A 42,298-nucleotide genomic window follows, 5' to 3' on the forward strand; every position below is an offset into this window, starting at 1 on the left:
ACTCGGTGAGCCACTCGCCGGCATCGGTCATGGTGGCGGCGTCCCTCGGCAGGCCCAGGTCGTCGAACAGCATCTCCATGGTGCGCCACCGGGAGCCGCCGACCATGGCCACCCTGGCCTCGGCCGACAGCTCCCCGCCCAGGTGGCGGGCCAGCGCGTTCAGCGAGATGTCCCAGAGCTTCTCGGAGTCGACCAGTGTGCCGTCCATGTCCCACAACACCGCGAGCGGCCGGTGGTTGTCAGGCGTTGAAATACTTGGCCTCCGGGTGATGGGCGATGAGCGCGTCGGTGCTCTGCTCGGGATGCAGCTGCAGCTCCTCGGACAGTTCCACGCCGATCCGGCCGGGCTCCAGCAGGTCGACGATCTTGCGGCGGTCCTCCAGGTCGGGGCAGGCGCCGTAGCCGATCGAGTACCGGGCGCCCCGGTAGCCCAGCTTGAAGTAGGCCTCGATGTCCTCCGGGTCCTCGGCCGCCACGCTGCCCCCGCCGGACCAGCGCAGCTCCTCGCGGATCCGCCGGTGCCAGTACTCGGCCAGCGCCTCGGTGAGCTGCACGCCCAGCCCGTGCACCTCCAGGTAGTCCCGGTAGGCGTCCTTGGCGAACAGCTCGTTCGCGTAGTCGGCGATCGGCTGGCCCATGGTGACCAGGTGGAACGGCACCACGTCCACCTCGCCGTTGGCCCGGGCCAGCTCGCGGGGACGCCAGAAGTCGGCCAGGCACAGGTTGCGGTCCCGGCGCTGGCGGGGGAAGGCGAACCGGCAGCGCTCCGGGGCGTCCGCGCTCGGCTCGGCCAGCACGACCAGCTCGTTGCCCTCGGACACCGCCGGGAAGTACCCGTACACCAGCGCCGCGTTGGCCAGCACGCCCTCGGTGGACAGCCGCTCCAGCCAGTAGCGCAGCCGGGGCCGGCCCTCGGTCTCCACCAGCTCCTCGTAGCTCGGCCCGGAGCCGCCCCGGGAGCCGCGCAGCCCCCACTGGCCGAGGAAGGTGGCCCGCTCGTCGATCATGGACGCGTAGTCGGCCAGCGGAACGCCCCGGACCACCCGGGTGCCCCAGAACGGCGGGGTGGGCAACGGCACGTCGGTGGCCACGTCGGAGTGGGTGGGCGGGGGTGTCTCCGGCTCGGCCGCCTTGCGTTTGGCCGCGATCCGGCGGGAGCGCTCGTGCCGGGCCTTCCGCTCGGCCGCCTTGGCCCGTTCCTCCTCGGACTCCGCCGGGGCCTCGCCGCGCGCCTCCGCCATCACCGAGTTCATCAGCCGCAGGCCCTCGAAGGCGTCCTTAGCGTAGCTGACCTGGCCCTGGTACAGCTCGGCCAGGTCGTTCTCCACGTAGGAACGGGTCAGCGCGGCGCCGCCGAGCAGCACCGGGAACTTCTCCGCCACTCCCCTGGAGTTCATCTCCTCCAGGTTCTCCTTCATGATCACCGTGGACTTGACCAGCAGCCCGGACATGCCGACCGCGTCCGCCCGGTGCTCCTCGGCGGCGCTCAGGATGGTGGAGATGGGCTGCTTGATGCCCAGGTTGACCACGGTGAAGCCATTGTTGGACAGGATGATGTCCACCAGGTTCTTGCCGATGTCGTGCACGTCGCCCTTGACCGTGGCCAGCACGATGGTGCCCTTGCCCTGGTCGTCCTCGCTCTTCTCCATGTGCGGCTCGAGGTAGGCCACCGCCGCCTTCATCACCTCGGCGCTCTGCAGCACGAACGGCAGCTGCATCTGGCCGGAGCCGAACAGCTCGCCCACCGTCTTCATGCCGGAGAGCAGCGTGTCGTTGATGATGTCCAGGGCCGGCCGCTCGTCCAGGGCGGCGTCCAGGTCCTCGTCCAGCCCGGGCCGCTCGCCGTCCACGATGCGCCGCTCCAGCCGGTCGAACAGCGGCAGCGCGGCCAGCTCCTCGGCCCGGCCGGCCCGCGCGGAGGACGCGGTGACCCCTTCGAACAGCTCCATGAACCGGCTCAGCGGGTCATAGCCCTCACGGCGCCGGTCGTACACGAGATCCAGCGCCACCTCGCGCTGCTCGTCGGGGATCTTGGACATTGGCAGGATCTTGGAGGCGTGCACGATCGCGGTGTCCAGGCCGGCGTCCACCGACTCGTGCAGGAACACCGAGTTGAGCACCTGCCGGGCGGCCGCGTTCAGCCCGAACGAGACGTTGGAGACACCGAGGGTGGTCTGCACGTCCGGGTAGCGGCGCTTCAGCTCGCGGATGGCCTCGATGGTCTCCACCGCGTCCTTGCGGACCTCCTCCTGCCCGGTGGTGATCGGGAAGGTGAGGCAGTCCACCACGACGTCGGCCACCCGCATGCCGTGGTTGGCCACCAGGTCGTCGATGGTGCGCGAGGCGACGCGGACCTTCCAGTCCCTGGTACGGGCCTGGCCCTCCTCGTCGATGCACATCACCACGACGGCCGCGCCGTGCTCGCGGACCAGCACCATGGTCTTCTGGAACCGGGACTCCGGGCCGTCGCCGTCCTCGTAGTTGACCGAGTTGACGATGCACCGGCCGCCGAGGCGCTCCAGGCCGGCCTGGAGCACGGCCGACTCGGTGGAGTCCAGCATGATCGGCAGGGTGGACGCGGTGGCCAGCCGGCCGGCCAGCTCGGCCATGTCCTCCGCGCCGTCCCGGCCCACGTAGTCCACGCACAGGTCGAGCAGGTGGGCGCCGTCCCGGGTCTGCTCCCGGGCGATCGCCACGCAGTCCTCCCAGCGCTGCTCCAGCATCGCCTCGCGGAACGCCTTGGAACCGTTGGCGTTGGTCCGCTCGCCGATCATCAGCACGCTGGTGTCCTGCCGGAACGGCACCGGGGCGTACAGCGAGGAGACGCCGGCCTCCGGTCGCGGGTCGCGCGTCGCCGGGGTGGCCTCGCGCACCGCCGCGACCACCTGGCGCAGGTGGTCCGGGGTGGTGCCGCAGCAGCCGCCGACCAGGCGCGTGCCGTACTCCCGGACGAACCCGGCCAGCGCCTCGGCCAGCGCATCCGGGCGCAGCGGGTAGACCGCGCCGTCCGGGCCCAGCTCGGGCAGCCCGGCGTTCGGCATCACCGAGATCGGGATGCGGGCCTGTTTGGACAGGTGCCGCAGGTGCTCGCTCATCTCGGCCGGGCCGGTGGCGCAGTTCAGCCCGATCAGGTCCACGCCGAGCGCCTCCAGCGCGGTCAGCGCGGCGCCGATCTCACTGCCCAGCAGCATGGTGCCGGTGGTCTCCACGGTGACGTGGGTGATGATCGGCACCTGGCGACCCTCGGCGGCCATCGCCCGGCGCGCGGCGATCACGGCCGCCTTGGCCTGCAGCAGGTCCTGCACCGTCTCGATCAGGATGGCGTCCGCGCCGCCGGCCAGCAGCCCGCGCGTGCACTCCACGTAGGCGTCGCGCAGGTCGGCGAAGGAGGCATGGCCGAGGGTGGGCAGCTTGGTGCCCGGCCCCACCGAGCCGAGCACGAACCGGGGGTGGTCCGGGGTGCTGAACTGGTCGGCGGCCCGGCGGGCCAGCACCGCGCCCTTCTCGGCCAGCTCGTGGATCCGGTCGGCGATGTCGTACTCGGCCAGGTTGGCCAGGTTGGTGCCGAAGGTATTGGTCTCGATCAGGTCGACGCCGACCTCGAGGAAGTCCCGGTGCACCTGCTCGACCACGTCCGGCCGGGTGTCGTTGAGGATCTCGTTGCAGCCCTCCAGCCCGGCGAAGTCGTCCAGGCTGAGGGAGGCCGACTGCAGCATGGTGCCCATCGCTCCGTCACCGATGAGAACCCGGTCGGTGAGGGCGCGCAACAAGGGCGAGTCGTCGGCTGTCGGCATAACAGCAAGGATAGTCCTCCCGCCCACCGGTGATCCCGGCGCGCGCGTGACGTGCGATGACACGCCCGAACAAGTCACATTCGGTCGCGCGGCCGTAGGCTGAGCCGATGAGCGCGCAGGAACCACAGGATCGCGAGGCGGGCTCGCTGTCGTGGCACGACGTCGACAGCGTGTCCGACAGCGACGCTGTCCAGCCCCCTCAGCTGGTGGAGCCCATCGTGGTGGCCGCGTTCGAGGGGTGGAACGACGCCGGTGACGCGGCCAGCACGGCGGTCGAGCATCTGGAGCTCAGCTGGGACGCCCGACCTCTCGCGGCCATCGATCCGGACGACTACTACGACTTCCAGGTGACCCGGCCGACGGTTCACCTCGTGGACGGCATCACCAGGCGGATCGACTGGCCCACCACCAGGTTGTCGGTGTGCCGGCCGCCCGGGGCGGAACACGACATCGTGCTGATCCGGGGCATCGAGCCGAACATGCGCTGGCGGGCGTTCTGCGGCGAGCTGCTGCGGTACGTGGAGAAGCTGGGCGCCACCACGGTCGTCACCCTCGGCGCGCTGCTCACCGACATTCCGCACACCCGCCCGGTGCCGGTCAGCGGCACCGCGTACGACACCGACTCGGCCGCCCAGTACGGCCTGGAGGCCTCCCGCTACCAGGGCAACACCGGGATCGTCGGGGTGTTCCAGGACGCCTGCGTGCGGGCCGGGATCCCGGCCATCTCGTTCTGGGCGGCGGTACCGCACTACGTGTCCCAGGCGCCGGACCCGAAGGCGGCGGTCGCGCTGCTGCACCGGGTGGAAGAGGTGCTGGACGTCGAGGTGCCGCTGGGCGGGCTTCCGGAACAGGCCGAGGCGTGGGAGCGCACGGTCACCGAGATGGCCGACGCCGACGACGAGGTGCGCGAGTACGTGCGCTCGCTGGAGGAGCGGGCGGAGTCGGAGTCTGACCTGCCGGAGATCACCGGCGAGTCCATCGCCGCCGACTTCGAGCGCTACCTGCGCCGGCGTGGCCCCGGCGGCTCCGGCGGACCGGGGCGCCCCGGCGGCCGCAGCCGCCACTGACCGGTTCCGACCGGCCAACGCTGGATGCGGCGAACTCCCGCGCGGCTCTCCACGAACTACAAATCTCGCATTCCCCGCGACCACTGATCATCAGGACGCCACGGCCGTTCGGCGGTGCCGGAAGCGGCCGGGCCGGCGTGCGCGGCCGCTCCCGGACCCGGGGCTTGATCGGCGATCACCCTGGTGGCGACACCCTGACATGTATCCCCTTACCTCGTGGGTAATTGATCTGCCTCCGGCTGCGGCGAGAACCTGGAGCCCTCACGTCAGAGACGACTTTGGAGGGCAACAATGACCAACACCGCGATCGGATGGACGCCCGAGCTGTTCGCGCAGTACTGGGCCGCGCCGGACCCGGCGCCGCTGCCCGGCTTCGTCACCGACGACGTGGTCGGGCACTGGCCGGGCAACCAGGTCGTGCGCGGCACGGAGGCGTATGTCGGCGCACTGGAGAAGCTGATGGCGCTGCTGCCGGACATCCGGCTGGAGGTGCCGGCCGGGGCGATGAACGGCGAGCACGGCTTCGTGCGCTGGGTGATGCACGCCACCGGGAAGCACGGGCGGTTCCAGCTGAACGGCGCGGACTGCATCACCGTGCGGGACGGCCGGGTGTGCGAGAACTACATCAACTTCGACAGCGCCGAGTTCGCCCGCCTGTCCGGCCACGAGCTCGTCGTCAGCTAGGTTCTTCGATCAGCCGGCGCGGGCCCGCGCCCTGGGCGGCGAGGGTGTCGTACGGGTTGGCCATGCGGCACTTGTCGATGCTCAGGCAGCCGCAGCCCACGCATTCGGTGAACTCGTCGCGCAGCTGCTCCAGGAAGTGGATGCGCTCGGTCAGCTCGTCGTGCCAGCGCTGGGAGAGCTGCTCCCAGTCCTTGCGGTTCGGGATGCGCCGGTCGGGTAGCCCGTCCAGCGCCTCCCGGACCTGCGCGAGCGGGATCCCGACCCGCTGCGCGATCCGGATCAGGGCGACCCGGCGCAGCACCTCGCGCCGGTACCGCCGCTGGTTGCCCGAGGTGCGCCGGCTGTGGATCAGGCCCTGCCGCTCGTAGAAATGCAGCGCGGAGACGGCCACCCCGCTGCGCTCGGCGAGCTGGCCGACCGTCAGCTCGCCCTTGTCCCACGCCGGCTGGTGCATGCCGTCACCCTCTCGCCCTTGACCTCAATATTAGTTGAGATTCTAGCCTACCCGGCAGAGCCGGTCGACCGACCGGACCCAACGCCGGGAGGCAGAACCACCGATGAGCGCACCAACACGAGAGACCGGCTGGACCGACCCGGTACGGGCGGAGGTGATCATCGGCAGCGTCCGCGAGGGCCGGTTCGGACCGGTGGTGGCCAACTGGTTCGTCGGTCAGGCCACGCCCCGCACCGACCTCGACGTCGGCGTGCTGGACCTGGCCGAGCAGCCGGCCGACTTCACCGGGCGGATCGGCGCGGCGGACGCGGTCGTCGTGGTCACCCCGGAGTACAACCACAGCTACCCGGGCCCGCTGAAGGCCGCGATCGACGGCGTCGGGCCGCAACACTGGCAGGCCAAGCCGCTCGGGTTCGTCAGCTACGGCGGGCTGTCCGGCGGGTTGCGGGCCGTCGAGCCGCTGCGCGTGGTGTTCGCCGAGCTGCACGCGATGAGCATCCGGGACACGGTGAGCTTCCACATGTACCCACAGCTGTTCGACGGCTCCGGCGAGCTGAAGGACCCGGAGGGGCCGACCGCCGCCGCGAAGGTCCTGCTGGACCGGCTGGTGTGGTGGGCGCGCACGCTGCGCGCCGGCCGGGCCGTCCAGCCCTACGGCGGCTGAGGCCTCAGCGGGTGGCGGCGTGCCGGCGCAGGTCGTCGAGGTCGACCCACTCCAGCGTCCTGGCGTGGGTCGCCTCCAGCACCACCTCCGGGGCCTGCCCGGCGGCCAGCGCCTGGGACCACCGGGAGGCGCACAGGCACCACTGGTCCCCCGGCTTGAGGCCGGCGAAGCCGAACTCCGGGCGGGGCGTGGACAGGTCGTTCCCCACCGACCTGCTGAACTCCAGGAACTCCGACGTGAGGCGCACACAGACGGTGTGCACCCCGGCGTCGTCACCCCCGGTGTCGCAGCAGCCGTTGCGGTAGAAGCCGGTCAACGGGTCCATGCTGCACGGTTCGAGCTCACCGCCGAGCACGTTGTGCGCCATGTCCGTCCCTTCCCTGGGAGTTAGAGGGCCACGCCGAGCAGCGCGTCGATGGCTTCCCCGGCCTGCCGCGGCGCGTCCGGGTCCCGTCCGGCCCGGTTCCGCGCGTCCCGCGCCCAGGCGTCCACCGCGAGCAGCGCACGCGGCGTGTCCAGGTCGTCGGCCAGGCGCTCGCGCAGCTGGCCGATCATCGCGGCGGTCTCCGGCCCGGCGTCCAGCCGGACCGCCTCCCGCCAGGCGGCCAGCCGCGCCTGCGCCTCGGTCAGCAGCTCGGGCATCCAGGCCCGGTCGGCGCGCCAATGACCGGCGAGCAGCGCCAGCCGGATGGCCATGGGGTCCACCTCGTCCGCCCGCAGCCGGGAGACGAACACCAGGTTGCCGCGTGACTTGGACATCTTCTCCCCGTCCAGCGCGATCATGCCGGCGTGGCAGTAGTGCCGGGCGAACGGGTGCTGGCCGGTGTGCGCCTCGGCGTGCGCGGCGCCGAACTCGTGGTGCGGGAAGATCAGGTCCGAGCCGCCGCCCTGCACGTCGATCTGCGCGCCCAGCCGGTTCAGCGCGATCGCCGTGCACTCCACGTGCCAGCCGGGGCGGCCCCGGCCCAGCTCGCTGTCCCAGAACGGCTCCCCCGGCCGGGCCATCCGCCACAGCAGGGCGTCCACCGGGTTGCGCTTGCCCGGCCGGTCCGGGTCACCGCCGCGCTCGGCGGAGTAGCGCAGCATGGTGGCCTCGTCGTAACGCGACTCGTAGCCGAAGTCGGGGGTGGCCGCGCTGTCGTGGTAGACGTCCGGGTACTCGGGGTCGCCGATGCGGTACGCGGCGCCGGAGGCCAGCAGCTTGTCCACCAGCGCGCTGATCTCGGACATCGCCTCGACCGCGCCGATGTAGTGCCGGGGCGGGAGCACCCGCAGCGACTCCATGTCCTCCCGGAACAGCGCGGTCTCCCGCATGCCGAGGACCACCCAGTCGTCCTGGTCGCGCGCCGCCCGCTCGAGCAGGGGCTCGTCGATGTCGGTCACGTTCTGCACGTAGTGCACCTCGTGCCCCGCGTCCCGCCACGCCCGGTTGACCAGGTCGAACGCCAGGTAGGTGGCGGCATGCCCGAGGTGCGTCGCGTCGTAGGGGGTGATGCCGCAGACGTACATGCGGGCCGTCTTCCCCGGCGCCGTGGGACGGACCTCACCGGTGGCGGTGTCGAAAAGGCGCAACGGCGGGGGCGAGCCGGGCACGACGGGCAGCGGGGTGGACGACCAGGGTTGCATAACAGACAAAGTACTTGTTACCGGCAACCACGCGACCCGACCAGCGGCGCATCGGGGGACCGACCGGGCAGCGGAGGGGCGTGGATGAGGCTATGGCAACGTAAGGGCAACGCCGGGGGCAGCGTCGGTGCCGCGCGGTGGCGGTGAGCGAAGGGGAACTGCATGCGACAGGCTGGTCTGGGCCGCGCCCTGGCCGTGCTCGCGGGGCTGCTGGTCGTCCTGGCCGGCGGCGTGTCCTGTGCCAAGAAGCCGCCACCCGACCCGCCCCAGCCCGAGATGAGCGCCCTGGACGCGGTGCCGGACCGCGGTGAGCTGCGGGTGTGCAGCACCGGCGACTACCGGCCGTTCACCTACCACGACCCGCGCACCGACCGCTGGACCGGCATCGACATCGACATGGCCGGCGACCTGGCCCGCAAGCTCGGCGCCCGGCTCACCATCGTGCCCACCCAGTGGAAGACGGTGGCCGACGACGTGGCCGCCGACCGTTGCGACATCGCCATGGGCGGCATCTCCATCGAGCTGGGCCGGGCGCGCAAGGCGGCGTTCAGCGACCCGTACCTGATCGACGGCAAGGCCCCGATCACCCGCTGCGCGACCCTGGCCCGGTTCCAGAACCTGGACCTGATCGACCGGCCGGGCGTGCGCGTGGTGGTGAACCCCGGCGGCACCAACGAGGCCTTCGCCAACGAGCGGCTCAAGCGGGCCAACGTGACCGTGCACCCGGACAACAACACGATCTTCGAGGAGATCGTGGCCAACCGGGCGGACGTGATGATCACCGACGCCAGCGAGGCCCGCTGGCAGTCCAAACAGCACCCCGAGCTGTGCGCGGTGAACCCGGAGCGCCCGCTCAGCTTCGGCCCCAAGGCCTACCTGCTCCCCCGGGGCGACGTGGTCTTCCAGCAGTGGGTGAACGACTGGCTGCGGATGAGCATCGGCGACGGCACCTACCAGCGGTTCAGCCGCACCTGGATGAACTGATCATTTGCCAGGCAGGCTCTAACCCGTTCGGGTAGCGCCGGTAGTTTGCCCGCCATGCTCGGGCTCCGCAGGCTCCCGTTCACCGGTCAGATCTTTTTGTTCCTGACCATCATGGTGCTGCTGTTGATCGGGCTGGTCGCCACGCTGTTCGCCACCCTGCTGGCGACCACGCTGTCCGACGAGTACGGCCAGCGCTCCCTGGCCATCGCCCGCGCGGTGGCCATCGACCCGGAGGTGATCGCCGCCGCCACCGCGCACCGCCCGGGCGGCGAGCTGCAGAAACAGGTGCTGGACCTGACCCGGCGGACCGGCGCGCTGTACGTGACCATCGCCGACGACTGGGGCATCCGGCTGGCCCACCCCAACCCCGAGCAGGTCGGCCACCTGATCAGCACCAACCCGGCGGAGGCGCTGGCCGGGCGGGAGGTCATCGGCGCCGTCGAGACCGGCACGCTCGGCCAGTCGGTACGCAGCAAGACGCCGATCCGGGCGGCCGACGGGCGGGTCGTCGGGGTGGTCAGCGTGGGCTACGCCCTGACCGCGCCGGCCCGGGAGATCCAACGGCTGCGTGTGCTGCTCGGCGTGTTCGCGCTGGCCGCGGCGGCGCTCGGGCTGGCCGCCTGCTGGCTGCTCAGCCGCCGCCTGCGCCGGCTCACCCACGGCGTGGAGCCGCGCGAGCTGACCGAGATGCTCTACGAGCACGAGGCGGTGCTGCACGGCATCCGGGAGGGCGTGCTCGCGGTGGACCCGGAGCGCAAGATCCTGGTCCGCAACGCCGAGGCGGAGCGGCTGCTCGGTGTGCCGCTGCCGACCGGCACCTGGGCCGGCGCGCTGCCGCTCTCCCCCCGGTTGCAGCGGGCGCTCGAGCACCCGCCGGCGGACAACGTGCTCGCGGTCGCCGACAACCGGGTGCTGGTGATCAACTCGCGCGCGGTGGACCGGGGCGGCCGACTGCTCGGCACCGTGCTGACGCTGCGGGACCGCACCGACCTCGACACCCTCACCCGGGAGCTGGACGCGGTCCGCTCGCTCACCGACGACCTGCGGGCGCAGCGGCACGAGTACTCCAACCGGCTGCACACGCTTTCCGGGCTGCTCCAGCTCGGCCACCACACCGAGGCGCAGGACTACCTGCAGACGCTCACCGAGACCGGCGCCGGCCAGGCCGCCGAGATCGACGCTTCCATCCAGGACCCGCACCTGCGCGCGCTGCTGCTGGCCAAGACCGAGCAGGCCCACCAGCGGGGCATCCTGCTCGGGCTCGCCGAGGAGTCCTCGGTGCCCGGCCATCTGGGCCACCTGGTGCCCGTGCTGACCCTGCTGGGCAACGTGCTGGACAACGCCCTGCAGGCCGCCTACCAGGGCGAACGCCGTCCGCCCTGGGTCGAGGTGACGCTGCGGGCGGACGGTTCCACGCTGCGCATGTCGGTGCGGGACAGCGGCGGCGGGGTGGCGGTCGAGCCGCCGGACGCGATCTTCGACGAGGGGGTGAGCACCAAGTCCAGCCCGGGCCACGGGTTGGGCCTGGCGCTGGCCCGGCACGAGGCCAGACGGCTCGGCGGCGAGCTGTGGCTGGCCGAGGCCGGCGGCTCCGGGTCCGGCGCGGTGTTCTCCGCCGCGGTGCCCGGGGTGGTCGGCCGGGGCGAGAACAACTGAGCCGTCACCACCACTCGTCGGGCAGCTTGGCCTCGATGTCCCGCCGAGTGGGCCAGCCGGAACTCAGGCGGCGCGCTCGGCGGTCAGCAGGCGTTCCCGGGCGGCGGGGCCGAAGATGTACCCGCTCGGCGCCCCGTCCGTCCGGGTCACCCGGTGGCACGGGATGACGATCGGCACCGGGTTGCGCCCCAGCGCGGTTCCCACCGCGCGGACCGCCTTCGGCCGGCCGATCTCGCTGGCCACCCACGCGTACGGGCGGGTCTCCCCCACCGGGATCTGCCTGGTCACGGTGAGCACATCCCGGGCGAACGGGGTCAGCCCGCGCAGGTCGACCGGCAGCGCCCGCGCGCCCTCGGCGTCCGGTCCGAGCGCCCGCAGCAAACCCTCCGGCAGCTCGTCACCGGGCACGATCGGGCGGCCGAAGCGGGCCCGGAAGTCAGCCGCGAAGGCTTCCGGGTCGGCTTCCGGCCGCAGGTAGGCGATGCCCGCCTCGGTCACCGCGACGTACAGCTCGCCCAGCGGCCCCGGCACGCGCACCCAGCGGGCCAGCACGCGGTCCCGCAACGACGCCGGCGGGTCCACCCGCAGCCCGGCCAGCTCATCGGCCAACTCGTCCGGAGTGATCATCGGACACCTCCTTCGGTCAGCTCTCCGCGCAGGGTCCGCAGGCGCGCGAGGCCACGGGATATGTGTGACTTGGCGGTTCCCTCGGCGCATCCGAGCACCTCGGCGATCTCCGCGATGGACAGGTCACCGACGTGCCGCAGCACCACGGCGACCCGCTGGGGCTGGGGCAGTTGAGCGAGCAGCCCGGCCAGCTCGTCACCGGTTTCCCGGCCGGTGACCTTTCCGACCACGTCGGCCGTCGGGTCCACCGGCTCGGCCGCCGCCTCCAGCGGGGCGGTCGGCCGGCGCGCCGCGTCCCGCTGCCGGTTGCGCCACGCGTTGAGCAGGATGGTGACCAGCCAGGCCCGGGGGCGCAGCGCCGCGATCCGCTCCGGCGGGTAGCCGCGCAGCGCCCGGTAGGCCCGCAGGAACGCGTCGGCGCTGAGGTCCTCCGCGTCGGCCCACCGCCCGGACAGCCGCAGCGCCGTGCTGAACAGCTGCCGCTGGTGGGCCTCGAACAACAGCGCGAAGCCCCGGTCCAGGTCGTCGCGCAGCGCGTCCCGGATCCGGTCCTCGACCGTTGGTTCCATCAACGCGGTTCCGCCGCCCAAACTGTCCACACCCACCGAACACCGCGGCCGCGGTTCCGGTTGCGCGAGGGCAGGTTAGCGCCGGGTGCGCAGGTAGTCGGCCACCACCTCGGCGCCCAGGCCGTCCAGCGACGGCGCGACCACCCGGCCGTTGCACCGCCGGGCCACGTCGTCCATGAACGCGGCCAGCCTCGGGTCGTCGCCCAGCACGAAGAAGGTGAACACCGCGTTCATCCCGGTCAGCCGGTCCACCTCGCCGATGGTCGCCCGGATGGTGTGTGGGCTGGGCGGGTAGTCGAAGTAGGCGTGTCCCCCCGGTTCCAGGTGCGCGGTGGGCTCGCCGTCGGTGACCACCAACACCACCGGCAAGGCGTCGGGATGCTTGCGCAGGTGCCGGGCCGCGAGCAGCAGCGCATGGTGCAGGTTGGTGCCCTGTGCGTACACCCCCTCCAGGCCGACCAGCTCGCCCAGCTCCACGGTCTGCGCGTGCCGGCCGAAGGTGATCAGCGCCAGGTCGTCGCCCCGGAACCGGGTGGAGATCAGCTGGTACAGGGCCAGCGCGGTGCGCTTCATCGGCACCCAGCGGCCCTGCGCCACCATCGACCACGAGGTGTCCACCAGCAACGCCACCGCCGCCCTGGTGCGCTGCTCGGTCTCCACCACCTCCACGTCGGTCACGTCCAGCCGCCGGGAGTCCCCACCGGCCCGCCGCAGCTGCGCGTTGAGCAGCGTGCGCGGGACCGACCAGGCCTCGGTGTCGCCGAACGCCCACGGCCGGGTCGCCCCGGTGGCCTCGCCGGCGGCCCCCGACCGGCGGGTCTCCCGCTCGCCCCGGCGGGCGCCGATCTGGTTCACCACGTCCCGCAGCACCGACTCGCCGAGCCGGCGCAGCGCCTTCGGCGACAGCTGGAGCGTGCCGTCGGCGGCCCGCTCGAACAGGCCCTGGCGGCGCAGCTCCCGCTCCAGCTCGGCCAGCGTGCGGGCGTCCACGGCGGCCTGTTCGCCGAGCGCGGCCGACAAAGCCTCCAGGTCGATGTCCTCCATCCGGGCACCCGGGTAGCTCTGGGCCAGCTGCTCGGCCAGGGCGTCCAGCTGGCCCAGCTCCTCCAGCGCGCGGGTGGCCTCGCCCATGCCCATCGGGTTCTCGCCCCGGAACCGGCCGGACCCCCGCCAGTCCTCCCCCGGCCGCAGCCCCTGCAGCTGGGCGTCCAGCTGGGCCAGCGCGTTGGCCAGCCGGGGATCGCCGAACGCCTGTCCGGCCAGCTCCATCAGCTGGGCGCGCTGCTCGGCGGACATCGAGTTGAGCATCCGCTGCGCGGCCGCCGCCCGGGCGGCCAGGAGGTCGATCAGCTCCTCGGTGTTGCGCGGGTTCTCCGGGAAGAACTCGCCGTGCTTGGCCATGAACCGCGCGAACTGGTCGGTCGTGTCCTGGCCCTGGGCGTGCTGGGCCAGCAGCGCGTTGAGGTCGTCCAGCATCTCCCGGACGCGCTCCACGTCCTCCGGGGTGGCGTTCTCCATCGCCTCCTTCATGCCCTGGAACCGCTGGTCCAGCAGCTCCCGGCCGAGCAGGTCGCGGATCTCCTCGTAGGCCTCCCGCGCGTCGGAGGAACGCCAGTCGTACTCGCCCAGCTCGCGGACCGCGCCGCCGGTGTCGCCGGGCAGCGCGTCCAGCTGCATCTCGCGGAACCGGGCGTCGTCGGAGTCCTCCCGCTGAAGCGCGTTCCGCTCCGCCTCGAGGGCTCGTTCCAGCAGCTCACGAACCTGCTGCAGGGTTCCGTCCAGCCGGTTGTCCCGCTGCAGCTCGCGGCGGCGCTGCCAGACCTGGCGGCTCAGGTCGTCCAGCCCGCGCCGCCCGTCGAGGCCCCTTCGGAGCAGCTCCTGCAGGGCCTGCCGGGGGGACGAGCCCTCCATCACGTCTCGGCCGATCTGGTCCATCGCCTCGCGGACGTCGAACGGCGGGGCCAGCGGGTCCGGCCCACCCCCGTACGGCCCGTAGGCGTACCGCAGCTTCCTGCGCCGGGGATCAGCCATAGCTCACCGTGTCACCGTCGTCCGACTCGTCCTTGGCCAGCTTGCGGGTGAGGAACAGGTACTCCAGGGCCAGCTCGGCGGCCGACGCCATCGGGCCCGGGTCCTCGGTGCCCTCGGCGCCCAGCCGGCTGGCCACCTGGGTGAGCACGCCGACGGTCGGCAGCCCGGCGACCACCTGGGCGGCCGGGATCCGCTCGCCGGTGCGCACCGGGTTGGCGGAAACCGCCTCGGCCAGTTCGGTCAGGTCGACCCCGCGCAGCCGGTAGCGGGCGGTGTCGGCGGTGGCCCGGTGCAGCAGGTGCTCCAGCACCTCCTCCTCGCGGCCGTCCTCGCCGGAGGCGAACTCCAGCTTGCCCCGCAGCACGGCCGGCACGGTCTCCAGGTCCACCGGCCGGGCGAACGCGGACGGCTCGCCGACCAGCGCGGCCCGGCGCAGCGCGGCGGCGGCCACCGTCTCGGCCGCGGCGACGGCGAACCGCGCCGACACCCCGGAGGACTGGTCCACGGCGGACGAGTCGCGCAGGTGGCGGGTGAACCGGGCGACCACCTCGACCAGGTGGTCCGGTACGTCGGCGGTGAGATCGGCCTCCTGGCGGACCAGGGCGATCTCGTCGGCCACCTCGAGCGGGTAGTGGGTGCGCACCTCGGCGCCGAAGCGGTCCTTCAGCGGGGTGATGATCCGGCCCCGGTTGGTGTAGTCCTCCGGGTTGGCGCTGGCCACCAGCAGCACGTCCAGCGGCAGCCGGACGGTGTAGCCGCGCACCTGGATGTCCCGCTCCTCCATCACGTTCAGCAGCGCGACCTGGATGCGCTCGGCCAGGTCGGGCAGCTCGTTGATGGCCACGATGCCCCGGTGCGCGCGCGGCACCAGGCCGTAGTGGATGGTCTCCGGGTCACCCAGGCTCCGGCCTTCCGCGACCTTCACCGGGTCCACGTCGCCGATCAGGTCGGCCACCGCGGTGTCCGGGGTGGCCAGCTTCTCGGTGTAGCGCTCCGACCGGTGCACCCAGGTGACCGGGAGCTCGTCGCCCAGTTCGTCGGCCCGGCGCCGGGAGGCCGGGGTGATCGGTTCAAAGGGGTGTTCGCCCAGCTCGGAGCCCTCGATGACCGGGGTCCACTCGTCCAGCAGGCCGGTCAGCGAGCGGAGCAGCCGGGTCTTGCCCTGGCCGCGCTCGCCGAGCAGCACCACGTCGTGGCCGGCGATCAGCGCCCGCTCCAGCTGGGGCAGTACGGTCGACTCGAAGCCCACGATGCCCGGCCACGGATCGCGGCCGGCGCGCAGCGCGTCGAGCAGGTTCTCTCGGAGTTCGGTCTTCACCCCGCGGTGTCGGTGCCCCGAGGCACGCAGCGCGCCCAGGGTACGGGGAAATTCTTGAGGTACTGGCACGCTTCCACGCTACGACTCCCGGCGACGATCCGCCTGGGGACGCATTTTGTGCTAATGGCGCTGACCCGTGAGTGGCGAGTGTTGCCCTGGCAACACTCGCCACTCACGGGTCAGACGGCCACCGCGCGGTGGAACAGCTGGCGAGTGGCGGCGGCCAGGTGCTCCGGGTCGATCTCCTGGTCCCGGTGCCAGATGCGGTCGAACATCCGGTGCAGCGCGCTGCACAGCAGCATCGCGGTGAGCTCCGGGTCGAGCGTGTCGAACGCGCCGGCGGCGACGCCGGCCCCGATCAGGCCGGTCAGGCTGCCGGCCAGGTCCGGGGCGCCGGCGCGGTCGACCACGTCTGCCTCGTGGCTGGCGAGCGCCGGGTGGTGGAACAGCACGTCGTGCAGTGCCCGTTCGCTGGGGTAGTCGGCGAGCGCGGCGTCCAGCCAGGCGTCCAGCCGGGCCACCCAGTCCTCGCCGGCGGCCAGCACGGCCTGTTCGATCCGCTGCACCATGCGCGCCTCGAACTCCCGCTGCAGCGCGACGAGCAGCTGTTCCTTGGAGTCGAAGTACAGGTAGAAGGTGCCCTTGGCGACGCCGGCGGCCTTGGTGATGTGCTCCAGGGTGGTCGCCGCCACCCCCCGCTCCAGGAACACCTGGAGCCCGCCTTCCAGCAGGTCGCGGCGCCGCTGGTCGGCCGGTTTGGTGCGCGGCGCCGTGCGTTGTGCGGTGCGCGCCGGCGGCATGCCGGAAGCCTAACCGACGGGTTGAGGCGTCGAAGCCACTTGCTCGCGACTGACCGTCAGTCATATCTTTTGAGGCATGCCTAACTTTTTCGGCCGGAACCCGGTCCTCGCCCTCGCGTCCGGGGTGTGGCCCGCGATAGCCGCCGGCACCGCGATACGCCTCGGCGTACTGGCCTGCTACCTCGCCCAGGGCTTCCTGCTGGCCGCCATCCTGACCCGCCTGCTGGCCGGCGACGGCCTGGCCGCGCAGCTTCCCGCCCTCGGCTGGCTGGCCGGGCTGATCGTCCTGCGGATGGTGCTGATCTGGGCCAGCTCGATGGTCGCCCAGCACACCGGCGCCGCCACCACCGAAAGGTTGCGCGAGCGCGCCTTCGGCAAGCTCGCCGAGCTGGGCCCGGTGCACATCGCCGGCGCCCGCACCGGCCCGATCCGGGAGGCCCTGGTCGACGGGGTGACCGCGCTGGAGGGCTACTACGGCCGGTACCTGCCGTCACTGCTCGCCGGGATCGCCGCGCCGGTCGCCGTGGTCGCCCTGCTCGCCGTCCGGGACGGCTGGCTGGCCGTGCTGGTGGCCACCTTCGCGGTCGCCGCGCTGGCGCTGCCGCCACTGTGGGGGCGGGTGCTGCGGCTGCGCTCCAGCCAGACGATGGAAACCTACCTGGCGCTGGGCGCGGAGTTCCTGGACACGCTGCAGGGCATGGTGACGCTCAAGGCCTTTGGCGCGGCCGGCCGCCGGCGCGCCGAGCTGGCCGCCACCTCGGACCGGCTGATCGCCACCTGGAACCGGGAGATGGCGGTTGCGCTGGTCACCGGCGCGATCTACGCGCTGGCCATCACCGCCGGCATGGCGGCGGTCGCCACGGTCGCCGCGCTGCGGGTGGCCGACGGCGGCCTGGCCGTCGGCACGCTGTTCCTGGCCCTGTTCCTGACCCGGGAGGCGCTGCGGCCGATCGGGGTGCTGTCCGGCGCCTTCCACCAGACCTACAGCGCCAACGACGCGGCGACCCGGGTACAGACCCTGCTGGACACGCCGCCGCCGGCTCCGGTACGCCCCGGGCTGAGCCCGGTTCCGGTGCCCCGCGCCTCGGTCTCCTTCGACCGGGTCACCTTCGGTTACGACGGGGACCGCCGGGCACTGGACGGGCTCAGCATGGAGATCGAGCCGGCCGAGACCGTCGCGGTGGTGGGCCCGTCCGGGGCGGGCAAGACCACGGTGGCCGCGCTGCTGCTGCGGTTCGCCGACCCGGACTCGGGCACCGTGCGGATCGGCGGCCACGACCTGCGGGATATCCCGCCGGAGCAGCTGCGCTCGCTGGTCGCACTGGTCGCCCAGGACACGTACCTGTTCGGCGACACGGTCCGCGCCAACCTGCTGCTGGCCAAGCCGCACGCCGACGAGGCCGAACTGGTCGGCGCCACCCGGGCCGCCCACGTCCACGACGCCATCCTGGACCTCCCGGACGGCTACGACACCCTGCTCGGCGAGCGCGGCCAGGGCCTCTCCGGCGGGCAGCGCCAACGCCTGGCCATCGCCCGCGCGCTGCTCGCGGACACCCCGATCCTGGTGCTCGACGAGGCCACCGCCAGCGTGGACGCGGCCACCGAGGCGTCCATCACCGCCGCGCTGCGCGAGGTCACCGCGCGGCGCACCACGCTGGTCATCGCGCACCGGCTGTCCACCGTCCGGCACGCCGACCGGATCGTCGTGCTGGACGCCGGGCGGGTGGTGGAGATCGGCACCCACGACGACCTGCTGGCCCGGGGTGGCGCCTACGCCCGACTCATCTCCGCCCAGGAGTTCGACCGGAAGGAAGCTCTCGCATGACCCGCGAAATGCCCCTGCTGCGGGTGCTGGGCACCCTGCGCACCAGCCGCCCGGCCCTGGTCGCCGCACTCGTCGGCGCGGTGCTGGAGAACGGCGGCGCGATCGTGGCCGGCGCGGCCACCGGCTGGCTGGTCGGCTCGGCCGCCGGCGGCACACCCGGCGACCGGCTGGGCACCGGCGTGCTGATCGTCGTGGTGGCCGTGGCGCTGTGCACCGTGGGTAACTGGGCGCTGGGCCAGTTCGGCCACGCCTTCGCCTTCCGCGCCCAGGCCGACCTGCGGCTGCGCCTGTTCGACGCGCTGCACCGGGCCGCCCCGGCGGAAACCCAGGGCCGGCGCACGGGAGACCTGGCGTCCGTGGTGATGGGCGACGTCGACGAGCTGGAGGGCTTCTTCGCCCACCTGGGCATCGGCGCCTCGGTGGCCGGGTTCGTCGGCGCCGCCGGCGCGGCCACACTGATCACGCTGGACCCTCTGCTCGCCCTGTACGCAGTGGTCGGCATGGCCCTGGCCGGGTTGGTGCCGGTGTGGCTGGCCCGCCGGGGCAACGAGCGCGGGCAGCGGCTGCGCACGGAGACCGGGACGGTCAACGCCGACGTGGTGGACGGCGTGCAGGGCCTGCGCGAGCTGCTGGTCTTCGGCCGCTCGCGGGACTTCTACCGGCGCATCGCCGAGGGCACCGCGCGGCTGCGCCGCTACCGGCGTGACCACGCCAGCGCCACCGGGCTGCAGGACGCGGTCACCGACGGGCTGGTCGCGGCGACCACGGTGGCGGTGCTGATCGCGGTGCTGGCACTGGTCAGCGGCGGCCGGCTGACGCTGCCCGAAGGGACGCTCGCGCTCACCCTGGTGATCGGCGCACTGTTGCCCATCACCGCGGCGGTCGGCATGGCCGGCATGCTCGCACCGCTGCGGGCCAGCGCCCGCCGGGTGCTGGAGCTGCTCGGGCTGCCCACCCGGGTGGCGGACACCGCGCCGGACAGCCCGTCCGTGCGCCACGGGTGGCTGCGTTTCGAGAACGTCGGCTTCGGCTACCCGGGCCGTCCGGGTGTGCTGCGCGGGGTGAGCTTCGACGTGCCGCCCGGGGAGACCGTGGCACTGGTCGGCAGCTCGGGGGCCGGCAAGTCCACCTGTGTCAACCTGCTCCCCCGCTTCTGGGACCCGGACTCCGGCCGGATCACCGTCGACGGGCACGACCTGCGCTCGTTCCGCCTGGCCGACCTGCCGCGGGTGGTCGGCCTGGTGCCGCAGGACGTGCACCTGTTCACCGGCTCGGTGGCCGACAACCTGCGCCTGGGCCGGCCGGAGGCGACCGACGAGGAGGTGTTCCGGGCGGCGAAGGCGGCAGCCGCCCACGAGTTCATCCTCGAGCTGCCGGATGGGTACGAAACGCAGATCGGTGAGCGGGGTGCACTGCTGTCCGGCGGGCAGCGGCAGCGGCTCACCATCGCCCGCGCGCTGCTCACCGAGGCGCCGATCCTGGTGCTGGACGAGGCGGCGGCCAACCTGGACACGGAGAACGAGCGGCTGGTGCAGGAAGCCCTGCGCACCGCCCGCCGGGGCCGGACCACGCTGATCGTGGCCCACCGCCTGTCCACCATCCGTGCCGCCGACCGCATCGTGGTGCTCCAGGACGGCCAGGTCGTGCAGCAGGGCACCCACGACCAGCTGCTCGCCGCCGACGGCCCCTATGCGGCGCTCGTTGCTGCCCAGCTGGAACCTGTCGGCCTGCCGGCCGACTCGTGAGTGGCGAGTGTCGCTATAGCGATACTCGCCACTCACGAGTCGGCGCAGCCGTCAAAAGGCGGGCCAGGGAATAGCCGGGCCGTAACCCGAGGGCTCGGGAAACTCCGGGTTGGCGATCAACGCGTCCACCCGCGAGGAGAGCGCGGCGAGCTCGCGGCGGGTCAGGTGGTCGGCAAGCTGGTTGGCCAGCCCGTCCGCCAGCTCGCCGCGCAGCGCCCGCACCTCCTCCAACGCCTCGGCCGGGAGCTTCTGGCCCACCCAGCCCCACAGCACCGTGCGCAGCTTGTCCTCCTCGTGCAGGCAAATGCCGTGGTCGACGCCGTACACCCGGCCGTCCACGCCGGTCAGCACGTGCCCGGCCTTCCGGTCGGCGTTGTTCAGCACGACGTCCAGCACGGCCATCCGGCGCAGCTCGGGGTGGTCGGCGTGCACCAGCAGCGCGGGATCGCCCAGCGAGTCCCGCGCGCGCAGGACGGTCAGCCAGCCGCGCGGCACGTCGGCGGGCGCGCACACGTCGACCAGCTCGGCGTCTTCCTCGGTGTCCACCCACAGCTGCACCATGCCGGGGCCGAACGGCCCCTCGCGCAGCACCGTCGGCGGGACCATCGGGCGCTTGCCGTCCGCCGCCAGGGCGGCCGAGATCAGGTAACTGGCGTACTCCCGGTCGGCCAGCGTGCCGTCCGGGAAGTCCCAGAGCGGCCGCTCCCCGCGCACCGGCTTGTACACGCAGCGGGCGTGCACCCCGTCGCACTCCAGCTCGCAGACCAGGGTGGCGTTGGAGGCGTTGACGATGCGGCCGGTGACCTCCATGCGGCCCGCGTGCAGCAGCCCCGGCACAGCGGGGTCGAATGGGTCCATCCTCGGCCGCTCAGGACTCCCCGACCACGGCCCGCCGGTGGTAGCCGTTCTGCCGGGGGCAGATGTGCCCCTCCGCGTCCAGCGGCTCGGCACACAGCGGGCACGGCGGCCGGCCGGCGGAGAGCACCCGCTCCGCCCGGGTGGCGAACGCCTTGGCCTGCACCGGGGAGAGGAACACGCGCAGCGCGTCCGGGCCCTCCTCGGTGTCGTCCAGCACGACGGACTCGTCCACCTCTTCCTCGGTGAACGCGAGCAGCTCGACCACGATCGAGCGGGAGTCGGCGTCCCAGCCGAGACCCATGGTGCCGACCCGGAACTCCTCCTCCAGTGGCACGGTCAGCGGCTCGGTGTCCACCTCGTCGGTGGCGACGTCCTCGCCGACCTCGGTGCCGAACCGGCGGGAGATCTCCCCGAGCAGCGCGCTGATACGCTCGGCAAGCACGGTGACCTGCTGTTTCTCCAGTAACACGCTGACCGTGCGGGCGTCCTCGACAGCCTGCAGATAGAACGCGCGGTCGCCCGGCTCCCCGACCGTGCCGGCGATGAACCGGTCGGGCTGGCGAAAGACATGAATGACACGTGGCATGACATCCCCGACAGTAGGCCACCGACGGCTTGCGAGCATAACGGTGCCCGGCCGGCTGAGATTTCAAACAGTCATTCTACTCCGGTGGACCCGCCGACCACGGCGTCCGAGGACGGCTTGGTGGCCTTGCGCCGCCTGCCCTTCTTCGCCGGTGGCGGCAACAGTGCCCCCACGTCGCCGCCGGTGTCGTTCATCCGGCTGACGAAAGACCTGGTCTCGGTGTAGTTGATCACACTCACCGAGCAGGGGTCCACCACGATGCGCTGGAACGAGTCCAGGTGCAGGCCGAGCGCGTCGGCCAGCACCGCCTTGATCACATCCCCGTGGCTGCAGGCCAGCCAGACCGCGTTCGGGCCGTGCTCGGCGACCACCTTGGCGTCGTGCGCCCGGATGGCCGCGACCGCGCGCGCCTGCATCGCGGCCAGGCCCTCGCCGCCGGGAAAAACCGCCGCCGAGGGGTGCAGCTGCACCACCCGCCACAGCGGCTCCTTGACCAGTGTCTTGATCTCCTTGCCGGTCCAGTCGCCGTAGTCCACCTCGGCGAGATCGTCCTCGACCTGAGGGGACAGCTCGCGCCCGGCCAGCAGCGGGGCGATGGTCTCTTGGCAGCGCTCCAGCGGTGAGGCCACGACGGCGGCCAGCGGCACCGGTTTCAGGCGCTGGGCGAGCGCCCAGGCCTGGCCCTTGCCGGTGTCGTCAAGGTGCACGCCGGGGCTGCGGCCGGCCAGCACGCCCCCGGTATTCGCCGAGGAGCGCCCGTGGCGCAGCAGGATGACGGTGGTCACGACCACCCAGGTTACGTCGCGCCCAGCCAGCCCGCGCCCAGAGCAACCATGATGGCCAACCCGAGCACTACCCGGTAGGGCACGAACGCGGTGATCCGGTTGGTGGAAACGAACCGCAGCAGCCAGGCCACCGAGGCGTAGGCCACGATGAAGCTGACCACCGTGCCGACCACCGTCGGCATCACCCCGATGCCCTGTCCGAGCGCCTCGGGGAGCTGCAACACACCGGCCCCGACCAGCGCCGGAATGCCCAGGTAGAAGGACAGCTTGGTGGCGGTCACCCGCTCCACCCCGCGCAGCAGGCCGGCGCTGATGGTGGCGCCGGAGCGGGACACCCCGGGGACCAGCGCCAGGCACTGCACCAGGCCGATGACCAGCACGTCGGCCGCGCGCAGGTCGCCCTCGGCCTTCTTCTGCGACGGGTTGCGCTCGGCCCACCACATCACCGCGCTCCACGCGACCAGCGAGCCGGCGACGAACCACAGGCTGCGCAGCGGCCCCTCGATCAGCGGCTTCGCGGCCAGGCCGACGACGCCGATGGGCATCGAGCCCATGATGATCAGCCAGCCGAACCGGTACTCCTCGGCCTCCCGCGCCTCGGCGCTGACCACGCCCGCCGCCCAGCCGCGCACGATCCGGGCCAGGTCCTTGGCGAAGTACACCAGCACGGCGAGGATGGCGCCGATCTGGATCACCGCCGTGTACGCGGTCACCGCCGGGTCGGCCACGTTCAGGCCGAGCAGCTTCTCCGCGATGGTCAGGTGCCCGGTGGAGGAGACCGGCAGGAACTCGGTGAGCCCTTCGACGATCCCCAGCACTACCGCTTGGATGAGGTCCACTACCGCCCTGACACCGCCAACTTCGTTGGGTGCGGCCCGCCCACACCCGGAGCAGCCACGCTAGCGCCCGCATGCTGAGGACCCCCGGCGGGTCCCGCGCTATGACCCACGCCACAGCCAAGCTGTGATAGCGATAACAGCAGGTGAACCCGATGGGGCGATCCGATGACCTCCCGCACGTCTTTCGGCCCCGGCGCCGGGCACCTAAGGTGGCTCGCATTAACGGACCGTTTGGAGGTGGCCAGCGGTGCAAACCGGCACTGGCATGACCGAAGGAGACAGTGTCGACGGGGAGTGGGAGTACCGGCCGCTGCGGCTGCCCCCGGACGTCACCCGGATGACCGCATCGGTACGGCTGGCGATCCAGGCCGAGTTCGGCGGCTGGGAACTGTCCAGGGTCCGGCTCTACCCCGGGGGCGAACGGCGGGTGTGGCTGCGCCGGCGCCGCACCAAGCAGCCGCTGCCCAACCTCAGCTACTAGCTCCCCTACGGAATCAGCGCGATCTTGCCGACGGTGTTCCGGCTGGCCAGCCGGCCCAGCGCGGCCGGGGCCTCGGTGAGCGGAAGCTCCCCTCCCACCAGCGGATCGATCTTGCGCTCCCGCCACAGCTCGACCAGCGCGTCCTGCCACTTCGGGTAGTAGTGCGGCGCCATGTGCTTGTAGAAGCCCCAGTGCACGCCGACCACCGAGTAGTTCTTCACCAGCACGTGGTTGGTCGGCGCGTCGGCGAACCGGCCGGCCACGAAGCCGATCACCAGGATCCGGCCCTCGAACGCCACCACCTTGCGGGAGGCGTCGAAGATGTCGCCGCCCACCGGGTCGTAGATGACGTCCGCGCCGCGCCCCCCGGTGATCTCCTTGACCCGGCCGATCAGGTCCTCGGAGGAGTAGTCGATCACGTGGTCGGCGCCGAGCAAGCGGGCCACCTCGCACTTCTCCGCGCCGCCGGCGGTACCGATCACCGTCGCGCCGGCCGCCTTACCCAGCTGCACCGCCGCGCTGCCCACCCCGCCGGCCGCCGCGTGGACCAGCAGCGTCTCCCCCGGCCGGAGGTTCGCCCGGTGGTGCAGCGCGCAGTAGCCGGTCTGATAGGTGACGAACATGCCGGCCGCCTGCGCGGCGGACATGCCGTCCGGCCACTCCCAGGCGTCCTCGGCGGGCACGGTCACCAGGTCGGCGAACCCGCCCTGGCCGGTCTGCGCGATCACCCGGTCCCCGACCGCGCCCCGCGCGCCCTCACCGACGGCGACCACCTCGCCGGCCACCTCCAGCCCCGGGGTGAACGGCAGCGGCGGGCGGACCTGGTACTTGCCCTGGCAGAGCAGGATGTCCGGGAAGTTGCAGGCCGCCGCGGCGACCCGCAGCAGCAGCTCGCCCGGCCCCGGCACCGGGTCGGGCACCTCGACCAGCTTCAGTACGTCGGCCGGTTCGCCGAGCTCGGTGACCTGCCAGGCGCGCATCAGTTGGTCCTCTCAAAAGCCGGCGGCCGGGTGCCCCCGGCCGGTCCGGGCACTCCCCGGAAGCCGTACGGACCCGGCTCCCGGCCCGGCTGGACGAACCACGCCTCGCCCGGGTTGCCCCGTTCCAGGATCCCGTCCACCGCGTCGGCCACGTCGTCGGCGGACAGCAGCGGGAAGTCGCCGAACTGGTCCCGGTGGTAGTCGATCAGCGGCGTGTCCACGAAGCCCGGGCAGACCGCACACACCCGGATGCCCTCGTCGGCCAGTGCCGCGCCGGTGGCCCGCACATAGCCGACCACGGCGTGCTTGGTCATCGTGTACAGCGGGTCCAGCGGCATCGCCATGAGCCCGGCCAGCGAGGCGGTGGCGATGATCGTGCCGCCGCCCGCCCGGCGCAGCGCCGGCACCGCCGCGCAGGTGCCGAAGACCACGTGGTCCACGTTCACCCCGACGGACCGCCGGTACCGGGCCACGTCCAGGTCGGCCATGCCGGACTGCCCGCTGACCGTGCCGGCGTTCAGGAACACCACGTCCAGCCGGCCGAACCGCTCCTCCGCGACCGAGGTGAGCATCGGCATGGTGTCCGGGTCGGAGACGTCTCCCGGCAGCGCCAGCCCGCCGACCTCGTCGGCCACCGACCGCGCGGCCTCCTCGTTGAGGTCCACCACGGCCACGTGCGCGCCGGCCGCGCTCAGCCGGCGCACCACCGCCGCCCCGATACCCGAGGCCCCACCGGTGACCAGCGCGCCTTTGCCCTTGAGATCCATGTCAGCAACTCCGTAGGAATCGGTCCAGCACCCGGGCACCGAACCGGATCGAGTCCACCGGCACCCGCTCGTCCACCCCGTGGAACAGCGAGGCGAAGTCCAGGTCCGGGGGCAGCCGCAGCGGCGCGAACCCGAAGCAGCGCATGCCCAGCTTGTCCTCGAACGCCTTCGCGTCGGTTCCCCCGGAGAGCATGTACGGCACCGCCCGCGCGTCCGGGTCCTCGGCCCGCAGCGCGGCCCCCATGGCCTGCACGAGATCACCGTCGAAAGTGGTCTGCAGTGCCGGCAGGTGGGTCACCCACTCGCGGGTGACGTCCGGACCGAGGATCTCGTCCACCTCCCGCAGGAACGCCGCCTCCCGGCCGGGAAGCACCCGGCAGTCCACCACGGCTTCAGCGGTGGACGGGATCACGTTGGCCTTGTAGCCCGCGCTCAGCATGGTCGGGTTGGCCGTATCCCGCACGGTGGCCCCGATAATCCGGGACAGCGGACCGAGCTTGGCCAGCGCGCCGTCCAGGTCGTCCTCGCCGAACTCCAGCCCGGTGACTTCCGACACCACGTCCAGGAACTCGCGCACCGTGTCGGTGAGCACCAGCGGGAACTTATGGTTGCCCAGCCGGGCGACCGCCTCGGCGAGCGTGGTCACCGCGTTGTCCTCGTGCAGGAAGGAGCCGTGCCCGGCGCGGCCCTTGGCCCGCAGCCGCATCCAGGCCATGCCCTTCTCGGCGGTCTCGATCAGGTACAGCCGGGCGTCCTCGCCCTTGGTGTCGGTCAGCGTGAGGGAGAACCCGCCGACCTCGCCGATCGCCTCGGTGCAGTTGTCGAACAGCTCCGGCCGGTTGTCCGCCAGCCACTGCGAGCCGAACTTGCCGCCGGCCTCCTCGTCGGCCAGAAAGGCGAACACCAGCTCACGCGGAGGGGTGATGTTCTCCCGTTTGAAATGCCGCGCGACGGCCAAGATCATCCCGACCATGTTCTTCATGTCCACCGCGCCCCGGCCCCACAGGTAGCCGTCCTGGATCGCGCCGGAGAACGGGTGCACCGACCACTCGGAAGGATCGGCCGGCACCACATCCAGGTGCCCGTGCACCAGCAGTGCACCCCGATCCGGGTCGGCCCCGGGCAACCGGGCGAAGACATTGTCCCGGTTGGGCGCCCCCGACTCGACCCGCTCGACCTGGTAACCGACCTCTTCGAGCTTCGCCTGCACGAAGTCGGCGGCCAGCCGCTCGCCCACCACGGTGGCCGGGTCACCGGTGTTCGTGGTGTCGATCCGGATCAGCTCGGCGGCCAGCTCGACGGCTTCATCCTCGGCGGAAATGGCGCTAGTCACCGGATCTTCCTACCATCGGTGGTGGGGTTACGGGCGGCCGAAGGGGGTCGGCTATCCTTCACCTCACCACGGTCCGAGTGGCGGAATGGCAGACGCGCTAGCTTGAGGTGCTAGTGCCCTATTAACGGGCGTGGGGGTTCAAGTCCCCCCTCGGACACCAGGTTGTTGCACACTCGCTACGTCTTCCGTATCCGTGTTCAAGCGTCTCTGGGCACGCTCGCGCGGCGTGTCGTGACACCTCGGGGTGTCTTCTGCGCCGGGGGTGGTCGCGGTGAGCGCCCCGGTGATCCCGCCGGTGGCCCTCCCAAACCCGACCCGCCCACCCGGAGCCGCCGCGGTCGGGCCGGCATCGATTCGGCGTCCACCGCCTCCGCTGGCGCCGCTGCCGACCTTCCGCGCCGCGGACACCGTCTACGGGTTCGCGGCGGTGGACTCCCGGGGCCGGGTGAGCGACAAGAACATCTTGCGGCGCTTGGGCTGGGCGCCGGGCACGCGGCTGGATATCCGGACGTTGCGCGGTCTGCTGGTGGCGCATGCCTGCCCGGAGGGGGTGTTCTCGGTCACCAGCCAGGGCTATCTGGGGTTGCCCGCCCAGGTTCGTCGCTGGTGTGACCTGCGCCCGAACGACCGGGTGTTGCTGGTCGCGGAGCTGGCGGTGGGTCAGCTGATCGTGTATTCCCCGGCGGCGTTGGACGACATGGTCGCCGCCTCGCTGGATCGGCTCTGCGAGGGCGGTGACGCGACATGAGCTCTCAGAGTGACGCCCGGGTGTCGTCGCGCGCCGCGGCGGGCCAGGCGGAGATCGAGGCGGCCCGGATGCTGCTGGAACGCATGGGCGTCAGCCCCGAGCAACTGCTCGGGGCGCCGCTCGAGCGCCCGAGGGTGCCGACGTTCGCCGAGTTCATCCCGACCGTCGCGGCGACGGTCAGCCCTGGCACCCGCCGGGTGTACAGCTCGTACTGGAACCGGATCCTGGACCAGTGGGCCGAGCGGCACCTCGATGAGCCGACCGCCACCGACGTCGAGCGTCTGCTGGCCTACACGAGGACCCACACGGTGGCCCGCCGCAACGCCCGCGGCGGACGCAGCGCCGGCGAACACTTGATCAGCGCCCTGCGCTGCATCTACCGGCGCGCGGAGAACGATGGCCTGATCGATCCCTCCCGGAATCCGGCCCGCAAGGTCGCGAAGCCGCGCCGGCTGCCCTCCAGCCGCCGGGCCGTGGCGAACGACCGGCTAGGCGAGATCAACCAGGTCGCCGCGGGCACCGGCAACGACCCCGCGCTGGACAGTCTGCTGCTGCGGCTGCACACCGAAACGGCCTGCCGCCGGGGCGGCGCGCTCGCGTTGCGCCCGATGGATCTCGAGCCCACCCACTGCCTCATCCAGCTACGGGAGAAGGGCGAGACGGTGCGCTGGCAGCCGGTCTCCCCCACTCTGATGGCCGCGCTGCTCGCGCACGCCGAACAACGGCACGCGCCCCGCGACGGCCGGCTATTGCGGTATGCCACCGGCCGGCCGATCACCACACGCCGCTACGACCACCTGTGGGCGCGGATCGGCACACACCTGCCCTGGGTAACCACCCAAGGCATCAGCACACACTGGCTACGCCACACGACACTGACCTGGGTGGAACGCAACTTCAGCCCCGCCGTCGCCGCAGCCTACGCCGGGCACAGCACCGGCGGCCGCGACGACACCACAGCCACCTACACCCGCGCCACCCAAGACGAAGTCATCACCGCTCTGGTGGCGCTCACCGGCGAGCCGCATCCGTTGCTGGCCGAACCGAGCTGATGCGGGAGCGAACCGCGCCTTGCGGTACGGCCGAATGGGCCTGGGGAAGCCTGTACATCACCTACTGACCACGCTGGCACCTCACAGGCGCCTGACCTGCGCGAGAGTGGATGCATGCTCCGCCGGGAACAATCGGGGCACAGTCTGCGTGAGAGACGTCCGATCGCCCGGCCCCGTCACCGCACCATCTAGATCGCCGGACACTCCTGCTGCCCGCCTCATCCCCGTTCCAGACGGGTTGCGACCCGACGATCAAACACTCTCTGTTTGGCGAAACTGGCCCCAAGTCCGCAGAGCCGACCCGGCCGGGCGCAGCGCTAACCAAGCTCAGACCGGCGCCACTGCGAACAAGCACTTGTGGCGAGCTCGGAGGGTAGATCCACACCTGCCCAAGCCAGGCCGCCACGACAGGCTCCCACCGGCCAGCAGCCAGTCCTGGGCGCCGTCAAGACGCCAGTTCTGCCCGACGCCCGCACGACTCCCCCTTCCGATACTGGTCGGTCGCCGCTGACCCGTCCTCGGCGATCACTCTGGCACCCTGAAGTCAGATGGTCAAAATTCTGTGCGATACTAAAGTTCCTGTGCGGGAGCAGCCGGCTTGCACAAAGTGACCGGGGAGTCCTGGATGGGTGTCGAGGTAGTAGTGACGACGTGGGCGCAGGAGCAGTTTGGTGACGACGCTGCCGAGGTGATTCGGCGCGTCGTCAGGGCCATCCTCGCGGCGCACCAGTCCGCCCTTGCAGCCCAGCATGCGTCCGGGCTGGAGAAGAAGTTCGCCTACGGCAGTGTCTGGGAGGCGAAGTACCTCAACCTCGTTGCCGAACTGGGCGACATGCCCGGCGCCGAGATCATCAAGGTTCCCAACACTGGCTACTTCTTGATCAAGCTGCACGGGAAGGTGTTGGTGCCGTTCAGGCATGCGTCGTCCTTGAGCATCCCGATCTCGCAGGCCAAGATCGAGAGTGTGGTGCTACGGGATCTGGCCGCCCTGTCGGTTCCCCGGCCGCCGCGCCAACCCAGCCTGTTCGACTTCGCCGACGAAGCCGAGACCGACACCCGAGCGACGCCAGCCTCGCAGCAGGGCGACTCTGAGACGTCGCCGATTCTTGACGAGAACACGACCTTTATCTACATCGGCTTTGTCGCCAACGCCGACAGCAAAGCGGTACTCGCAGCGTGGTGGGGAATCGCGCAAGCGCAAGCCGAGGACGGCACGCTGACATGGTCACCGGAAGAGCTTCCGCTGCACATTATCAGCCCCGACGAGATCCCAACTCACGTTCCCCAGCCCCGGTCGGCAGGCCAGATCGCTGCCTTCGACCAGGGGACGGCGCCAGCCCTGGAGGTCAGTGCCCGACCCAGGCCCGTTGAGGATCCCGTCACCGACGATGAGCGTCAGGATGGCCCGACCTTCGCCGACGATCGTGAATGACGACAGCCGCCGCAGACAGCTGCACCTGATGCCGCCCGACGCGATGCCCGATTCCACCGAGCCGTCGCCACTTGCCGTCCATTACGCGTTCGACCCAGCACGCTTGACCCAGGCCCGTTACCTGGCGGGTATGACCAAGAAAACTGTTGCGGATCTCATCGGAGTCTCCGCAGCGGCAGTCGGACAATATGAACTCGGCGTTACCCGGCCCCGCCCCGAGGTTCTCCCGCGCATTGCCGAGGTATTAGACGTTCCCCTCGCCTTCTTTATCGCTGGCCGACCGCACGGCCGGCTCGACACCTCAGGAGCCCACTTCCGCAGCCTGCGCAAGACGAGCTCGTCGCAGAGGAATAAGGCAACCGCCTCGGCCGAGCAGATCTGGGAACTCGCACACGCCCTCGAACGCCACGTTTACCTACCCGACATCAACCTGCCCAGCCCTCGCCTGAGCGACGATGACGCCGAGGACACGCCGGACCAACCAGCCGACCCGCTCGGGTCGGCGAGGAGCCTGAGGCGACACTGGCATCTCGGCGACGGTCCGGTCCAACACCTCGTCCGTCGCATCGAAACCAACGGCATCATCGTGGTAACCCCGCCCCGCGACAGTGGATTGCAGTCCGTCGACGCGTTCTCTACTTCGCAGTTCTCGCGACCGATCATCGTGCTCACACCCAATCGGGCCGACGACGTCTACCGACACCGTTTCACCGCTGCTCACGAGCTGGGGCACCTTGTGATGCACAGCACCGCGACCGGCGACCCGGCTCAAGAACGCGAAGCCGACATGTTTGCCGCAGAATTCCTCACTCCGCGCAACAGCATCTTGCCCGGCCTGCCACGCCGCGTCGATCTGCGGCATCTCGCCGAACTCTCCCGAGTTTGGGGCGTTTCAGTGCACTCGCTACTTTATCGATGCCGCGAGACCGGACTTCTGTCCGACACAGCCGCAAGCCGCGGCTATCAACGCCTACGCACACTGCAAGGACAACCTGGGTTCGCGCCGCAATCAATCCTGAGTTTTCCGACGGAGCAGCCCAGCATGCTCAGGCAAGCATTCAACGTCGCTAGCCAATCTGGGCTTACCATTCAGTCCTTGGGGGCCGAGCTGGGCTGGCGACCAAGCAAATGCGAAACTTTGCTGGGCATGCCAGCCGTGAAGCCAACCCTCGAGCTTGTGGTCGACTGACCGAACATCTGCCCCTGTGCGGGGGCTATATGCCTCGATGGCCACCAGCGGCGCTGCACCTTGCCCAGCAGTGACGAGCTCGAATCGCGCGGACTGGAACTCCGTATATCGCTCGCCGCGCTTGCCCCTGTTGAGCTTCGTCATCTTCGTAACGCGGCTTTCCCAGCTCCCGTGACACCTGTTCCCATTGCCGGTTCAGTCGTGAGCGCCCACAGCGGCCGGGCCAATCGAGGCAAGCTCACGGCCAGCCCGACTAATTCTCTTTGCGGTAGGCCTCAAGAATGTCCGCAGAGATCCGGCCGCGCTCCGAGACCGTCATCCCTCGCTTCCGAGCCCACTCCCGGACGGCCTGATTCTGTTCCCTATCAACGGTGGTTCGACGCAACCCGCCACTGCCCGACCGAGAGCGAGCGCCGCCCGCGCGGCGCGCAGCTGATACATATGCGGCGAGAACTTCCCGCAATTTACCCGCGTTCTCGCTGCTCAGGTCGATCTCATAAGACTTCCCATCCAGGCCGAACCCGACCGTCTCGTTCGCAACCTGGCCATCAAGGTCGTCAACCAGGGAAACGAGTACCTGTTGCGCCATTGCGGCACCTCCATACGATCTCGAAGCAGTGAGTTTACATAATAGCGCGAGGTACAGTTGCCAGAGCGACGGCGGGCCGGCACCGTTCGAACATCACTGGGCCAAACGGCGGATGAGCCTACTTCTCCGAAATAGCCAGCCGGGCATGCTGCTTGTGAATAACGATGCCGTTGTGCGGCTCGGCCAACGGTGCGCTCCTGCGGTGTGCGACAACCGATGGCAGAGCCATTCGATCGCTGTCCCATGCGCGGATGTGTTCGCACAGCCGCTCAGCAAGGTGCTGGCCGTTGAGGCCGTGGCCGATTGCCCCGAGTTCGGAACGGCGTCCATCGCCTTCAAGCCGTCGCACGGCAAGGTAGGCCAGGCTGTGGCGCTCAACTAGCGCGGGGCTGCGCGCTGGGATCGCCGGCGCGCAGAGGCCGCTGGTTATGGCGGCTTGTTCGGCGGCGATGCGGCAGGTGCCTGACTCCGTGGCGGTTAGCTTTAGCCAGATACCGTCGAATGGATCGTAAGGGCCTACCGTGGCGCCCGACCAGAGAGTGTGTTTTGGAGCCGTGAGCACGTCCCGCAAGTGGGTGAGGTCGATGTTCTGATCGGCGTCCCAGTACAGCGCGACGTGTTGGGCTGGATCGAGGTTGCCTGTCCGCTCGCTGTCCTGGCCGATCATCGGCACGAAGCCACATAGACAACTTTCCGCGGAGCGCAGCGTTTGCCCGTCGTGGACGAACGCTACCGAGCGGGTTTGGCCGCGCCAGCGCAGTGGAACCACCAGCCGGCCGCCGTGCGCCAACTGATCAAACCATTCCTCGGGGATATCCCAGGCGCCGACAGTGACAATGATGCCGTCGTACGGGCCGTATTCCGGAGCTCCCCGTGCACCGTCCCGAGTGATCACCCGCACCCTGCTGTGACCATTGGCAGCAAGCGCGCGCTCAGCTTGCGCCGTCACCTCTGGGTCGATGTCGAGGGTGGTGATCTGTCCGGATGGGCCGACGAGGTGATCGAGCAAGGCGGCGTTGTATCCGGTGCCGGCGCCGATCTCGAGGATGCGCTGACCGTCCTGTACTACGAGCTGGTCAAGCATGAGCGCGACAACGTTTGGTACGGACGCACAGCTCAAGGGCGTTCCGGTCGCATCGCGCTTCGTGATCACCGCTATGTCCGCGTATGCGTCCGCCAGGCCGGCGTTCGGGACGAACGCGTGTCGGGGGACAACGCGCATCGCGTTCTCGACCTCGTCATAGCGGGCGTAGCCGCTTGCCTTGACCCGGTCGACCATCTCGGCGCGCAGGCGCTCCGGTCCGCCGGTGGTGGTGGACTTCATCTGTTCCCTTCGTGTTGCTTCCAAGCTTGGCGGGTCCTGGCTGGTTCGCGATCAGCAGGTCAGTAGGCAGGCATCCCAAGGCACCTCTCCCTGTGGGGTGAGCGGAAGTTCGTTTCGCGCCAGGCGGATGCCGGCCGAGCCCTCCAACAGCCCTGGTGCCGCCGTTGCGTGCTCTTGTCCCTCGAGTTGCTCGTCCAAGCGTCGGCGTAGGCGCAGGTGTGCGTCGGCGAGTTCACTTCCGACGCCCGCGTCCGCGGCAGCGCGCCTGGTCGTGTGTGCAAGCCCGGCCCAGCCGTGGCACAGGGTGGGGTCGGTGAGCAGAGCGAGTTGTTGCTCGTCGGCGAGGCAGGCAGCATAGATGTGTTCGGCAGCGCGTTGGCGTCGCTGATCGTCAAGGGCAATCGCGGCGAGCTGTTGAGCACGGGCGATGCCCGGTGTGCCGTAACACCAGGATGGGCGTTGTGGTCCCGCTTGGGCCAGCACGCCAGACAGCCATTCGGCACGGGTAATCCAGCCAGGCCACCATCGACCGGCACCTGCATCACGGCCGCATTGATCGAGAAAGACCACGATTCGGCCGATCGCGTCGGCGTGGCCGTCTACCACGACGCCGCATCGCATCGCTGTGGCCAGCAACGCGAGGGGTCCGGCAATGCCGTGCGCGAGCCCCAGGTTGCCGTGCCCGCCCGGCCAACGCGGCGGCCCAAGGTGCGACGGGTATTCCGCGCACCACCAGCCCGGGAGCGATTCGCCGTCGTCGTGGATCGGTTCGGTGAGTCGTACGAGGTAACGGAGCACATCACGGAGTAGCTCGTCGGGTTGGTTCCTGCGTAGGAGATACACACCGATTCCGGTCAATCCGCTGATGAGATCGTATTCGCGCAGCTCGGGCAGGCCGCCGGAATCGAGGCGCTTGTTCGCGCGGCGAAGTCGCAATCGGGTCAGTCCGTCGATGTAGACGTCAAGATCCTCGATTACCGACATGTAGCGATGCTGATTGGCTGCTCGCAGTACGAACGCGACGGCCGGTGCGCCTCGGTAGAGGCTCGCGCTGTCGACGTGTGCGGTCACGACATCGCGGGTCATCGCGGTCGCCCACTGGTGCACCTTGGCCCAGGAACCGTTCCCGGTTCGAGCTTCCTGGATGTGGAGCAGAGTGATTCCGGCGGCGCCGCTGCCGAGCGAGTCAGCCGGCGCGGGAAATTGTTGCCCGATGCTCATCGGTCGCTCCGTTGCTTTGCCCCGGCAAGCGCGGTGTGCCGGGCGAGCCGGCGGCACCGATCCTCGCTGACCCGGTCGACGCCGATGAGGCGGTTGTGGTGCATGTGCAACAGCGATTCAAGTACAGCGTCGGTATTCGCACGCGCAGGCGGCAGGAGGTTGCGATAGGCGACGAGAGCGTCAGCGCGCGCCTGCCAGGCTTCCGCGACGGTCTCCCCGAACTCGGGCTCCCCGGAGACGTACTTGCCGAAGAGGGAGACGGCGTGTCGCAGCCCGTTCCGGTCCTCCCCTAGCGCCCCGGGGGCCGGACGGGCCACAAGCCACTTGATCGCGGCATCGAGCTCGCCCAGTAGGCCGTGCGCGGTCGCCAGCATGTTCACCGCTGCGAGGGCGCGACGCTGGATGATCTGTTCCGGCAGATGCCTCAGTTGCTCGGCAACTGCGCGGGAATCAGCCACGAACACGTTCTCGGCCGCCGCCAGCACGTGACCACGACCGTATCGGCCGACCTCAGGGCAGTAGGTGTCGACCACCAGGCGGCTAGCCACGGCATCGGCACGCAGCTGCTCGGCCCACACACCGATGACCGCTATCGCATCGGCATATGCGGCCGGATTTGGTGTATAGATGCGGAGTCGGAGATGGTCGGTCTCGTGCGGGCTTCGGTAGCGAATGAACCAGTGCCGTCGGCTGTCGCTCGGAAGGGCGTCCAGCAGAGCTGGCAGATACTCGACGATCAGATCGTCAATCGTCTGCGGATGGGTATGCACCTTGACGTTGAGCCATGCGGTGTGCGGTGAGCCTGGGAACTGGCCGTGGGTGCGATTGGTGACGACCGGGCGGGCGATCAGGAGAGGCGAGGGCGCCGGCGGACGCCGGCTGACGAGCGGCAGAACGATCTCGTGGGCATACCCGCCGATCCATCCGTACTCGTCGGCTTGGGCGACCGATTCGATGAGAGTCGCGTGACCGTGAAGATCAAGGTGAGCACGGAGAATCCCGGCGTGCGCGGAAACGCCAAGGTCCAGTCGCAGAGTGCGGTCGGCGTCGGCCAGCTCGACCGATTCGGGACAGCGCCATCTGTCCCGCCATCGACGCAACGCACGCCGCCACTGGTCATCGCTGGCCCCGGTCGGCAGATCGTTCGCCGTCAACCGCCAGCGGGCACGAGCCAAGATCGCTCGCCGATAGCGCACCCTCGGCAGGTAGGGCAGGCGAGCTGCGTACGGTCCCCAGTCGAACTCCGTCCACGACGCGTTGAGGCCGCGGGAGAGGTGGATTAGGAAACGCGCCAGCGTCGGCGGCTGCTTCTCGAGGTTCAGGCCGTGGAAGACCTGCGGCTCGACGACTTGCCCTTTGCTGACGCTCACGAGATGCAGACCGTTGCGAGTTGCGGTGACTGCGAGATCCTCCAGCGGAATCAAGCCCTGGCCGGGATCTCGGTGCTCCCCCATCGCCAACACGTTCGGCAAGTAGGCGGGCACGCGGGAGATGTTCTCGGCGTGCGCGTAGATGGGCGGGAAACTCATCTGAACCGGCACGGCGCCAGATACGGCCGTCGGAAGTGCCCGATAGACCTCCTCGAGGCCAGCACCTTCGATGGTCGGGGTGAAACGTGAGGTGAAGGTGCCCGCCGAACGTCCCGGCGTCACGGTCAGCCAGTAGTCCCCGCGATCGAACGCTCCGAGGTCGGGCGCATGGATGCGCGCCGCGAGCTCAACATGTGGCGGGATTCGGAGCTCGGCGTCTTCGGCACCGACGGCCAGGGACTGGATGAGTTCGTCGTCCAGCACGATCTCATGGCCGTTGTCGGCAATCGTCTGCATCGCCATCGCAAGCAAGCGTTCATCCCGGGCAACCACGCTGTCTGGCCGAGACGGCCAGACGCTGCCCGGATAGCCAGATGGCAGACCCAGTCCGGCACCAGGGTCCACGAGGTCATACAGCGGTACCAATGTGCCGGTTCCGTAGCGGTCGCAAAAGGTTGTATAGAAGTCTCGCCATGCCGGCTCGCCTGTTGGCTGGCGGCTCAAGCGGATTAGCGCGCCGGCCGCCAGCTCCATCTCCACGGCTACCTGCTCGGGCACGGTGAGTTGAACGCCGAGACCGAGGTTGAGCGATAGCGGAATGCGGCCGAAGCTCGCTGCATCCATGCCCGCTTGCTTTCGCAGGCGCGTGAGCTCACGAGTCAACTCATCTATCCGCCGTCCAAGGCGGGCACGGATGCCTGGGCGCTCGCCATTACAGGCCAGATTGTGTGCCTTCAGGTCCTCGTGAATAGCCCTGAGCTTCGTGAGCAGCTCGGCAGCAAGCACAACGTCATGGGCTCCGGCTGCGTCGAGCCGTTCGACCAAACAGCCGAGCGGATCAATCTCGGTGCTCGGCGCGCGTAAGCACGTGAGCAGGAACCCCCGCCCCACGAGCTCGCTCAGCGTGCGCTCGACCGTCGCTGTGTCGGCGGCGGGAAACGCGCCGGCAAGCTTGTCGACCAGATCGCCAAATCTGATCGGGACCTGCGCCGCCGCTCGAACGGTCTGGACCACGGGGGTGTGACGGATCGTCACTCGACCTGGCCCTCGCAGCAATTCCAACCGCTGTCCCCGCACAGCTACGAGGTTGGTGAACTGCACCTCCAACCAGGCGAGCAGTTCCCGGTCACCTTCGAGATAGTCGATCACCGTGGCCAACCACTGGTTGTCGACAAGCGCCGCCGGTCGATGGTCACGATCCCAACGCACCGATGCGGATTCACCAACCGTGGTCGGCGCGACTCCAGCGAAAAGACCGAACGGCGTGTGGCGATGGCTGGCGCGCAGCAGGTAGCGAACAGTCGCTCGTGTAGCACGTTGGACCTGCTTGTCGCTTACGCTCTGGCCAGCCGCGAGCCCGGCTAAGCGATCCCCCAGCACCGGGCTGGCGTGTCTAACCGCCTCGGCGAACTGCGGTCGCGACGCCCAAATCCGTGAAAGCCACTCGCAACACGACGTTGTTTCCGACAATTCCGGCCAGCCGTCAGCACCCAGGTCCGGTGGATCCGCAGCGGCACGTACGAGCCCGACGCCACAGTGTCGATACAGCTGCTCGCTTCTGGCGTTCATTCCGTCTCCATCAGATTCGAGGTTCGAACGCCGGCGGGGCCGCAGCGCTGCGCCGGACCCCGCCGAACGAACGTGCTCAGGCGTTGCTAGTACAGGCCGACGCGCAGGACGGATCGCAGCCATTGCTGGTGTCGCAGGCTGGAATTGCCTCACCAGGCTTGGTGTCGATCTCAACCCGAACGTCAAGCGCGAACGGGTCCGACAGGATGAGAGTGCTGTTCATTATTCTCCATTCATCAGTCAGTTTGACTTTCCCACCCGCCCGAAAGGGACGGGAGCCTCAATTTGGGCAAGCGCGTCGGCCAATCACCGCCGAAGGCGTCGGTCGCCGCCTCTAAACCACAGAGCTGCGGAATTCAAGTTCCGCGGCCAAATCGTACGCCCGCAAGGTCAGATCCCCAGATTCGAAGCAGACCCATCGAATCGAAGCCAGGTGGGGCATCGACGACTCGAATAAGAGAGCCGGCCGACACGTTTGCGAGTACGGTCAAGCCCGATCACTAGGCCCGCGTAAGCGCGATTACGAGGAATGAAGGGAGTGTCCAAATAAGGATTTCATTTGGTACGTCGCGTAGAGATCCGACCGCCTAGAACTCTGACTCATCACAGGGCTAGCCTCAGCGACCCCTTCCTCGCGGAAGAACTTTGCGTATCACTTGACGTAGAAGTCTACTAGGTAGACTTCTACGTTGCAACTGTTCGCACCGTCAGACCCCGGCGTTGCTGCTCAAGCCGCCGTCGACGTCAACCGAGCAGTAGCGCCTGCGCGATTCCCGCACCACCGACCGCACCAGCACTGACGCACGTGTGGATGTGGATACGGCTGTGGATACAGGCAGGTGTCGGTGCGGGCAGTCCAAGAAGCCGCCGCTGAGATCAACGCGCCGCTAGTCCGAGCCGATCCCACGCCTGCCACCCGAGGAGCCCTCCCCCAGCCCAGCCCGACGATCTCCGCAATCTCGTGTTCTATCGCGCTCCCGGCACACAGAAGATCACTCACGTCGCCCTCGTAACCGATGACGGAAGGCGGTGCACGCGCCACGCAGAGGCAAGCTGGTCGAAGAGGTGCCGCCGCTTTCGCGCAAAGACACTTGTCGGCGCAACGCATCCTGGTGCCGCGCCAGCGATCTCTAGTAGACCCACGGCATCATTCGCACTGCCCAACACCGACTGCGACCCAGCGGGAGAAGCAACTGCGGCGCGGTTGGCGGTCCGTGCGGCCTGTAGGTGATGTGCTGGTACTGGCACCTGACCTAGCCGATCTGAAGGTTGCTCGCGGGCCTCCGAAACGGACTCCGAGCAGCCAAATACAATCCTGAACGGTTCCCGCCGACTCGCGCGCCATCTCGGGCCGGTTTGTGCCGCAGTCCTGGGTGACCGAGGCGATCTCGCCCGACGCAGTCAGGGTTCAGGACTCAAACTCCCCGTTCAGCACGCCATTCGTGAAGGCAGCCCACTCGCTCAGCGTGAACGCGAGAATCGGACTTTCAGCGCCTAGCTTGCTGTCGCGGACACCAACCCAGCCCTGGATGCTCGTCGAGATCTCGACGCAGTTGTTGTCGCCGGTGGAGTAGCTCGACTTGCGCCAGACAGCGACTCGTCCGAGTGAGGTCAGGGCGTCTTCGCGGTTCACTTCAGCTCCTCGGCACGGCGGCGAATCCACTTCTGTGATTCTTCCGGGCTAACAGCCATGTTATGGAGCCGGGTCAAGGCGTTTCGGTAGCGCAGGACGGCGTCGGAGTCCTCGTAGTACGTGCCATGCACCATGCCATCGGTGTAGGCAACGGCTGGTGCGCCAATGAGATCGGGCAATGAGAGGATCTTGAAGGTGCCGTTGCTCCCGGCGTGTGGTCTCGTGCTCATACGCAGGATCAGGACGTTGACGTTCGGCAGACGCGTCATCTTGTCCAGGTGCTCGAGCTGTTCGCGCATGATCGACGGCGAGTCTGCGGCCCCGTACAGGATGGACTCATCGAGAATCGACCAGACGCTCGGCGGGTCGGGCTCTCGGGTGAGTACCCCTTGGCGCGCTTGGCGAAGCTCGATTCGTCGGGCAATCTCCGAGTCCGTGAGATCGGGGTCTTCCGCACGGATCACTGCTTCGTTATAGGCCGGCGTCTGGAATAGGCCGGGGATCACGTGCGAGTCATAGCTCTCGATCTGCGCTGCCGAGCTCTCGAGTCCGAGGAACAGGTCAAACCACGGCGGTGCGACGCCTTCGAACGACAACCACCAGTCCTTCCCTGTCCGAGCCGACTCGAGGAGCTCGGCGAAGCTCGGGATTCGGTCGCCGAGTTGGTAGAAGTCGAGCAGTACCTCGAGCTCGGCTCTTGCTGGGAGGTTGCGCCCCTTCTCCAAGTGGCCGACGTGCGAAGTCGAGGTGCCGAGTCGCTGAGCGACTTGCTGCAGTGTGAGTCCGGCCTGGCGCCGGAGACGTCCAAGTTCGAGGGCGATGTACCACCGCAGCGCGGTTGGACTTGACGACGCAGAGGTGCCCACGTTGTTAGTTGCTCCCTCGTCTCAGTCGACGCGCTCAGCCACCCACCCAGCCCGGTCACGCACAAGTCGTCACCCTATCGGAGGTGTGTACTTCGTAGACTTCTACACGGTAGATTTCTACGAAGTACCGAAGTACGTGATCGACGACCACCGTATGCCCTTGCAGTCGCGGCGGCCAATTCCCCTGGGGACACCGTGCTCAGGCTGGATGAAAGCGCCCTGCCCTGAGGGCGCGCAAGTTCGTCCGGAAGCTCGGGAGGTGCCATGGGCAACCAGGTCCCGGTGCACTCAACGGTTCGCCCGCTGGTAGCGCCGGATTCCCGGCCTGTGCTTGCGGTGATGATCGGCCCATCCGAGAGCCGGCGAGGCGCTGTCCCTCGTGTTGTCGACGGTCTGGGACACGGGGTCATCCTGTTGTCCTTGCGGAGGAACATGTCTCGGCAGCGCGTGCGACTCGTGCACAAGGATCTCGGCGACTGTCTCGCGTCAGGCAAGTCGGTCCTGCTTAACGCGGCCAACGATGTGAAGCCCGCCAGGCGCGCTCTCCTCGACATCGCTGCACGCCATCTCGCGTCCACGTTGGCGGTCGTCTGCTCGCCCATACCGGTTGACGATGTTCTGCTCGCATCGCTGCCAGGAGAGGGCTGGCATGCCGTAGTGGTGGTGGCGCGGTGAGGGCGTCGCCGGTGACGTGCACTGGGTCGCGAGAGGTGCCAACTTTTAAGGCGAGCTTCGAAGTAGCGCCGGAGTCGGACCCGGTCGAGATGGCTGCTCGGTTTGTCAGCAGTGACCCTGGGTGGACCGACAGAGTCGGAGCGTCCCATATCCAGCGGCTTGACGGCGACTGCACCGGATGCGGGAGTTATCGACCTGTCGAGTGGCCGTGTGTACTTGTCAAAATTCGGCAAAGAGCGCTTGAGATTCAGGGCAATCAAGAACGAGCTATGGCGCGCAGATCGCGATCGACTGTGCGTAAGACAGAAACTCAATCTTTCCAAGGAGACGGTGTCGCCTGATGGCATCAAGGCGCGGCAAGTGTCAGGTAGTCTTCTACGTGGACGGCGGCAGAGACTCGGATTCGAAACGGACCTGGTACGCGGAGGAATGCGTTGACGAGCAAGCAGCCCGGAATCTGGCCATCAGAACGTTGCTCGACAACTACATGCTGCTGATCTACCCAAGACCAGAATCCTTGCCGATCGACGACCGGTTGTACTGGTGCGAATTGGTTCCCGGGGATTACGTGGACGGCAAGTGGCAACCCGTGCCGGCTCTCGATCGAGACGCGGCATTCCTGAACCCGCTCAACGGTGAGATCACCTTCAGCCTGGCCGCCTCGATGAAGCATTGGCAGCAGCTGCGCATGTCCTGAGGCGTGAGTTGGCTCCAGACACCGGGCCTGGGCGCGAGCGTGACGATGCTATCTATGACACTCAACTTTCGCTTGCCGGTGTGGTCGGTATGCCTCTCGTCGAGGGGAAATCCAGCTCGAGAATTTCGCCAAAACCACCATGAGGCGCTGGCCGGCTGGCTATGGTGTCAGCCATGAGTAGGCCGGGGGATGTCCAGTCATCGCTGGTCAACGACGTCCAGGCGAATCTTAGTGGCATGCGGGTGACGCCCGAGAACGTGCTGCAGATCCGGAACGCCCTGCTGGCGGAGTCCATGCTGATGGCCGAGAAGGTACGAGTTGCGCGTCAGGAGTCCGTCGTCGGCGAGCCGGGCCTCGACCCGGTGTCCATCGATCTGGCGCCACAGTTCAACACGAAGATCACGGGGTTGCTCGACCAATGGCAGGCTTATGTCAAGGAGCTCCAGACGGGCGCCAAGAATCTTGAACGGATGGCCAAGGAGTACGGACATGGCGAACAGCAGATAAGGGATTCGTTCAGCAGATTTCAGATCGACAACCCACCACCAGTAAATCCAGCGCCGCTCGTTGCGTCTCCGGCTCCCACGCCGCCGCAATGGCCCTTCCCGCAGCTTCCCGGAACCGCTGGACCAGGCCGATGAGCAGGTGGAGGAGCCTCGCAGGCATAACGTTGGTTGCGTTGGTCTCACTGGTGATGGCTGGATGTTCGTCGGGCCCGGCCCCGGAAGCGCCACCGGCCTCGCCGCCGATGGCCCCCCTCCTCCCCCCGCGGCCCGGCTCGTTGCCTCTGGACACGGTCGACCCGTGCGCACTTCTTAGCCCAGCGCAAGTTGCACAGTTGGGCACTGCCCCTCCGAAGAAAACGGAAGCTACAAATCAGCCCGGCCGCTACCACTGCACCTGGTCAAACCTGCCCGCCGAGCCAGAAGACAGCTGGATAGCGAGTACGGAGTTGGACCATGGAGCAGAGTACTTCTTGAATAGTCGGACTCGGATCACGGCAGTTGCCGGATTCCCGGCGGTGGAGGCCTACTCTGGTCTAGGCAGACCGGATGACAATTGCATGTTGCTCGTGGACGTCGCCCCGGGGCAAAGCCTGAAGGCCTCTTACATCGTCTCCGAAGCTAGTCATCCTGGGATCACTCACCAATACGCATGTCAGCAGGCCACTCGGGTCGCCGAGATGATGGTTTCGAACCTCCGAACACTCGTGGGCAACCGGTAGGACAGGGCCTGTTGTGGAGGATGTGTGTTACGACAACGGTGAGGGGCTGCAGAAGCTGCGTGAGCAGGTGTACGGC

40 protein-coding genes and 1 tRNA gene (1 of these 41 only partly in view) are annotated in these 42,298 nt (G+C 69.4%); 17 read left to right on the forward strand and 24 right to left on the reverse strand.

Features of this window, described 5'->3' with window-relative positions; translation table 11 throughout:
• Positions 1 to 208, reverse strand: the start of a protein-coding gene (locus ABEB12_RS13375) for an HAD family hydrolase (RefSeq protein WP_185061521.1). Its footprint begins 488 nt before the window's first position; the window shows 208 of its 696 coding nt (coding positions 1–208); its start codon is at positions 206 to 208; its stop codon lies beyond the left edge, outside the window.
• Between the two features lie 31 nt (positions 209 to 239).
• Complete coding sequence (metH, locus tag ABEB12_RS13380; protein WP_185061520.1) at positions 240 to 3,794, reverse strand: methionine synthase; 3,555 nt, start codon at positions 3,792 to 3,794, stop codon at positions 240 to 242.
• Between the two features lie 107 nt (positions 3,795 to 3,901).
• Here metH and ABEB12_RS13385 point away from each other — a divergent pair, with 107 nt between their 5' ends.
• On the forward strand, positions 3,902 to 4,861 hold the full coding sequence (locus ABEB12_RS13385) for a PAC2 family protein (RefSeq protein ID WP_185061519.1): 960 nt from the start codon (positions 3,902 to 3,904) through the stop codon (positions 4,859 to 4,861).
• Positions 4,862 to 5,152: 291 nt separating this feature from the next.
• Complete coding sequence (locus ABEB12_RS13390; protein WP_185061518.1) at positions 5,153 to 5,545, forward strand: nuclear transport factor 2 family protein; 393 nt, start codon at positions 5,153 to 5,155, stop codon at positions 5,543 to 5,545.
• Here the strand turns inward: ABEB12_RS13390 and soxR are convergent.
• Positions 5,538 to 5,999: a redox-sensitive transcriptional activator SoxR gene (gene soxR, locus ABEB12_RS13395; RefSeq protein WP_185061517.1), complete on the reverse strand. Its 462-nt coding sequence runs from the start codon at positions 5,997 to 5,999 to the stop codon at positions 5,538 to 5,540. The genes ABEB12_RS13390 and soxR overlap by 8 nt on opposite strands.
• Positions 6,000 to 6,102: 103 nt before the next feature.
• Here soxR and ABEB12_RS13400 point away from each other — a divergent pair, with 103 nt between their 5' ends.
• Positions 6,103 to 6,663 carry an NAD(P)H-dependent oxidoreductase gene (locus ABEB12_RS13400; RefSeq protein WP_185061516.1) on the forward strand — a complete coding sequence of 187 codons (561 nt, stop codon included), beginning with the start codon at positions 6,103 to 6,105 and terminating at the stop codon, positions 6,661 to 6,663.
• Positions 6,664 to 6,667: 4 nt separating this feature from the next.
• Here the strand turns inward: ABEB12_RS13400 and ABEB12_RS13405 are convergent, their stop codons facing one another.
• Complete coding sequence (locus ABEB12_RS13405) at positions 6,668 to 7,030, reverse strand: DUF2237 family protein (protein WP_185061515.1); 363 nt, start codon at positions 7,028 to 7,030, stop codon at positions 6,668 to 6,670.
• Positions 7,031 to 7,050: 20 nt separating this feature from the next.
• Positions 7,051 to 8,289, reverse strand: coding sequence for a cysteine--1-D-myo-inosityl 2-amino-2-deoxy-alpha-D-glucopyranoside ligase (gene mshC / locus ABEB12_RS13410; protein ID WP_185061514.1), 1,239 nt, complete (start codon positions 8,287 to 8,289; stop codon positions 7,051 to 7,053).
• A 162-nt stretch (positions 8,290 to 8,451) separates the two neighbouring features.
• Between mshC and ABEB12_RS13415 the strand changes: the two genes are divergently transcribed.
• Together ABEB12_RS13415 and ABEB12_RS13420 are read left to right on the forward strand one after the other, a co-directional pair.
• Positions 8,452 to 9,273: a transporter substrate-binding domain-containing protein gene (locus ABEB12_RS13415; RefSeq protein WP_185061513.1), complete on the forward strand. Its 822-nt coding sequence runs from the start codon at positions 8,452 to 8,454 to the stop codon at positions 9,271 to 9,273.
• A gap of 54 nt (positions 9,274 to 9,327) precedes the next feature.
• A complete protein-coding gene (locus ABEB12_RS13420) occupies positions 9,328 to 10,929 on the forward strand; it encodes an ATP-binding protein (protein WP_185061512.1) in 1,602 nt (533 codons plus the stop codon).
• A gap of 63 nt (positions 10,930 to 10,992) precedes the next feature.
• Here the strand turns inward: ABEB12_RS13420 and ABEB12_RS13425 are convergent, their stop codons facing one another.
• The 5 genes from ABEB12_RS13425 to ABEB12_RS13445 all read right to left on the reverse strand — a co-directional run bounded on the left by ABEB12_RS13425 (position 10,993) and on the right by ABEB12_RS13445 (position 16,274).
• On the reverse strand, positions 10,993 to 11,556 hold the full coding sequence (locus ABEB12_RS13425) for a methylated-DNA--[protein]-cysteine S-methyltransferase (protein WP_185061511.1): 564 nt from the start codon (positions 11,554 to 11,556) through the stop codon (positions 10,993 to 10,995).
• The gene (locus tag ABEB12_RS13430) at positions 11,553 to 12,125 is read right to left on the reverse strand and encodes a sigma-70 family RNA polymerase sigma factor (RefSeq protein WP_185061510.1); all 573 of its coding nucleotides are present in this window, start codon (positions 12,123 to 12,125) and stop codon (positions 11,553 to 11,555) included. The genes ABEB12_RS13425 and ABEB12_RS13430 overlap by 4 nt, the downstream gene beginning before the upstream one ends.
• Positions 12,126 to 12,200: 75 nt before the next feature.
• Positions 12,201 to 14,156, reverse strand: a complete 1,956-nt coding sequence (locus ABEB12_RS13435) for a VWA domain-containing protein (RefSeq protein WP_185061509.1) — start codon at positions 14,154 to 14,156, stop codon at positions 12,201 to 12,203.
• Entirely contained in the window at positions 14,149 to 15,543 is a 1,395-nt protein-coding gene (locus ABEB12_RS13440) for an ATP-binding protein (protein WP_185061508.1), read from the reverse strand. The genes ABEB12_RS13435 and ABEB12_RS13440 overlap by 8 nt, the downstream gene beginning before the upstream one ends.
• A 110-nt stretch (positions 15,544 to 15,653) precedes the next feature.
• Positions 15,654 to 16,274: a TetR family transcriptional regulator gene (locus ABEB12_RS13445; RefSeq protein ID WP_185061507.1), complete on the reverse strand. Its 621-nt coding sequence runs from the start codon at positions 16,272 to 16,274 to the stop codon at positions 15,654 to 15,656.
• A gap of 76 nt (positions 16,275 to 16,350) precedes the next feature.
• On the opposite strand from ABEB12_RS13445, the gene ABEB12_RS13450 reads away from it, so the two are divergent.
• Both ABEB12_RS13450 and ABEB12_RS13455 read left to right on the forward strand, forming a co-directional pair.
• Positions 16,351 to 18,099 carry an ATP-binding cassette domain-containing protein gene (locus ABEB12_RS13450; protein ID WP_185061506.1) on the forward strand — a complete coding sequence of 583 codons (1,749 nt, stop codon included), beginning with the start codon at positions 16,351 to 16,353 and terminating at the stop codon, positions 18,097 to 18,099.
• Entirely contained in the window at positions 18,096 to 19,844 is a 1,749-nt protein-coding gene (locus tag ABEB12_RS13455) for an ATP-binding cassette domain-containing protein (protein ID WP_185061505.1), read from the forward strand. The genes ABEB12_RS13450 and ABEB12_RS13455 overlap by 4 nt, the downstream gene beginning before the upstream one ends.
• Before the next feature lie 51 nt (positions 19,845 to 19,895).
• On the opposite strand, the gene ABEB12_RS13460 is transcribed toward ABEB12_RS13455, so the two are convergent.
• From ABEB12_RS13460 to ABEB12_RS13475, 4 genes are all read right to left on the reverse strand, one after another.
• Positions 19,896 to 20,702, reverse strand: a complete 807-nt coding sequence (locus ABEB12_RS13460) for an SCO1664 family protein (protein ID WP_185061504.1) — start codon at positions 20,700 to 20,702, stop codon at positions 19,896 to 19,898.
• A gap of 10 nt (positions 20,703 to 20,712) precedes the next feature.
• Positions 20,713 to 21,288, reverse strand: coding sequence for a DUF3090 family protein (locus ABEB12_RS13465; protein WP_185061503.1), 576 nt, complete (start codon positions 21,286 to 21,288; stop codon positions 20,713 to 20,715).
• A 71-nt stretch (positions 21,289 to 21,359) separates the two neighbouring features.
• Positions 21,360 to 22,073, reverse strand: a complete 714-nt coding sequence (locus tag ABEB12_RS13470; protein WP_185061502.1) for an MSMEG_4193 family putative phosphomutase — start codon at positions 22,071 to 22,073, stop codon at positions 21,360 to 21,362.
• An 11-nt stretch (positions 22,074 to 22,084) separates the two neighbouring features.
• Positions 22,085 to 22,912: an undecaprenyl-diphosphate phosphatase gene (locus ABEB12_RS13475; RefSeq protein WP_185061501.1), complete on the reverse strand. Its 828-nt coding sequence runs from the start codon at positions 22,910 to 22,912 to the stop codon at positions 22,085 to 22,087.
• A gap of 247 nt (positions 22,913 to 23,159) precedes the next feature.
• Here ABEB12_RS13475 and ABEB12_RS13480 point away from each other — a divergent pair, with 247 nt between their 5' ends.
• Entirely contained in the window at positions 23,160 to 23,393 is a 234-nt protein-coding gene (locus ABEB12_RS13480) for a DUF5703 family protein (protein ID WP_425572242.1), read from the forward strand.
• A 5-nt stretch (positions 23,394 to 23,398) separates the two neighbouring features.
• Here ABEB12_RS13480 and ABEB12_RS13485 read toward each other — a convergent pair whose 3' ends face one another.
• The 3 genes from ABEB12_RS13485 to ABEB12_RS13495 are packed head-to-tail and all read right to left on the reverse strand — an operon-like array spanning position 23,399 to position 26,473.
• Positions 23,399 to 24,373: a zinc-binding dehydrogenase gene (locus ABEB12_RS13485; RefSeq protein ID WP_185061500.1), complete on the reverse strand. Its 975-nt coding sequence runs from the start codon at positions 24,371 to 24,373 to the stop codon at positions 23,399 to 23,401.
• On the reverse strand, positions 24,373 to 25,140 hold the full coding sequence (locus tag ABEB12_RS13490) for an SDR family NAD(P)-dependent oxidoreductase (protein WP_185061499.1): 768 nt from the start codon (positions 25,138 to 25,140) through the stop codon (positions 24,373 to 24,375). The genes ABEB12_RS13485 and ABEB12_RS13490 overlap by 1 nt, the downstream gene beginning before the upstream one ends.
• A gap of 1 nt (position 25,141) precedes the next feature.
• The gene (locus tag ABEB12_RS13495; protein WP_185061498.1) at positions 25,142 to 26,473 is read right to left on the reverse strand and encodes a M20/M25/M40 family metallo-hydrolase; all 1,332 of its coding nucleotides are present in this window, start codon (positions 26,471 to 26,473) and stop codon (positions 25,142 to 25,144) included.
• A gap of 71 nt (positions 26,474 to 26,544) precedes the next feature.
• Here ABEB12_RS13495 and ABEB12_RS13500 point away from each other — a divergent pair.
• The 5 genes from ABEB12_RS13500 (at position 26,545) to ABEB12_RS13520 (ending at position 30,894) form a co-directional block, all read left to right on the forward strand.
• Positions 26,545 to 26,633, forward strand: a tRNA-Leu gene (locus tag ABEB12_RS13500).
• Between the two features lie 111 nt (positions 26,634 to 26,744).
• Positions 26,745 to 27,221: a hypothetical protein gene (locus tag ABEB12_RS13505; protein ID WP_185061497.1), complete on the forward strand. Its 477-nt coding sequence runs from the start codon at positions 26,745 to 26,747 to the stop codon at positions 27,219 to 27,221.
• On the forward strand, positions 27,218 to 28,273 hold the full coding sequence (locus tag ABEB12_RS13510) for a tyrosine-type recombinase/integrase (protein ID WP_185061496.1): 1,056 nt from the start codon (positions 27,218 to 27,220) through the stop codon (positions 28,271 to 28,273). Before ABEB12_RS13505 ends, ABEB12_RS13510 begins: the two co-directional genes overlap by 4 nt.
• 625 nt (positions 28,274 to 28,898) lie before the next feature.
• Entirely contained in the window at positions 28,899 to 29,705 is an 807-nt protein-coding gene (locus ABEB12_RS13515; protein WP_185061495.1) for a hypothetical protein, read from the forward strand.
• On the forward strand, positions 29,662 to 30,894 hold the full coding sequence (locus ABEB12_RS13520) for a helix-turn-helix domain-containing protein (RefSeq protein ID WP_345702778.1): 1,233 nt from the start codon (positions 29,662 to 29,664) through the stop codon (positions 30,892 to 30,894). Before ABEB12_RS13515 ends, ABEB12_RS13520 begins: the two co-directional genes overlap by 44 nt.
• Before the next feature lie 253 nt (positions 30,895 to 31,147).
• On the opposite strand, the gene ABEB12_RS13525 is transcribed toward ABEB12_RS13520, so the two are convergent.
• The 7 genes from ABEB12_RS13525 to ABEB12_RS13550 form a co-directional block, all read right to left on the reverse strand.
• Complete coding sequence (locus tag ABEB12_RS13525; RefSeq protein ID WP_185061494.1) at positions 31,148 to 31,483, reverse strand: Lsr2 dimerization domain-containing protein; 336 nt, start codon at positions 31,481 to 31,483, stop codon at positions 31,148 to 31,150.
• A gap of 118 nt (positions 31,484 to 31,601) precedes the next feature.
• Positions 31,602 to 32,807, reverse strand: a complete 1,206-nt coding sequence (fxlM, locus tag ABEB12_RS13530) for a methyltransferase, FxLD system (RefSeq protein WP_185061493.1) — start codon at positions 32,805 to 32,807, stop codon at positions 31,602 to 31,604.
• 51 nt (positions 32,808 to 32,858) lie between these two features.
• Positions 32,859 to 34,028, reverse strand: a complete 1,170-nt coding sequence (locus ABEB12_RS13535; RefSeq protein WP_185061492.1) for a lanthionine synthetase LanC family protein — start codon at positions 34,026 to 34,028, stop codon at positions 32,859 to 32,861.
• On the reverse strand, positions 34,025 to 37,126 hold the full coding sequence (locus ABEB12_RS13540; protein WP_185061491.1) for a thiopeptide-type bacteriocin biosynthesis protein: 3,102 nt from the start codon (positions 37,124 to 37,126) through the stop codon (positions 34,025 to 34,027). Before ABEB12_RS13540 ends, ABEB12_RS13535 begins: the two co-directional genes overlap by 4 nt.
• 76 nt (positions 37,127 to 37,202) lie before the next feature.
• Entirely contained in the window at positions 37,203 to 37,349 is a 147-nt protein-coding gene (locus ABEB12_RS42105; RefSeq protein WP_185061490.1) for an FxLD family lanthipeptide, read from the reverse strand.
• Positions 37,350 to 38,534: 1,185 nt separating this feature from the next.
• Positions 38,535 to 38,759, reverse strand: a complete 225-nt coding sequence (locus ABEB12_RS13545; protein WP_185061489.1) for a DUF397 domain-containing protein — start codon at positions 38,757 to 38,759, stop codon at positions 38,535 to 38,537.
• Positions 38,756 to 39,625, reverse strand: a complete 870-nt coding sequence (locus ABEB12_RS13550; RefSeq protein WP_185061488.1) for a Scr1 family TA system antitoxin-like transcriptional regulator — start codon at positions 39,623 to 39,625, stop codon at positions 38,756 to 38,758. The genes ABEB12_RS13545 and ABEB12_RS13550 overlap by 4 nt, the downstream gene beginning before the upstream one ends.
• 264 nt (positions 39,626 to 39,889) lie before the next feature.
• Between ABEB12_RS13550 and ABEB12_RS13555 the strand changes: the two genes are divergently transcribed.
• The 4 genes from ABEB12_RS13555 to ABEB12_RS42110 all read left to right on the forward strand — a co-directional run bounded on the left by ABEB12_RS13555 (position 39,890) and on the right by ABEB12_RS42110 (position 42,222).
• The gene (locus ABEB12_RS13555) at positions 39,890 to 40,300 is read left to right on the forward strand and encodes a hypothetical protein (protein WP_185061487.1); all 411 of its coding nucleotides are present in this window, start codon (positions 39,890 to 39,892) and stop codon (positions 40,298 to 40,300) included.
• 340 nt (positions 40,301 to 40,640) lie between these two features.
• Positions 40,641 to 40,997, forward strand: coding sequence for a hypothetical protein (locus tag ABEB12_RS13560; protein WP_185061486.1), 357 nt, complete (start codon positions 40,641 to 40,643; stop codon positions 40,995 to 40,997).
• 173 nt (positions 40,998 to 41,170) lie between these two features.
• A complete protein-coding gene (locus ABEB12_RS13565; protein WP_185061485.1) occupies positions 41,171 to 41,638 on the forward strand; it encodes a hypothetical protein in 468 nt (155 codons plus the stop codon).
• 53 nt (positions 41,639 to 41,691) lie between these two features.
• Positions 41,692 to 42,222, forward strand: a complete 531-nt coding sequence (locus tag ABEB12_RS42110) for a DUF3558 domain-containing protein (RefSeq protein ID WP_425572243.1) — start codon at positions 41,692 to 41,694, stop codon at positions 42,220 to 42,222.
• Positions 42,223 to 42,298 lie beyond the last annotated feature (76 nt).

The sequence above is a fragment of the Actinospineispora eucalypti genome (genome assembly GCF_039543365.1).
GTDB classification, from domain to species: Bacteria; Actinomycetota; Actinomycetes; order Mycobacteriales; family Pseudonocardiaceae; genus Pseudonocardia; species Pseudonocardia eucalypti.

Coding starts and splice junctions, on each gene's coding strand:
- ABEB12_RS13515 (WP_185061495.1), top strand. CDS start 28,899: ATGGGTGTCGAGGTAGTAGTGACGACGTGGGCGCAGGAGCAGTTTGGT.
- ABEB12_RS42105 (WP_185061490.1), bottom strand. CDS start 37,349: ATGAACAGCACTCTCATCCTGTCGGACCCGTTCGCGCTTGACGTTCGG.
- ABEB12_RS13385 (WP_185061519.1), top strand. CDS start 3,902: ATGAGCGCGCAGGAACCACAGGATCGCGAGGCGGGCTCGCTGTCGTGG.
- ABEB12_RS13445 (WP_185061507.1), bottom strand. CDS start 16,274: ATGCCGCCGGCGCGCACCGCACAACGCACGGCGCCGCGCACCAAACCG.
- ABEB12_RS13490 (WP_185061499.1), bottom strand. CDS start 25,140: ATGGATCTCAAGGGCAAAGGCGCGCTGGTCACCGGTGGGGCCTCGGGT.
- mshC (WP_185061514.1), bottom strand. CDS start 8,289: ATGCAACCCTGGTCGTCCACCCCGCTGCCCGTCGTGCCCGGCTCGCCC.
- ABEB12_RS13565 (WP_185061485.1), top strand. CDS start 41,171: ATGAGTAGGCCGGGGGATGTCCAGTCATCGCTGGTCAACGACGTCCAG.
- ABEB12_RS13520 (WP_345702778.1), top strand. CDS start 29,662: ATGAGCGTCAGGATGGCCCGACCTTCGCCGACGATCGTGAATGACGAC.
- fxlM (WP_185061493.1), bottom strand. CDS start 32,807: ATGAAGTCCACCACCACCGGCGGACCGGAGCGCCTGCGCGCCGAGATG.
- ABEB12_RS13510 (WP_185061496.1), top strand. CDS start 27,218: ATGAGCTCTCAGAGTGACGCCCGGGTGTCGTCGCGCGCCGCGGCGGGC.
- soxR (WP_185061517.1), bottom strand. CDS start 5,999: ATGCACCAGCCGGCGTGGGACAAGGGCGAGCTGACGGTCGGCCAGCTC.
- ABEB12_RS13390 (WP_185061518.1), top strand. CDS start 5,153: ATGACCAACACCGCGATCGGATGGACGCCCGAGCTGTTCGCGCAGTAC.
- ABEB12_RS13460 (WP_185061504.1), bottom strand. CDS start 20,702: ATGGACCCATTCGACCCCGCTGTGCCGGGGCTGCTGCACGCGGGCCGC.
- ABEB12_RS13415 (WP_185061513.1), top strand. CDS start 8,452: ATGCGACAGGCTGGTCTGGGCCGCGCCCTGGCCGTGCTCGCGGGGCTG.
- ABEB12_RS13435 (WP_185061509.1), bottom strand. CDS start 14,156: ATGGCTGATCCCCGGCGCAGGAAGCTGCGGTACGCCTACGGGCCGTAC.
- ABEB12_RS13540 (WP_185061491.1), bottom strand. CDS start 37,126: ATGAACGCCAGAAGCGAGCAGCTGTATCGACACTGTGGCGTCGGGCTC.
- ABEB12_RS13430 (WP_185061510.1), bottom strand. CDS start 12,125: ATGGAACCAACGGTCGAGGACCGGATCCGGGACGCGCTGCGCGACGAC.
- ABEB12_RS13535 (WP_185061492.1), bottom strand. CDS start 34,028: ATGAGCATCGGGCAACAATTTCCCGCGCCGGCTGACTCGCTCGGCAGC.
- ABEB12_RS13555 (WP_185061487.1), top strand. CDS start 39,890: ATGGGCAACCAGGTCCCGGTGCACTCAACGGTTCGCCCGCTGGTAGCG.
- ABEB12_RS13400 (WP_185061516.1), top strand. CDS start 6,103: ATGAGCGCACCAACACGAGAGACCGGCTGGACCGACCCGGTACGGGCG.
- ABEB12_RS13485 (WP_185061500.1), bottom strand. CDS start 24,373: ATGCGCGCCTGGCAGGTCACCGAGCTCGGCGAACCGGCCGACGTACTG.
- ABEB12_RS13560 (WP_185061486.1), top strand. CDS start 40,641: ATGGCATCAAGGCGCGGCAAGTGTCAGGTAGTCTTCTACGTGGACGGC.
- ABEB12_RS13465 (WP_185061503.1), bottom strand. CDS start 21,288: ATGCCACGTGTCATTCATGTCTTTCGCCAGCCCGACCGGTTCATCGCC.
- ABEB12_RS42110 (WP_425572243.1), top strand. CDS start 41,692: ATGGCTGGATGTTCGTCGGGCCCGGCCCCGGAAGCGCCACCGGCCTCG.
- ABEB12_RS13450 (WP_185061506.1), top strand. CDS start 16,351: ATGCCTAACTTTTTCGGCCGGAACCCGGTCCTCGCCCTCGCGTCCGGG.
- metH (WP_185061520.1), bottom strand. CDS start 3,794: ATGCCGACAGCCGACGACTCGCCCTTGTTGCGCGCCCTCACCGACCGG.
- ABEB12_RS13420 (WP_185061512.1), top strand. CDS start 9,328: ATGCTCGGGCTCCGCAGGCTCCCGTTCACCGGTCAGATCTTTTTGTTC.
- ABEB12_RS13455 (WP_185061505.1), top strand. CDS start 18,096: ATGACCCGCGAAATGCCCCTGCTGCGGGTGCTGGGCACCCTGCGCACC.
- ABEB12_RS13425 (WP_185061511.1), bottom strand. CDS start 11,556: ATGATCACTCCGGACGAGTTGGCCGATGAGCTGGCCGGGCTGCGGGTG.
- ABEB12_RS13525 (WP_185061494.1), bottom strand. CDS start 31,483: ATGGCGCAACAGGTACTCGTTTCCCTGGTTGACGACCTTGATGGCCAG.
- ABEB12_RS13405 (WP_185061515.1), bottom strand. CDS start 7,030: ATGGCGCACAACGTGCTCGGCGGTGAGCTCGAACCGTGCAGCATGGAC.